General features: G+C 69.9%; 50 protein-coding genes, 1 tRNA gene and 5 pseudogenes (1 of these 56 running past the window's edge). 26 read left to right on the top strand and 30 right to left on the bottom strand.

Annotated elements, in window-relative coordinates:
- Together ACTMTJ_RS39175 and ACTMTJ_RS39170 are read left to right on the top strand one after the other, a co-directional pair.
- A pseudogene (locus ACTMTJ_RS39175) lies at positions 1-468 on the top strand (ABC transporter ATP-binding protein) (its annotated part extends 177 nt beyond the left edge of the window); the annotation flags it as partial.
- Between the two features lie 53 nt (positions 469-521).
- Positions 522-1,256 carry an ABC transporter permease subunit gene (locus ACTMTJ_RS39170; RefSeq protein ID WP_441223804.1) on the top strand — a complete coding sequence of 245 codons (735 nt, stop codon included), beginning with the start codon at positions 522-524 and terminating at the stop codon, positions 1,254-1,256.
- A 696-nt stretch (positions 1,257-1,952) separates the two neighbouring features.
- Here the strand turns inward: ACTMTJ_RS39170 and ACTMTJ_RS39165 are convergent.
- Both ACTMTJ_RS39165 and ACTMTJ_RS39160 read right to left on the bottom strand, forming a co-directional pair.
- Positions 1,953-2,525, bottom strand: a complete 573-nt coding sequence (locus ACTMTJ_RS39165) for a hypothetical protein (protein ID WP_441223803.1) — start codon at positions 2,523-2,525, stop codon at positions 1,953-1,955.
- On the bottom strand, positions 2,525-3,556 hold the full coding sequence (locus ACTMTJ_RS39160) for a LuxR C-terminal-related transcriptional regulator (RefSeq protein WP_441223802.1): 1,032 nt from the start codon (positions 3,554-3,556) through the stop codon (positions 2,525-2,527). Before ACTMTJ_RS39160 ends, ACTMTJ_RS39165 begins: the two co-directional genes overlap by 1 nt.
- Positions 3,557-3,911: 355 nt before the next feature.
- Between ACTMTJ_RS39160 and ACTMTJ_RS39155 the strand changes: the two genes are divergently transcribed.
- Entirely contained in the window at positions 3,912-4,322 is a 411-nt protein-coding gene (locus ACTMTJ_RS39155; protein ID WP_441223801.1) for a VOC family protein, read from the top strand.
- A 104-nt stretch (positions 4,323-4,426) separates the two neighbouring features.
- Positions 4,427-4,720 carry a YiaA/YiaB family inner membrane protein gene (locus ACTMTJ_RS39150; protein ID WP_441223800.1) on the top strand — a complete coding sequence of 98 codons (294 nt, stop codon included), beginning with the start codon at positions 4,427-4,429 and terminating at the stop codon, positions 4,718-4,720.
- A gap of 81 nt (positions 4,721-4,801) precedes the next feature.
- Here ACTMTJ_RS39150 and ACTMTJ_RS39145 read toward each other — a convergent pair whose 3' ends face one another.
- Positions 4,802-5,308: an NUDIX hydrolase gene (locus ACTMTJ_RS39145; protein WP_441223799.1), complete on the bottom strand. Its 507-nt coding sequence runs from the start codon at positions 5,306-5,308 to the stop codon at positions 4,802-4,804.
- A gap of 4 nt (positions 5,309-5,312) precedes the next feature.
- Positions 5,313-5,834: an AAA family ATPase gene (locus ACTMTJ_RS39140; protein WP_441223798.1), complete on the bottom strand. Its 522-nt coding sequence runs from the start codon at positions 5,832-5,834 to the stop codon at positions 5,313-5,315.
- Positions 5,835-6,019: 185 nt separating this feature from the next.
- Here ACTMTJ_RS39140 and ACTMTJ_RS39135 point away from each other — a divergent pair, with 185 nt between their 5' ends.
- Both ACTMTJ_RS39135 and ACTMTJ_RS39130 read left to right on the top strand, forming a co-directional pair.
- Positions 6,020-6,412 carry an effector-associated constant component EACC1 gene (locus ACTMTJ_RS39135; protein ID WP_441223797.1) on the top strand — a complete coding sequence of 131 codons (393 nt, stop codon included), beginning with the start codon at positions 6,020-6,022 and terminating at the stop codon, positions 6,410-6,412.
- Between the two features lie 31 nt (positions 6,413-6,443).
- Entirely contained in the window at positions 6,444-9,356 is a 2,913-nt protein-coding gene (locus ACTMTJ_RS39130) for a caspase, EACC1-associated type (protein WP_441223796.1), read from the top strand.
- A 333-nt stretch (positions 9,357-9,689) separates the two neighbouring features.
- Here ACTMTJ_RS39130 and ACTMTJ_RS39125 read toward each other — a convergent pair whose 3' ends face one another.
- From ACTMTJ_RS39125 to ACTMTJ_RS39095, 7 genes and pseudogenes are all read right to left on the bottom strand, one after another.
- Positions 9,690-10,346 (bottom strand): DUF3159 domain-containing protein, encoded by a 657-nt coding sequence (locus ACTMTJ_RS39125; RefSeq protein ID WP_441223795.1) that lies wholly within the window; start codon positions 10,344-10,346, stop codon positions 9,690-9,692.
- Positions 10,347-10,384: 38 nt separating this feature from the next.
- A pseudogene (locus tag ACTMTJ_RS39120) lies at positions 10,385-12,656 on the bottom strand (transglutaminase family protein); the annotation flags it as partial.
- Entirely contained in the window at positions 12,604-13,734 is a 1,131-nt protein-coding gene (locus ACTMTJ_RS39115; protein WP_441223794.1) for a DUF58 domain-containing protein, read from the bottom strand. The pseudogene ACTMTJ_RS39120 and the gene ACTMTJ_RS39115, both read right to left, overlap by 53 nt.
- A gap of 194 nt (positions 13,735-13,928) precedes the next feature.
- Positions 13,929-14,930: pseudogene (locus ACTMTJ_RS39110) on the bottom strand (AAA family ATPase); the annotation flags it as partial.
- Positions 14,930-17,524 carry a fibronectin type III domain-containing protein gene (locus ACTMTJ_RS39105; RefSeq protein WP_441223825.1) on the bottom strand — a complete coding sequence of 865 codons (2,595 nt, stop codon included), beginning with the start codon at positions 17,522-17,524 and terminating at the stop codon, positions 14,930-14,932. The pseudogene ACTMTJ_RS39110 and the gene ACTMTJ_RS39105, both read right to left, overlap by 1 nt.
- A gap of 263 nt (positions 17,525-17,787) precedes the next feature.
- Entirely contained in the window at positions 17,788-18,876 is a 1,089-nt protein-coding gene (locus ACTMTJ_RS39100) for a tetratricopeptide repeat protein (protein ID WP_441223793.1), read from the bottom strand.
- A 54-nt stretch (positions 18,877-18,930) separates the two neighbouring features.
- Positions 18,931-19,332, bottom strand: a complete 402-nt coding sequence (locus ACTMTJ_RS39095) for a RidA family protein (protein WP_441223792.1) — start codon at positions 19,330-19,332, stop codon at positions 18,931-18,933.
- A 167-nt stretch (positions 19,333-19,499) separates the two neighbouring features.
- Here ACTMTJ_RS39095 and ACTMTJ_RS39090 point away from each other — a divergent pair.
- Positions 19,500-19,583 (top strand) — tRNA-Leu (locus ACTMTJ_RS39090).
- On the opposite strand, the gene ACTMTJ_RS39085 is transcribed toward ACTMTJ_RS39090, so the two are convergent.
- The 3 genes from ACTMTJ_RS39085 to ACTMTJ_RS39075 form a co-directional block, all read right to left on the bottom strand.
- A complete protein-coding gene (locus ACTMTJ_RS39085) occupies positions 19,565-20,050 on the bottom strand; it encodes a hypothetical protein (RefSeq protein ID WP_441223791.1) in 486 nt (161 codons plus the stop codon). The two genes, ACTMTJ_RS39090 and ACTMTJ_RS39085, sit on opposite strands and share 19 nt — an antisense overlap.
- Positions 20,051-20,420: 370 nt before the next feature.
- Positions 20,421-21,437, bottom strand: coding sequence for an alcohol dehydrogenase catalytic domain-containing protein (locus ACTMTJ_RS39080; protein ID WP_441223790.1), 1,017 nt, complete (start codon positions 21,435-21,437; stop codon positions 20,421-20,423).
- 341 nt (positions 21,438-21,778) lie between these two features.
- The gene (locus ACTMTJ_RS39075; protein ID WP_441223789.1) at positions 21,779-22,339 is read right to left on the bottom strand and encodes an SAM-dependent methyltransferase; all 561 of its coding nucleotides are present in this window, start codon (positions 22,337-22,339) and stop codon (positions 21,779-21,781) included.
- Between the two features lie 1,078 nt (positions 22,340-23,417).
- Between ACTMTJ_RS39075 and ACTMTJ_RS39070 the strand changes: the two genes are divergently transcribed.
- A complete protein-coding gene (locus tag ACTMTJ_RS39070; protein ID WP_441223788.1) occupies positions 23,418-23,954 on the top strand; it encodes a tyrosine-type recombinase/integrase in 537 nt (178 codons plus the stop codon).
- Positions 23,955-24,156: 202 nt separating this feature from the next.
- On the opposite strand, the gene ACTMTJ_RS39065 is transcribed toward ACTMTJ_RS39070, so the two are convergent.
- Both ACTMTJ_RS39065 and ACTMTJ_RS39060 read right to left on the bottom strand, forming a co-directional pair.
- Positions 24,157-25,365, bottom strand: coding sequence for a hypothetical protein (locus ACTMTJ_RS39065; RefSeq protein ID WP_441223787.1), 1,209 nt, complete (start codon positions 25,363-25,365; stop codon positions 24,157-24,159).
- Positions 25,366-25,957: 592 nt separating this feature from the next.
- Positions 25,958-26,245, bottom strand: coding sequence for a hypothetical protein (locus tag ACTMTJ_RS39060; protein WP_441223786.1), 288 nt, complete (start codon positions 26,243-26,245; stop codon positions 25,958-25,960).
- Here ACTMTJ_RS39060 and ACTMTJ_RS39055 point away from each other — a divergent pair.
- Genes ACTMTJ_RS39055 through ACTMTJ_RS39045 form a run of 3 tightly spaced genes read left to right on the top strand, consistent with a single transcriptional unit; the run spans position 26,147 to position 28,382 of the window.
- Positions 26,147-26,764: an nSTAND1 domain-containing NTPase gene (locus ACTMTJ_RS39055; protein ID WP_441223785.1), complete on the top strand. Its 618-nt coding sequence runs from the start codon at positions 26,147-26,149 to the stop codon at positions 26,762-26,764. The two genes, ACTMTJ_RS39060 and ACTMTJ_RS39055, sit on opposite strands and share 99 nt — an antisense overlap.
- Positions 26,765-26,796: 32 nt before the next feature.
- Positions 26,797-27,627, top strand: coding sequence for an AfsR/SARP family transcriptional regulator (locus tag ACTMTJ_RS39050; RefSeq protein ID WP_441223784.1), 831 nt, complete (start codon positions 26,797-26,799; stop codon positions 27,625-27,627).
- Complete coding sequence (locus ACTMTJ_RS39045; RefSeq protein WP_441223783.1) at positions 27,612-28,382, top strand: AAA family ATPase; 771 nt, start codon at positions 27,612-27,614, stop codon at positions 28,380-28,382. Before ACTMTJ_RS39050 ends, ACTMTJ_RS39045 begins: the two co-directional genes overlap by 16 nt.
- Positions 28,383-28,471: 89 nt before the next feature.
- On the opposite strand, the pseudogene ACTMTJ_RS39040 reads toward ACTMTJ_RS39045, so the two are convergent.
- Positions 28,472-29,010: pseudogene (locus tag ACTMTJ_RS39040) on the bottom strand (IS5 family transposase); the annotation flags it as partial.
- A gap of 89 nt (positions 29,011-29,099) precedes the next feature.
- Here ACTMTJ_RS39040 and ACTMTJ_RS39035 point away from each other — a divergent pair.
- Complete coding sequence (locus ACTMTJ_RS39035; RefSeq protein WP_441223782.1) at positions 29,100-29,243, top strand: hypothetical protein; 144 nt, start codon at positions 29,100-29,102, stop codon at positions 29,241-29,243.
- 96 nt (positions 29,244-29,339) lie between these two features.
- Here the strand turns inward: ACTMTJ_RS39035 and ACTMTJ_RS39030 are convergent.
- Positions 29,340-29,468 (bottom strand): annotated as a pseudogene (locus tag ACTMTJ_RS39030) (zinc ribbon domain-containing protein); the annotation flags it as partial.
- A 251-nt stretch (positions 29,469-29,719) separates the two neighbouring features.
- On the opposite strand from ACTMTJ_RS39030, the gene ACTMTJ_RS39025 reads away from it, so the two are divergent.
- On the top strand, positions 29,720-30,622 hold the full coding sequence (locus tag ACTMTJ_RS39025; RefSeq protein WP_441223781.1) for a hypothetical protein: 903 nt from the start codon (positions 29,720-29,722) through the stop codon (positions 30,620-30,622).
- 260 nt (positions 30,623-30,882) lie between these two features.
- On the opposite strand, the gene ACTMTJ_RS39020 is transcribed toward ACTMTJ_RS39025, so the two are convergent.
- Together ACTMTJ_RS39020 and ACTMTJ_RS39015 are read right to left on the bottom strand one after the other, a co-directional pair.
- On the bottom strand, positions 30,883-31,080 hold the full coding sequence (locus tag ACTMTJ_RS39020; protein ID WP_441223780.1) for a hypothetical protein: 198 nt from the start codon (positions 31,078-31,080) through the stop codon (positions 30,883-30,885).
- A 376-nt stretch (positions 31,081-31,456) separates the two neighbouring features.
- Positions 31,457-31,762: a hypothetical protein gene (locus ACTMTJ_RS39015; protein ID WP_441223779.1), complete on the bottom strand. Its 306-nt coding sequence runs from the start codon at positions 31,760-31,762 to the stop codon at positions 31,457-31,459.
- 481 nt (positions 31,763-32,243) lie between these two features.
- Here ACTMTJ_RS39015 and ACTMTJ_RS39010 point away from each other — a divergent pair, with 481 nt between their 5' ends.
- Together ACTMTJ_RS39010 and ACTMTJ_RS39005 are read left to right on the top strand one after the other, a co-directional pair.
- Positions 32,244-32,798: a hypothetical protein gene (locus ACTMTJ_RS39010; RefSeq protein ID WP_441223778.1), complete on the top strand. Its 555-nt coding sequence runs from the start codon at positions 32,244-32,246 to the stop codon at positions 32,796-32,798.
- A gap of 298 nt (positions 32,799-33,096) precedes the next feature.
- Positions 33,097-33,288, top strand: a complete 192-nt coding sequence (locus ACTMTJ_RS39005) for a hypothetical protein (protein WP_441223777.1) — start codon at positions 33,097-33,099, stop codon at positions 33,286-33,288.
- A 340-nt stretch (positions 33,289-33,628) separates the two neighbouring features.
- Here ACTMTJ_RS39005 and ACTMTJ_RS39000 read toward each other — a convergent pair whose 3' ends face one another.
- Positions 33,629-34,633 carry a LacI family DNA-binding transcriptional regulator gene (locus ACTMTJ_RS39000; protein ID WP_441223776.1) on the bottom strand — a complete coding sequence of 335 codons (1,005 nt, stop codon included), beginning with the start codon at positions 34,631-34,633 and terminating at the stop codon, positions 33,629-33,631.
- A gap of 81 nt (positions 34,634-34,714) precedes the next feature.
- On the opposite strand from ACTMTJ_RS39000, the gene ACTMTJ_RS38995 reads away from it, so the two are divergent.
- The 9 genes from ACTMTJ_RS38995 (at position 34,715) to ACTMTJ_RS38955 (ending at position 46,131) form a co-directional block, all read left to right on the top strand.
- Positions 34,715-36,004, top strand: coding sequence for a polysaccharide pyruvyl transferase family protein (locus tag ACTMTJ_RS38995; protein WP_441223775.1), 1,290 nt, complete (start codon positions 34,715-34,717; stop codon positions 36,002-36,004).
- Entirely contained in the window at positions 35,997-36,908 is a 912-nt protein-coding gene (locus tag ACTMTJ_RS38990) for an ABC transporter permease (protein ID WP_441223774.1), read from the top strand. Before ACTMTJ_RS38995 ends, ACTMTJ_RS38990 begins: the two co-directional genes overlap by 8 nt.
- A gap of 11 nt (positions 36,909-36,919) precedes the next feature.
- Positions 36,920-37,876, top strand: coding sequence for a carbohydrate ABC transporter permease (locus ACTMTJ_RS38985; protein WP_441223773.1), 957 nt, complete (start codon positions 36,920-36,922; stop codon positions 37,874-37,876).
- 32 nt (positions 37,877-37,908) lie between these two features.
- Positions 37,909-39,531: an extracellular solute-binding protein gene (locus ACTMTJ_RS38980; protein WP_441223772.1), complete on the top strand. Its 1,623-nt coding sequence runs from the start codon at positions 37,909-37,911 to the stop codon at positions 39,529-39,531.
- 181 nt (positions 39,532-39,712) lie between these two features.
- A complete protein-coding gene (locus ACTMTJ_RS38975; RefSeq protein WP_441223771.1) occupies positions 39,713-43,207 on the top strand; it encodes an alginate lyase family protein in 3,495 nt (1,164 codons plus the stop codon).
- 215 nt (positions 43,208-43,422) lie between these two features.
- Positions 43,423-44,466 carry a hydroxyacid dehydrogenase gene (locus ACTMTJ_RS38970; RefSeq protein ID WP_441223770.1) on the top strand — a complete coding sequence of 348 codons (1,044 nt, stop codon included), beginning with the start codon at positions 43,423-43,425 and terminating at the stop codon, positions 44,464-44,466.
- Positions 44,467-44,551: 85 nt separating this feature from the next.
- The gene (locus tag ACTMTJ_RS38965; RefSeq protein ID WP_441223769.1) at positions 44,552-44,959 is read left to right on the top strand and encodes a trimeric intracellular cation channel family protein; all 408 of its coding nucleotides are present in this window, start codon (positions 44,552-44,554) and stop codon (positions 44,957-44,959) included.
- Between the two features lie 160 nt (positions 44,960-45,119).
- Positions 45,120-45,914 carry a site-specific integrase gene (locus tag ACTMTJ_RS38960; RefSeq protein ID WP_441223768.1) on the top strand — a complete coding sequence of 265 codons (795 nt, stop codon included), beginning with the start codon at positions 45,120-45,122 and terminating at the stop codon, positions 45,912-45,914.
- Between the two features lie 31 nt (positions 45,915-45,945).
- The gene (locus ACTMTJ_RS38955) at positions 45,946-46,131 is read left to right on the top strand and encodes a hypothetical protein (RefSeq protein WP_441223767.1); all 186 of its coding nucleotides are present in this window, start codon (positions 45,946-45,948) and stop codon (positions 46,129-46,131) included.
- On the opposite strand, the gene ACTMTJ_RS38950 is transcribed toward ACTMTJ_RS38955, so the two are convergent.
- From ACTMTJ_RS38950 to ACTMTJ_RS38940, 3 genes are all read right to left on the bottom strand, one after another.
- The gene (locus tag ACTMTJ_RS38950; RefSeq protein ID WP_441223766.1) at positions 46,128-46,259 is read right to left on the bottom strand and encodes a hypothetical protein; all 132 of its coding nucleotides are present in this window, start codon (positions 46,257-46,259) and stop codon (positions 46,128-46,130) included. The genes ACTMTJ_RS38955 and ACTMTJ_RS38950 overlap by 4 nt on opposite strands.
- 223 nt (positions 46,260-46,482) lie before the next feature.
- Positions 46,483-47,196, bottom strand: coding sequence for a DedA family protein (locus ACTMTJ_RS38945; RefSeq protein WP_441223765.1), 714 nt, complete (start codon positions 47,194-47,196; stop codon positions 46,483-46,485).
- Between the two features lie 267 nt (positions 47,197-47,463).
- Positions 47,464-48,294: an SDR family NAD(P)-dependent oxidoreductase gene (locus tag ACTMTJ_RS38940; RefSeq protein ID WP_441223764.1), complete on the bottom strand. Its 831-nt coding sequence runs from the start codon at positions 48,292-48,294 to the stop codon at positions 47,464-47,466.
- A gap of 135 nt (positions 48,295-48,429) precedes the next feature.
- Between ACTMTJ_RS38940 and ACTMTJ_RS38935 the strand changes: the two genes are divergently transcribed.
- Complete coding sequence (locus ACTMTJ_RS38935; protein WP_441223763.1) at positions 48,430-49,053, top strand: TetR/AcrR family transcriptional regulator; 624 nt, start codon at positions 48,430-48,432, stop codon at positions 49,051-49,053.
- 323 nt (positions 49,054-49,376) lie between these two features.
- The gene (locus ACTMTJ_RS38930; protein ID WP_441223762.1) at positions 49,377-49,796 is read left to right on the top strand and encodes a hypothetical protein; all 420 of its coding nucleotides are present in this window, start codon (positions 49,377-49,379) and stop codon (positions 49,794-49,796) included.
- A 284-nt stretch (positions 49,797-50,080) separates the two neighbouring features.
- On the opposite strand, the gene ACTMTJ_RS38925 is transcribed toward ACTMTJ_RS38930, so the two are convergent.
- The 6 genes from ACTMTJ_RS38925 to ACTMTJ_RS38900 all read right to left on the bottom strand — a co-directional run bounded on the left by ACTMTJ_RS38925 (position 50,081) and on the right by ACTMTJ_RS38900 (position 56,980).
- Entirely contained in the window at positions 50,081-50,578 is a 498-nt protein-coding gene (locus ACTMTJ_RS38925; RefSeq protein ID WP_441223761.1) for a hypothetical protein, read from the bottom strand.
- A gap of 118 nt (positions 50,579-50,696) precedes the next feature.
- Positions 50,697-51,932 carry an FAD-dependent monooxygenase gene (locus tag ACTMTJ_RS38920; RefSeq protein ID WP_441223760.1) on the bottom strand — a complete coding sequence of 412 codons (1,236 nt, stop codon included), beginning with the start codon at positions 51,930-51,932 and terminating at the stop codon, positions 50,697-50,699.
- A complete protein-coding gene (locus tag ACTMTJ_RS38915) occupies positions 51,929-53,323 on the bottom strand; it encodes an MFS transporter (RefSeq protein WP_441223759.1) in 1,395 nt (464 codons plus the stop codon). Before ACTMTJ_RS38915 ends, ACTMTJ_RS38920 begins: the two co-directional genes overlap by 4 nt.
- Positions 53,324-53,341: 18 nt before the next feature.
- Positions 53,342-54,046: a YoaK family protein gene (locus ACTMTJ_RS38910; protein ID WP_441223758.1), complete on the bottom strand. Its 705-nt coding sequence runs from the start codon at positions 54,044-54,046 to the stop codon at positions 53,342-53,344.
- 14 nt (positions 54,047-54,060) lie between these two features.
- Positions 54,061-55,848, bottom strand: coding sequence for a gamma-glutamyltransferase family protein (locus tag ACTMTJ_RS38905; protein ID WP_441223757.1), 1,788 nt, complete (start codon positions 55,846-55,848; stop codon positions 54,061-54,063).
- A 19-nt stretch (positions 55,849-55,867) separates the two neighbouring features.
- Positions 55,868-56,980 carry a DUF3500 domain-containing protein gene (locus tag ACTMTJ_RS38900; protein ID WP_441223756.1) on the bottom strand — a complete coding sequence of 371 codons (1,113 nt, stop codon included), beginning with the start codon at positions 56,978-56,980 and terminating at the stop codon, positions 55,868-55,870.
- Positions 56,981-57,016 lie beyond the last annotated feature (36 nt).

Genomic DNA, 57,016 nt, shown 5'->3' with positions numbered 1-57,016 from the left:
ATCGACGGCACCCGCTACCGCGACCTGCGCCGGCCGCTGACGAAGGTCGGCGCGCTGCTGGAGGCGAAGTCCACGCACGGCGGGCGGCGGGCCTACCACCACCTGCTGTGGCTGGCGCGGACCAACGGCATACCGGCCTCGCGCGTGCGTGCGGTGCTTTCGCTAGTGGGTCTTGACGCGGTCGCCGGGCGGCGGGCCAAAGCCCTGTCGCTGGGGATGGCGCAGCGGCTGGGCATCGCGGCCGCGCTGCTCGGCGACCCGCCGGTGCTGCTGCTCGACGAGCCGGTCAACGGCCTGGACCCGGAGGGCGTGCGGTGGATCCGCGGCCTGCTGCGCGGGCTGGCGGGCGAGGGGCGCACGGTGTTCGTCTCCAGCCACCTGATGAGCGAGATGGAGGTGACCGCCGACCATCTGGTGGTGATCCATCGGGGTCGGCTGCTGGCCGATACGCCGCTGCCCGAGTTCGTGGCCGCGCACGGCTCGCTGGAGGCGGGTTTCCTTTCCCTGACGGCAGGTGTCCGATGATCTCCTTCGTTTCCGCCGAGCTGACCAAGCTGCGGACGGTGCGTTCGACGCCGTGGACGCTGGCCGCGTTCGTGGTGGTGAGCGCCGGCCTCGCGTACCTGCTGGAGCTGTCGCTGCGCGACGCCGAGCGCCGGGTCAACTACGACCCGCTGTTCGCCACATTTCTGCCGCTGACGATCGGGCAGATGGCGCTGGTGGTGTTCGGCGCGCTCGCGGTCACCGGCGAGTACTCCTCCGGCACCATCCGCGCCTCGCTGGCCGCCGTTCCCGACCGTGCCCGCTTCTACCTGGCCAAGCTGGCCGCCGTCACCGCGGTCGCGGCCGTCGCGTCGGTCGTGACGGTCGCGGCCACGCTGGCCTCGTCGCGGGTGTCGCCCTCCTCGCCCGGTGCTCTGCAAGCGTCCGCCGGCGCGTGCGTCTACCTGACGCTGATGTGCGCGTTCGCGTTCGGGGTGGCGGCGATGGTGCGGCACACCGCGTTGGTGCTCGGCGGGCTGTTGCCGGTGCTGTTCCTCGGCTCGCAGGGCCTCGGCAACATCCCGGTGATCCGCAAGGTGACCCAGTTTCTGCCCGACCAGACCGGCTGGGTGGTCATGCACCTGGCCGGCCCGCAGGACGAGGCCCGCTGGGCCCGCGACTACGGCGCGTGGACCGGGCTAGGGCTCCTGACACTGTGGACGGTCGCCGCGCTGCTCGGCGGCTACCTTGTGCTGCGCCGCCGCGACGCCTAGGAAGCCCCGCGACCACGATGTGCGTCGTGGTCCGGACCGTTGCTCCCGCGGCCTCACCCGTCCGCCGCTGGTCGCGCCGGTGGTAGACGTTTGTCCACAATGTCTGTTCCCGGATCGGCGCTCTGGGAAAACTCCGGGTTTCGTCGCCGCGGGTAACCGCTGCGGTGGTGTGAGCGGCGCGAGATTCGAGATCTAGGAGAGTTGGGGCGCTATTTCAACCCTAGGTCTCCTAGATCTCGAAGTCCCGATCGCTGGGCTGGTGACGCTGCGTCAGGATGGCGCCCGGTAGGGCCTGCGAGGGCCGCCTTCGGGGCTTGTTTCGCGGAGCTGGCAGTGGACGGCCGGGGTTTCGGCGAGCGCTGCGAGCCGCCGGCCGGGAGTGGTGCCCGCGGGAAAGCACCCCAAGAAAACGCTCCGCCGCGCTCCACATTTTCCCCGGGGACCCCGCGCATACGGTCCGCCGCTGACGCGGACATGGGCAAATGCGGGGTGGCCCCTCCAGGGAAGCAGAGCAAATGCATCCCGAGCGCACCCACCCCAGGCCGGGGCCGCAAGGGCCCGGCGCAGCCGCCGGGGTGAGCGTGACCCACGGCGGATGGGTGAGGCCGCGGGAGCGACGGCACGGACCACGACGGGCATCGCGGTAGCTCACATCTTTTGTCCAAGGCCGAAGCAACCCCGGCTCCGAAAGCTCTCCTAGATGCAGTTTCCACAGTGCTGGGTGATCGGTGCGATGTCGCCGGACTCGAGCTGGCCGGTCACCGGGATGGACCGGACGCGTTCGTCGTCTACCGGCAGGGGAGTGACCACCGGCGCCGCGTCCGGGGTCGGCCGGTCGACGGCGACGCAGGCGAGCCGGGCGTTGCGGTCGCGGATGAGGCAGATGGCGGTGAGCTGGCCGAGCTCGCTTTCCAGCTGGGTGTGTGCGGTGCTGGTCAGGTCACTGGTGACGGTGAACTCGGTCCTGCCGGCCAGCACCTTGTAGTCCTTCAGCCCGGTGCCGATACTGTCGTCGATCGGCAGCAGCGCCGTCTGCTGGTAGTAGTGCACGAAGCCGAACTTGGTGCCCGAGGGCGTCAACACGCATGGCCTGGCCCAGCCGCTGAGCACGACCAGTGGCCTCTTGCCGTCGAGTGAGCCGGCGTAGCCGGTGAACGCGCCGGAGGCGCAGGGTGCGGCGTAGTAGACGGTCTCGGCGGCGGCCGCCGGCGTGGAGGGCAGCAGCAGCGCGGCCACCGCGGCGACGGTGAGGAGCAGGCGGCGGGTCATCACTCTTCCTCCGCGGCGGCGGCCGGGCGGGCGGCGGGTTCGGCGGCCCGCAGCGCGCCGAGGGTCAGGCCGAGCTGGAAGCGGTTGTCGACGCCGAGGCGGTCCATCAGGCCGCGCAGGATGTTGGAGACCGAGCGGGTGCTGATGTGCAGCTCGCGGGCGGCGCTGGCGTCGGTGTGTCCGTTGGCCAGCAGCGTGATCAGTGTGTACTCGCGGGGGCTCAGCGCGGTCTGCGGCACTGCCCACTCCCATGGATCACGGGCTGCCTCCCAGTGGCGTTCGAAAAGGCTGACGAGCGCGGACACGACCGGGGCCTGCGCCACCTCGAGGTAGCCGTGTTCGAAGTTGTCGGGGTCGACGGGGAAGAACGCGACCTTGCGGTCGACGACGATGAGCTTCATCGGGACCGTGGCCACCTCGCGGTAGTCCGGTGTGCTTTCGGTGGGACGGCGTCCGTGTGGCAGCAGCGGGTCCGAGCGGGCCGCCTGCACGCCCAGGACCCGCATGTGTACGCCGCGGTTGAGCAGCATGCGGTCCATCGGCACGGCGGCGCGGGCCACCTCGGCGGTGAAGGCCTGCTCCGGGTTCATGGCCAGGTGCTCGTGGGTGGCCACGGCGTTGAGCTCGGCCACCCGGGCCCGGGTGAGGGCGCGGGTGCGCAGGTGTCGCAGCCCTTGGCCGTGGACCAGGTCTTCGACGGCGGTGCGCGGGCCGCCCGGCGGCGGGCTGGGTTTGCTGACCTGGCCGCGGCGCAGCGAGGCGAACACCTGTGCCGGCGGGGTGGCCCGCCAGAGCTGGCCGCGGCGGGTGGAGGCCGGGCCGAACCCGACCGCGTCGATCGCGGCCAGCTCGTCGAGGGCGCTGACCACCCGCCGCCGGGACAGGCCGAGGTCGCGCTCCAGGTCGGTGGCCGTGACCGGCCCGAAGGTCACCAGTGTCCGGTAGACCAGATCGGCGTCGGCGGACCGTCCCCAATGGACAAGGGACGGTATCGGCCGTCCCACGATCACCGCATCTCGCGAACGATGCATTTGCCCCCCTTGATGGGGTCCGGCCTGCCGCCGATGCCCCCGCGCATGCTTCGTAACACGCTGTCACGCGGTTGGACAAGAGCATCGTCCGAGTACACGGAGGGCGATGTGGGGTGCCGGGCGATGTGGGTGCGAAACCTGGCAACGCGGGCATGCGTAATCGCGCAACGGGGCTCCGCCGCCGCGTCGGGATCGACGCCAGTAGATCGGTGGGTGGCCGCGGGGGTCAACGAGAATGCGCATTCCTGTATCGCTTCCGCGCTGACCCGCGCAAGGGGGCGCCGGGGGCCCGACATTCGCCATACAGGCAGGATTCGAGAAGCACGGCTCGGCGCGGCGTCGTAACGTCCCGGTCATGACCATCTCAGTCCGAAGCATGTTTTTGGAAGTTGACGACCACGAGGCCGCGCTGGCCTTCTACCGCGACGCGCTGGGCTTCGAGGTCCGCCTCGACGTCGCCATGGAGGACGCCCGCTGGCTGACCGTCGGGCCGCCGTCCCAGCCCGAGTTCGGCATCGTGCTGACCACCGTCGGCGTCGGGCGCCCGCCCGAGGACGCGCAGGCGCTGCGCGAGCTGCTGGCCAAGGGGTCGCTGTCCGGCCTGCTGCTGTCCACCGACGACCTCGACGCGACGTTCGAGACGGTGCGGGCCAGCGGCGCCGAGGTGATCCAGGAGCCGATGGACATGCCGTACGGTCCGCGGGAGTGCGAGTTTCGTGACCCGGCGGGCAACAGTGTCCGGTTCAGCCAGCCGCCCAAGGAGTAGGCGCCACGCGGGTGTGGGTGCTCCGCGGTGATGAGTGTGGGTGCTCCGCGGTGCTGAGTACGAGAGCTCTGGGCCGCGGAGCCGCCCACGGCGAGCATTTACGCATGACCGCTCCAGTGCCCCGCAAAACCACCACCGCGTTCTTCGTGCAGGCGGGCCTGTCGTTCGGCGTCGCCCTGTTCGCGGCCTGTGTCGCGATCATCTACCTGCCCGTCGGCGTCTGGATCCGCGCGTTTCTCGGCCTCGCCCTGCTGTATGTGGTGACTTCCGCGTTCACGCTGGCCAAGTGCATCCGTGACCACCAGGAGACCACCGAGGTGGTGGGCCGCGTCGACCAGGCCCGCCTGGACAAGCTGCTCACCGAGCACGACCCGTTCAAAGTCCACACGGCGGCCTAGCGCGTTTCCGCGTCCGCTAGTGCGGTGGCCACAAAGGTTGGCCGGTTTCGCCGGCTCGGGTGAGCGTTTGTGGCCACCGCACTAGCTTTGCCGCGGGTGTTCGCGGAGGCGCCGGTAGGCCTCGAAGCCGTCCGGCACCCACTCCCACTCGTCAAGGCGCCGGTGCAGCTCGTCTTCGGTGAGGAAGGCCCACCAGTCGACCTCCTCCGGCTGCGGCCGCACCGGCCCGTCGACCCGCACCTCGTAGACCGCCGACCACCAGGTGTGCGCCGGCGTCTCGTAGAGGAAGCGGAACAGCGGGACCGGCGCCAGCGGCGTGTCGACGCCCAACTCCTCGGCCGCCTCCCGGCGGGCCGCCTCGTCGTAGCTCTCGCCGGCGCTGAGGACCCCGCCGACGAACATGTCATACAGCGACGGGAACACGAGCTTGTGCGCGGTGCGGCGGTGCACGAAGATCCGCCCGTCGGGGTCGCGGGCCAGCACGAACGCGGCCCGATGGCGCAGCCGCCTGGCGTACACCTCCGGCCGCGGCGCCTGCCCCACCACCACGTCGTGCTCGTCGACGATGTCCAGGATCTCGTCCGCCACGCCTTCAGATCCTAATCGCCCGGACCACCGCGGCCACCCGCCGCGGCAGCGGCCCGGCGGGTACGTCGACGAGCGTGAAGCCGAGCTCGCGGTAGGTCTGCTCGTGGACCCGTTCGAAGGCGAGCGAGTCCGCGAAGCTGATCCGCCGGGCCGCGGTCGGCTCGACGAAGCCCTGGTTGCGGACGAACAGGACGGTCCGCGCGTAGAAGTGGCCGGCCCGAGCGACCTCGTCGCGCAGCAGGCTGGTCGGCGGCAGACCGAGGTGGCGGCACAGGGCCAGCGTGCAGACCGGTGAACGGTCGAAGAAGGTCGTGCCGCCGGTCGACCGCGCGCGCCGCCGTTGCAGGGCGACGATCTCGTCGACGAAGCCCGGCTCGCGCCACGGCTCGGGCCGGCCCAGCGCGTGCTGTAGCGCGATGACGTCGGTCGCCGCCTCCTCGACCACGGCGTGGCCGTCCAGCTCGAGCTGGCGCAGGATCGCGGTCTTACCGGAGCCGGGCGTGCCGGTCAGGATGTACGCGGGCATGGTCGCCCCCTCGATGAATTGTGGGAAAGCCGAGAGCGGTGCTCGATCGGCGCGGCGCCACGCACAGGATAGCGGTTTGTCGGGTTGGCGACGGCACCCTTCCGGCGCGGCCGTCTAGATTGTCCGATGGTCCCGGCACCATCTATGCGCTCCCGCCGTGCACGATGCCGGCTGAAGGGTTGGCAATGAATAGCGACGTACGCGTCTACCTGGCCGAGGATGGTGCGGACGCCGAACGGATCGACGCGCTGACCGGTTACCTGCGGCAGGAGCTGCGCCAGCTCGACGTGCGGGACGTGAGCGCGCTGCGCGGGGGTGCGCCGCCGCCGGGCACCCGCGGTTTCGACGTGGCCGCGGTTGGCGCGCTGCTGGTGACGCTCGGCGAATCGGCGGTGGCCCTCAGCGGGGTCGTCACCACGATCAGGGCCTGGCTCGGTCGCGGCGCGGGCACCCGCCGCACGGTGCGGATCGAGATCGGCGGCGACGTGCTGGAGCTGTCCGAGGCGACGGCGAGCGACCAGGACCGGCTGGTCGCGCTGTTCGTGAGCCGGCACACCGGCACCGGCGGCGGGAGTTGACAGTGGACAGCGCCGGCGGCGGGAGTTGACAGTGGACGGCGAGCGCAAGGCGCTGATCGTCGCCAACGACGAGTACGAGCACGACGGCCTTCAACGCCTGTGGTCGGCCGCGGCGGACGCGGCCGCGCTGGCCGGCGTCCTCGGCGACCCGCAGATCGGCGGCTTCACCGTCGAGGTGGCGCGCAACCGCCCGGCCCACGACGTCGGCGTCCAGATCGAGGACCTGTTTTCCGAAAGCCGCCCCGACGACGTGCTGCTGCTGCACTTCTCCTGCCACGGGCTGAAGGACGAGTCCGGTGAGCTGTACTTCGCCACCCGCAACACCCGCCCCAACCGGCTCGGGTCGACCGCGATATCGGCGGCGTTCGTGCAGCGGTGCATGCGGGCCAGCCGCTCACGGAGCATCGTGCTGCTGCTGGACTGCTGCTACGGCGGTGCGTTCAGCCAGGGCGTCACGGTGCGCGCGTCCGGAGACGTCAACCTGCTGGACAGCTTTCCGGTGGGCCGGCTGGGCGGCGGGCGCGGCCGCGCGGTGATCACCGCGTCCAGCTCGATCGAGTACGCCTTCGAGGGCGACCAACTCGCCGACGCGCACGGCCCGAGCCCGTCCGTGTTCACCGCGGCGCTGGTCGAGGGCCTCGCGACCGGCAACGCGGACCGCGACGAGGACGGCTGGGTCTCCCTCAACGAGCTCTACGACTACGTCTTCGACAAGGTGCGCGAACGAAACCCGCACCAGACACCGAGCCGCGACGTCGAGATGCAGGGCGAGCTGTACCTGGCCCGCAGCCGCCGCCGGCGCATCCGGCCGATGGAGGTGCCACCCGACCTGCGGGCGGCGATGGTGGACACGAACATGTTCACCCGACTCGGCGCCGTCACCGAGCTGCGGTCGCGCCTGACCGGCGACAACCTCCAGGCCGCGGCCGGCGCGTTCGCCGCCTTGACCGAGATCGCCGGCACCGACATCCGCTACGTCGCCGAGGCCGCCCAGGCCGGCTTGCACGAGGCGGCCATCCAGCCGGATCCGCCCGCACTCCACTTCGGACCGTCCACACCGGACGCCGAGCGGGAGCACCGCACGCTGCGCCTGCTGGGGCCTCCGGTCGCCCGCGCCTGCACGCCTGACGCGTCCGACACGTGGATCCGGGTCGTGGAGACAGCGGACGGCTTCGACGTGTCGGTCGCGACGCCCCGGGCCGGCTCGCTGACCGGTCACATCACGTTCAGGGGGCCGACCGGCGAAGTCACCGTCCAGGTCGAGGTGGAGGCGGCGCCCGCGCCCGTCGCCGCGGAGCCGCAGGCGCCGGCGCCCGTCGCCGCGCAGCCGGTGGTGCCGGAGCCCGTCGCGGCGGAGCCGCAGTCGCCGACGGCGATGCCCGCGAATGTCGAACCAGAGCCGGCCACCCTCGAAGTGCCACCCGCACCCGTCGCGGCGGCGACGCAGGATCTGCGAGGGCTTCGTGACGAACCTGAAACCACCGCCGCCGCGCCGAAGCCCACCCCGACAGAGCCGCCGCCCGCCGCCGAGCCGCCGTCCGCCGCCGAGCCGCCGTCCGCCGCCGAGCCGCCGCCTGTCGCGGGGGAGCCGACCGCCGTCGCGGCAGAACCGACACCCGTCGCGGCCGAGCCGGCCCGCACCCCGGCTGATCCGGCCGTTACCGCGGCCGCGCCGACCCCCGTCGTGGCGGAGCCGACCCCCGTCGCGGGGGAGCCGACCCCCGCGCCGGCCGATCCGGCCGTCACGCCGGCCGCGCCGACCGCCGTCGTGGCCGAGCCACCGCCTACCGCGCCGGTGCGGCCAAAACCCCACGCGGCACCGACACCGTCGCGGAATCGACCGCCGGGCTGGCGGGCCGACCTGGTCCGGTCCGGCCGATTTCGGGCCGCCGTCGCCGGCGTCGCCGTGCTCGTCGTGTCGCTCGCGACCTTCCTGATCGTCTACGACGGCGAGCAGGCGGCCGATGAGGGCAGCGGCGGCGCCGCGGCGCCGAGCATCCGCACCGTCGCGTTCGCTCCCGACGGCAAGATGCTCGCGACCGGCAGCGACGACGGCTTCATCCGACTGTGGAATCCTCACACAGGTAAGCCCATCGGTGGCGGAGACCTGAACGCCGCGTCCGCCGGACTCACCAGCGTCGCGTTCAGCCCGGACGGCAATCTCCTGGCCAGCGCCAGCAACACCGCCCATACCATCCGGCTGTGGGACGTCGCCGAGAAGGATCTTGTCGGCGAGCCCTTGACCGGCCACAGCGGGTGGGTCTCCAGCCTCGCCTTCAGCCCGCTGGGCGAGACGCTCGCCAGCGGCAGCAGCGACGGCACGGTACGCATCTGGAATGTCGGCACGAAGAAGCCGATCGAGCCCAGCCCAGCCGCGGCGGCGCCGTCCCCGTCGGGCAGTGCCACCTCCGTCACCAGCGTCGCCTTCAGCCCTGACGGGAAGGTGCTTGTCAGCGGCGGCACCGACGAGGCCGTGCGGCGCTGGAACCCCGCGACCGGCGCATCGATCGGTAACCCCTTCAAATCCCGCGACATGGGATCCGTCGGGCAGGTGGGATTCAGCCCGGACGGCAAATGGCTCGTGGCCACCAGCAACAGCCGCAGGCTACAGCTGTTCTACCCGGCCACCGGCGACACCCTCATCCCGGCCGCGGACAACAGCTACGGGATCCAAGCCTTCGCCTTCAGCCCGGACGGCAAGTACTTCGCGGGCGCCTTCGAGAGCTCCGGCATGGTGCGCCTGTGGAATCCCGAGAGCTGGGACGAGATCGGCCCACCCCTCACCGGCCACCGAGGAGAGATCACCAGCCTCGCGTTCAGCCCGGACAGCAAGCTCCTGGCCGTCGGCACAGGAAACAACACCGTGCGCCTGTGGAACTCCACCACCGGCACGCTCGTCCGCGACATCCCAGGCTCCATCACCCCGTCGGCGACCCCTTCCTGAGAAGGCTTTTCCCGGATCCGCGTCAGCTGTAGACCGCCGCTCCCGCCGGAGACCGCTGCGGCCGGCGGCTCGCGGAGCGAGCCGAGATCCCCGACCTCCGCTGCCATGCCCGCGCCGCAAGCCCTCACCCCTGCCCAAGAGGGCAGCCCTCTTGGGCGTGAATTCCCGGCAGGGATCCCCGTATACCCGCCCAGACGGTGACCGGGCTGCCCTCTCGAGGGCAGGGGTGGGCGGGGTGAGCGGGACCGGCGGCGGACGGGTGAGGCCGCGGGAGCAGCGGTCTGGACCACGACGGACGTCGCGGTAGCTCGCATGTGTCTTGGAATGGATCGTCTAGGTGGGCGCGGGGGTCGCGGCGCGGGTGTCGGCGGTGACCGGGTGGCGCAGGCCCGGGTGGTCCGGTGGCAGCGAGCGGCGGATCACCCACCAGCTCACCGCGAGGCAGGCGGCGACCAGCGGCCAGGTCAGCGCCGCCCGGGCCACACCCAGCGCGGCGACCTGGTCGGCGGCGTAGAGCGGGAGGAAGACGGCCAGGCGCACGGCGTACTGGAGGACCCAGATCCAGCTGGCCCGGCCGTAGGCGCGCAGCAGGTCGGGGTCACGCCGCCAGCGGGTGCGCTGACGCAGCACCGCGCCGACGATGAGGCCGAGCAGGGGCCAGCGCAGCACGATGCTGAGGGTCCAGGCGAGGGCGCTGGCCGCGTTCGAGACGAGCTGGATCAGGAAGAAGTCGGCGGCGCGGCCGGTGCGGACGGCGATCAGCGCGGCCAGGCAGACGGCCAGCAGGCCGACGAGGGCGGCGCCGGGCTTGGCGCCGCGGGACAGCCGCCACCCGGCCACGGCCGCGCCGGCCGCTAGTGCGGCGATCACGCCGCCCCACAGTGACTGGCCGGTCGCGAGCCAGCCGGCGACGAACGCGAGCGGTGGCACCGTCGCGTCCACCGCTCCGCGCCGCCCGCCCAGCAGGTCGGCCAGCGACTCCTCCCTCACGTTAGGGAAGCCTAACTTAGCGGGGTGTCGCCGTCACGTCAGCGGCGCTTGTGCCAGTGCAGCGGGCCCGGGTGCAGTGACCACAGCAGGCGTCGCCACCAGGAGCGGCGGGCGCGCAGGTCCGCCGCGTACGCCACCGCCTGCGCGCCGGCCCGGCGGGCCTGGGCCTCGTCCGTGGCGAACGGTGCGAACGTCGCGTGGTTGACCAGCTCGGCCAGCTCCTCGATCGGTGGTGCGGCCTGCCGGAGGCGGGGGTTGGCGCGCCGACCCTCGGCCGCCACCTGGGCGTGCGCGGCCACCTCGGTCGCGTCGAGGTGCGGGCCGGCGGGCCGGCCGGCCAGGCGCAGCGCGTCGCTGACCTCCAGCCAGGCGCCGGCCACCCGCTGGGCCGGCGGGCCGTGCTCCAGCCGCCGGCGCCGCAGGCCGCGCCGCATGGTCAGGAGCACCGCGGCGGTGCCGCCGATCAGCAGCACCAGCAGGGTGCTCAGCCCGCCGGCCACGACCGCGCCGGTGAGCTGCCCCTTCGTGCCGCCCGGCGGGGCGGCCGCCGCGGCGGAGGCGCTGGGGGCGGCGGAGGCGGTGGGTGCCTCGGTGGGTGGCTCGCTCGGCGGCTCGGTGGGCGGCTTGAAGTCTTCCTCGACCGGGCGCGGCTCGGTGTCCGGCTTGGGCATCGGGTCGAACGGCACCCAACCCACGCCCTCGAACAGCACCTCCGGCCAGGCCAGCGCGTCCGCGCCGCGTACCGGTCCGGTGCCGGTGGCGGACTGGAAGCCGACGACCACCCGGGTCGGCAGGCCCATCAGCCGGCCGAGCAGCGCGTAGGCGGCGGCGAACTGCTCCGAGGTGCCCTCCTGCCCGCCGCCGCCGCGCGGGCCGAACAGGAAGAAGCCAAGGTTGGGGTAGGCGTGGCCGCTCGGCGCGTCGGCGACCACCCGGTAGTGCGTGGCCAGGAACTCCTCGATCGCCACCGCCCGCTGGTAGGGCGCGCCGTTTTCGTCGGCGATCTGGTCGGCCAGCCGCTGGATCTGCTCCGGCACGCCGTCGCCGACCCGCAGCACGCGGGCCACCGCCGCGCCGGAGGGCACGTCGGCGGCCGACAGCAGGCCGAGGTCGGGCTGCTCGCGGGTGGAGGTGACCGAGTAGGCCAGCCCGGACCGCAGCCCTTCCGGGCGGATGAGCGTGCCGCTGCCCGGGTCGTAGGCGACGCGGGCCCCGTCGATCGCGGTGGGCGTGGCCACGGTGGGCAGCAGCCGCCCGGTGAGGTCGGCGATCGTCACCCGCTGCCGCACGGTGTCTACTGTGGAGTCCGGTGCGACGGCCGGGGAGGGCAGCACCCGCCCGGCGGTGCGGTAGGTGGCGCCGACCCGCCAGGTGATGCCGTCGTAGTCGTTGAGCACCGCCAGCCGCAGCCGCACCGGCCCGCCCGGCTGGGCGTCGACGTCGAGCAGGTGCTGGTCGGGGTTGAGCGCCCAGCCCGAGATGCGGATCAGCGGGTTTTCGTCGAGGCTGTCGACCTGCGGCGGCTGCACGTACTTGCGCGGGTCGACCGGCCGCGTGCTGACCTGGTCGGCGACGAACGGGCCCACCACCGCGGCGAGCACGACGATCGCGGCCAGGCCCGCGGCGGCGCCGGCGGCCACCCGTACCCGCATGGCGGCCCGGACCGGCGCGGCGATGCCGTCGCCGGCCGCGGTCGGTGGTCGGCCGGTGATCGCCAGCCCGGCCGCCGCCGCGGCCGCGAACGCCAGCGTGGGCAGCACGGCGGCCTCGGCATTGGGGCCCACCACGTAGAGGGCGCCGGCGTAGAGCGCGGCCGGCGGCAGGTAGCCCAGCAGCACCCGGCCGGAGCGCACCGCGACCTCGGTGGCGGCGAGCCCGGCCAGCCACGCCCCGACCACCGGCACCAGCACGGTGTCGGGGGTGGGCTCGACCGGGATCATGGCGGTGAGCAGGCGGGGGATGCCGTTGCGGGCGGCGTCGGTGGCCACGTCGGCCAGCCCGCCGGGCAGGTCGGCGCGCTGCGCGGCCAGCCGCAGCGCGACGAGCGTGTAGACGGCCATGGCGGCCACCGACACCGGCGCGACAAGCCACGACGGCAGCCGCCGGGCCGCGGCGCTCACCCCGACCGAGCCGACCGCCGCGCCGACGACGAGCTGGGGCAGCAGCGGGCCGGCGTAGATCCGCGCCAGCGCCGCGCCACTCAACCCGATCAAAATCATGAGCACGACGGGTACCGGCGTCGCCTTCGCGATTTTCTTCACCACCGCTGGACGCCTTCCCACTCGGCGGCGAACTCGGCTCCGTCCTTGGCGTCGAGCACCACCATGCCGTCGACGGCGGCCGGGGTCGGGCCGTGCGAGCCGAACATGCCGACCACCACCGCCGGGAACGGGCCGCGCAGCGCGCCGACGAGGCCCAGGTCGGCGCCGCCGCCGGGGCCGGTGAGGAAGATCAGCGTGTCGCCGAGGCGCTGCTGGCGCAGGCGGGTGGTGGCCGCTCGCAGGTCGCCGTCGCGGTGCAGGTGTGCCTCGGCGAGCCGGTCGAGGAAGTTGGCGGTGCCGCCGCCGCCGGATACCAGCTGGAGGGTTACCGGCACGTCTTCGCGCACGGCCGCGGCCAGCACCGAGGCGGCCGCCTCGCACGCCGACTCGAAGGTCTCGTCGACGCTCTCCCGCGGGTGCGCCGAGGCGCGGTCGTCGAGCAGCACGACGAGCTGGGGGAGTGAGGTGTCGAGGTCTTCGCGCACCATCAGCTCGCCGACCCTGGCGCTGGTGCGCCAGTGCACGCGGCGCAGCTCGTCGCCGACCACGTACTCGCGCAACGAGTCGAACGTGATCGTGCCGTGTGGCACCCGGTCGAGCCGGCCGTCGAGGCTGCGCGCCACCCCGGCCGGTATCGCGGTGAGGTGGTGGATGCGCGGGTGTACCCACACGTTGGTGGTGTCGCCGTGGGCGCGGGCCAGCGAGACAAGGCCGAGCGCGTCGCGTCGGGTGACCCGCAGCGGGCCGACCGGGAGGACGCCGCGGCGCTGGGTCGGCACCGGGTAGCTGACCGTGGTGTCGTGGCCGGGACGCAGGCGCAGCAGCGGCACGGGCACCGGCTTGGCGCCGCACCGGTCTTCGGCGATCAGGCTGGCCGAGGCGAGCCGGCCGGTGTTGCGCACGGTCAGCGTCATCGTGGCCGGGTCGCCGCGGGCCACCCGCTCTGGGTCGGCGACGCGTTTGACCGAGAGCCCGGGGCGCCACGCCGCGTGGGCGAACGCGCAGCCGATCGCGATCGCCGCCGCGCTGCCCAGCAGGGTGAGCTCCGGGTAGCCGAACCAGAAGCCGGCCGCCAGCAGCACGCCCGCGCTGGCGAGCAGGCCGGCGCCGCGTGCGGTGAGCCTCATCCCGCCGGGTGGCGCCCGGGAGGCGTGCCGTACGTGCCGGGCGGGTTGGCGCCGCTCTGGTACGCGGCGCCGTTGGGGTGGGCCGTGCCGTTTTGGTGGGTCGTGCCGTTGGGATAGGCGGTGCCGTTTTGGTGGGTCGTGCCGTTGGGGTAGGCGGTGCCGTTTTGGTGTGCCGCGGGCGGCGGTTGCTGCGCGCCGTTGGGCAGTGGGACGGGCACCTGCTCCATCGCGTCGTTGAGCACGTCGGCGGGGGTGACCCCGCGCAGCTGGGCGTCGGAGGTGAGCAGCACCCGGTGCGCGAAGACCGGCTCCAGCAGCGTCTTCATGTCTTCGGGCAGCACGAAGCCGCGCCCCTCGATCAGCGCATAGGCGCACGCCGCCCGGGTCAGCGCGATCACGCCACGGGGGCTCACGCCGACCCGCACCTGCGGGTGGTTGCGGGTGGCCGCCGCCAGCCGCACCGCGTACGCGTACAGCGGGTCGGCGATGTGGACCCGCTGCGCCATCGCGACCATCTGGCCGATCATGTTGGTGTCGGCGATCGCCTCCAGGGCCTCCGGCGAACGCATCGTCGCGCCGCGCAGCACCTCGATCTCCACCGCCTCGCTCGGGTAGCCGACCGAGAGCTTGACCAGGAACCGGTCGAGCTGCGCCTCCGGCAGCCGGTAGGTGCCGTCCATCTCGACCGGGTTTTGCGTGGCGACCACCAGGAACGGTCGGGGCACCGGGTGCCGCACGCCGTCGACCGTGACGGTGCGTTCCTCCATGACCTCCAGCAGCGCGGACTGGGTCTTGGGGGAGGCGCGGTTGATCTCGTCGGCGATCACCACGTTGGCGAAGACCGGCCCGGGGTGGAACTCGAAGCCCCGGGTGGCCTGGTTGAAGATGGTCACGCCGGACACGTCGGAGGGCAGCAGGTCGGGCGTGAACTGGATGCGCCGCCACTGCCCCCGGATCGTGGCGGCCATCGCGCGGGCGAGCGTGGTCTTGCCGACGCCGGGCACGTCTTCGAGCAGCACGTGCCCCTGAGCGAACAGCGCGGTCAGCGCCAGCCGCACCACCTGCGGCTTGCCGAGCACGACCGAGCCGATGTTGTCGGCCAGCCGCGCGGCCAGCTGGGCGAAGCCCTGCACGTGCTGCGGGGTGAGCCCTTCCGGTGGGCTCGTCGCGTGGGTGTGGTTGACGGTCGCGGTCATCAGCACCCCGGCAGCGGATCGAGCTTGTTGGGTGCGTCCATGTGGACGTTGAACCAGGCGAACGACATGTACCGCTCCGCGCCACCCCACTTGATCTTGATCCAGTAGCTGGTGTGGTCGGTCTTGCCCGGGTTGTAGACGTAGTCGTTGACCGACTGGCCGGTGGTGTAGCAGACCGCTTCGATCTTCTGCCCGTTGCTGGCCCGGCCGACCTGGCTGCTGTTGAGCGAGGTGCTGGTGAACACGCCCATCCCGTTGTCCGGGTTGTTGCACCAGGTGTGCTGGCCCGGGTCGGTACTGGCGGTGTTGTTGACACACACCGAGGTGCCGACGACCGCCGGTGTGGCGCGGCTGCCGGTGTCGGTGGCGCTGCCGGCCGCGTTGGTCACGGTGACCGTGAAGTCGTACGCCGTGCTCGGCGTCAACCCGCCGACCGTGATCGAGTCGCAGCCACCGGCCTGAGTCTTGGCACCGACCTTGAGGCTGCACGTCACGTTGCCGCCACCGTTTTCGACGGCGAAGTTGACCGTCACGGACGTGTACTCGGCCGAGCTGCCGGTCACGGTCACCGACGGCTTGGCCACCGTGCGGCCGGTCGCGGTCGCCTCCGGACCCTCGCCGGCCTCGTTGACCGCGCGGACCTTGACCGTGACGTTGGCGCCCTCACCGAGCCCGGTGATGTCGGTGGCGGTGCCGGTGACCTCGGTGCGCTTGCCGTCCGCCTCCACCACGTACTTGGTGATCGGGCGCCCGTTTTCCGGCGGCGCGGCCCACACCGCGTGGAGCGTGCCGGCCTGGCCCTTGACCGTGGTGACGTCGAGCGTCGGCGGCCGGTCCGGCACCGCGAACGGCACCACGCTGTTGCTGACCGGGGACGCCTTCGACGCGCCGCCGCGCTCGTTGACCGAGACGACCTGGAAGGCGTACTGGTTGCCGTACTCCAGCTCGCCGGCCGGCACGACAAGCTCGGTCGAGGTCGACTCGCCGGCCGGTGCGGCGGCACCCGCGGCGACCGCGGTCACCGTGTACTTGCGGATGTCGACGCCCTGCCCGTTGGCCGCCGGCCACTTCACCACGACCGTGCCGTCCGGCTTGGCCTCGGCGGTCACGCTCGCCGGCGGGTCGGGCACCTCGGAGGTCGGCACGACCGGGTTGCTCTGCTTCTTGGGGCCGTTGCCCTTGGCGTTGACCGCGTACACCGAGAAGCGGTACTCCTGCCCGTTGACCAGGCCGGTGATCCGCACCGAACGCTGGTCGGCACCCACCTCGATGCTCTTGCCGTCGCCCTCCACCACGTACTTGGTGATGGCGGCGCCGTTGGGGCTGGCCGCCCGCCAGCCGACCGTCACCTCGGTGTTGCCGCCGGTCGCGATGACCTGGCGCGGCGCGCCTGGCTTGCCCACCGGCGGGTCCTTCTTCACCGGCGGCGGGGGAGGCGGCGGCGGGTCGCCACCGAGCACGTCGTTGGCGTACTTGTCGACCGTGCGTACCTGGCCCTTGTCGTCGACCACGGTCGCGTTTTGCGAGTTGGGCGCGTTGATGAACAGGTAGTTTTCCCGGACCTCCAGCTCCAGCGGCCCGTTCGCGCCCTTGATCTCGATCTTGTCGAGCAGCTGCCCGTTGGCGTCGAACACGTACACCGTGCCGGTCGAGGTGTCCGCGGCGTAGAAACGGTTGGCCCAGGCCACCGCCGGCTCCAGCGTGGCGCCGTCGCCGGGCACCGTGAAGTCGTGCACCTTGTCCGGGTCGACCACCCACACGTGGCGGGCGTCCGGCACCGTCACCGGCACCCGCGGCCCGTTGGTACGCGGCGGCAGCGAACCCACCCCGTCCATGGTCAGCGGGGTGGCCAGCTTTTCCTCGCCCTTGACCGTGGTCAGCGTCTTGGTGGTGCGGTTGAGCACCGCCACGCCGTCGTCCAGCGTGGAGATCGTCAGGTCGTGGCTGGGGTCGGCCACGTCGACGGTGCGCACGATCGCCGGACTGTGGCCACCGCCGGTGCCGCCGGACGCGGCCGGCGCGTCGGGCAACGGCGCCGCTGTCACCGCGGACACCGTGCCCTCGCTGGGCACGGCCACCCACAGGTTGCCACCGCCGTCGAACGAGCCACCGGTGATGCCCGGCGGGTAGTGCACCTCTTCGCCGATCGGCACCAGCGAGCGCGGGTCGAGCTGGCGCACCACACCCTGCACCGCGTCGACCACGAACGCCTTGTCGTCTTGCAAGGCCACGCTCACACCCACCCCGGCGACCGTCTTGGTCGTCGCGGTCACCTGGAGCGTGGCCAAATCGAGGGAGCTGACCTGGCCGGTGTTGAGGTCGCGCAGGATCAGGAAACGGTCGGTCTGCGACACCTGCATGCGGTGCCCCTGGCCGCGCGGGATCTGGAGCCGGGTGTCGACCCGGCCGGTCACACCGTTGACCCGGGCCATCTCGCTGCGCAGCGAGCTCCACAGCCACGAGCTGGCGTCGTAGCTGGCCACCGCGTGGTCAGCCGCGCCCAGACCCAGGATCGTCAGGCCCATCGCCGCGACGAGCCCCAGCACGGTGGCGATCGTGACGATGCCGCCGCGCTTGAGTTTCTTTCTCTGCACCGGGCTCGCGCCCGCGACCTCCGCTATGCCGTTGCCTGTGGTGACCACAGTCGGCCGCCCTCCCCACCCCGTGAACGCGGGCCGGCGTCCTCCCGCGCTGCTCGTCGTTGCGTTCCTCCCCGAATGCCGCGTGCCATCATAGGGCGTGCGTTGGGTAGGCGGGAACCCGCTGTGGATACGTCCCACCAAGGCTGTGGATAACCCCACTGACCGTGGTATCAGCCCAGGTCGCGCCAGCTGCGAGTGATCTTCACGATTGTGGATTAACCCGGGGTCGGCGTATTACGCTCCGTACACACCTGGCCCGACGCAGCGTATTCGTCGGTGCTGTAGACAGCGAGAACCGTGAAACAGTAGCCCAACCGCGGGTTCAACCCGTTGATCGTCGCGCTGGTCTCACCCGGATTGATCGTCGCCATCGCCTTGTGCTGCCGGCCCGCCTGCGCGCCGGCCACGATGAACGGCACCGTCCCCTCCGTCGGGTCCTTCCAGGTCACCGTGATCGCGTTGCCGTCCACCCGCACCTTCAGGTCGGTCGGCGGCTCACCGGCCAACCGCGGCCCGGTGCTGACCGCCGCCGGCGGCGGCGTGTCGCCGTCACCCCCACCACCGGTGAAGACCACCTGGATCGCCACGAACCCCGCAGCCAGGACAGCCGCGGCCGCCGCGATGATCGCCGCCACGGTCGCCCCGCGCACCTTCCGCGGCTGCCGGCTCACGTGGTACGTCGGCTCGGACTCCACCCGGTATGCCGGCGGCGGCGGTGTGTAGACCGGCGCGGGCGGCGTTGGAGGCGCGGCTGGCACCGCGGGGGCCGGCCGCGCCGGTGGTGTGTTCGGCAGCGCGAACGCCGCCGACGAGGGGAACTGCATCGGCGGCGGCGCCGGCGGCTCCTCCGACGGGATCGTCAGCTCCACCGACGGCGGCGCCTCACCCAGATACTCCCGCGCCGCCCGCACCGTCCAGTGGTCGTCGCCGAACACCGTCGGCCCCAGCGTCGCCACCCGCCCGAACGCCCGCCGCGCCTCGTGCCGGTTACCCAGCTCCTCGGCAACCCCACCCAGGTCGAACGAGATCGACAACATCAGCGGATGCCCATCGCCCAGATGCAGCTGACCCGCCGCGTAAGCCTCCTCCAGCACCCGCCGCGCCGCCATCGGATCACCCGCCTCCCGATGCAGGCCGGCCAGCACCTGCCCGGTCGCGATCACATCCGGGCTGTCCTCACCGAGCGCGGCCTTGGCGCCCTCCAGGGTCTGGTCGAGCATCACCCGAGCACCGGCGAGATCACCCGCGTCACGCAGCGCACGGGCGTTCTGCTGGGCGGTAGCGAGCGGAGACGGCTGGGACACGCCCGTCATGCTGCCTGGCGGCCGGCGCGTCGCGCCACCCGGGTCGGGTTTCGGCTACGGGAGGGCGGCGGTGACGTCGAGCTCGATCAGCTGGCCGGTGAAGCCCAGCTGGGCCACACCCAGCAGCGTGCTGGCCGTCGTGAACGCCGCAGCCAGCGGCGAAGCCTGAAACCGGGCCCACACCCGCGACAGCACCGCCTGCTCCCCACTGACCACGTAGATCACCGTCCGCACCACCTGCTCCGGCCCGGCGCCCGCGGCCGCTAGCGCGGCCATCGTGTTCGCCGCCACCTGGTCGACCTGCGCGTCGAAGTCCCCCAACCCCACCAGCACCCCGTCCGCCCCGAGCGGACACTGACCCGCGAGGTAGGCGGTACGCCCCGCCGACACCACCGTGACGTGGTGATAACCGGGAGTAACGTGCAACACGTCCGGGTTGATCCGGGTGATCGACATGGCCCCCAGTGTGGCTACCCAACCACCGCCCCGCCGCCGGTTTTCCACCCAGCGCGCCCGCCGTGCAAACCCCCACCCACGCCGTGTACAGTGATCCCCCGTGCGGCCCTCGGGTGGCGATAGGACGGTGCGCCCGTTCCGACGCCACCGGTAGAGTGGACGCACAAGTCCGGGTGGCGGAATGGCAGACGCGCTAGCTTGAGGTGCTAGTGCCCGTATAGGGCGTGGGGGTTCAAGTCCCCCCTCGGACACGACCCGAACCCCAACGGTGCGTGGCAAGATCGATATCTGCCCGCACCGTTTGTGTTTCTGCTAGGTAGGTCAGGCGTAGCCCGAGGCTGCGGTAGACCTCCAGCTTGTGTTCCGGCTGGGCCTCTCGGAGCGCGGTGACGAGGTCGCCGAGTTCGTCGAGGATGGCGACGATTTTTTCCTCGGTGAGGCGGCCAATGTCGGTTGCAATGTTGGTGGTGGTTGCCGATGGCTGGCGTTCCTTGGCGCGTTGGCGTTCGGCCTGAGTTTCGGCGATCCAGCCGGCCACCACCGCGGGGTCTGCGCCCGCGTCGAGCGCGACCCGGTAGCGGGCCAGCTTCGCATCACACTCGGCCACCGTCGGTCCCTCCGGCGTCGGCGGACCAGTAGTCGCTGTGCCCGCGGTGGCTTGGTCGAGGATCTTGGCGATCGTGTGACGGCGCTGCAAGGGTCCGAACTCGTACAACACGGTACGACCGCACCGTAGCCTGGACCTGCGGCCGCCGCGCCCGGCTTCCGGGGTGGCTGGTCGAGCCGGGCGCCGTCGAGTCGTCGGTGCAACGGGTCGATGTCTTGGGTGGCCTGATCCACGAATACCGCCGCGCCGCTTGAGGTTTGCCGGCACTTCCGCTGTGCTCGTCGTAGACCTCGTGGCCCCTACCACCCTGACCGGCAGCCGGGGCTGAACCAGCAGCGGTCGGTCCTCAACGCCCGAGAACTGCGGAACCGCGAGCTGGCACCCCACACCATTGTGTGCGATGACGCCGCGGAGCCTACCGGCCGCGTGGCTCGTCTATGGTGCCGATGTGAACTCGACCTACCGGTGGACCGCTCGCCGGTCAGTAGGTGACAACGGCGCGGAAACGGACCTTTCCAGCCGTCACGCGGTCGACCGCCTCAGCGATCTTCTCCTTGGGGAAGACCTCGACTTGGGGGGTGACGGCGCCGTGTGCTGCCAGGTCGAGGGCCTCGACGAGGTATGGCAGGCCGTTGTGGGTGGCACCGAGGATTGACTGGCCCCTGGCGAAGAACTGTCGCGAGGCGTCGATGGTGAAGGAACCCGACGGGTCGATGGTCGCGAGCACCATGCGGCCGTTGATCCGAAGGCCCGCAAGGCATTCGGTGGCGGCCTCGTACGAAGTAGCGGTGACGACGACGACGTCCGCGCCACCGATCCTCGCGAGAGCCTCACCGCTGGAAACGACGTGGTCGGCACCGAGTTCGCGGGCAAGTTCGTGCTTGTCCGGGGTGCGGGTCACCGCCACGGTTTCGAAGCCGCAGGCTTTGCTGAACTGCACGGCCAGGTGGCCAAGGCCGCCGATGCCGACCACCGCGACCCGTTCGTGCGGTCGCGGATCCGCGGCCCGCAGCGCCGACCACGAGGTGTACCCGGCGCACAGCAGCGGCGCAGCCATCTCGTAGGGCAGCGCCTCCGGTAGCAGCACCGTGGACGACGCGGGCACCACCAGGTACTCGGCGTGGCCGCCGGTTCTGGTCAGCCCGGTCATCGCCGGGCTGTCGCAGTTCATGCCGGTGATGCCGGTGACCGGGAGGTTGAGCCGGCAGTGATCGCACGAGCCGCAGCCGCCCTGGATCCAGGTGGCGCCGACCCGGTCACCGACCTTGCGCGCGGCCACCCCGGCGCCGACCTCGACGACTTCACCGGCGGGCTCGTGCCCGACGATGGTCGGATCGATCGGCGGATACGGAAACGTACCGTTGGTGAGCGACACATCATTGCTGCACAGACCGCTCGCGTGCACGCGGATGAGCACCTCGCCTGGACCCGGCACGGGCGTGCGAACCTCACGCAACTCCCAGGTCTCACCGGCCGCGGGACACACTGATGCCAGCATCACGAGGACACCTTTCCGAGCTTGACCGGCCGGTTGAGCCGGCCGTTACCGACAAATGGAATCGCTTCAGTCATCGTTGGTTCGGCTTTCTGCGGACACGATGACGTACCCGATCTGGTCCTTTCGCGGCGCGAATAACCCATGCTGCTTCTGGAGAAGTCGGCGATGGCGCCCTCACCGAACTTCGTGGCCACCTCACCGCGCCGGACCATCGCGGCCTCCAGGAACTTCGCCCTATTGCCGTACACCCCTCGGGCCGTACTGGGTGTACTCCTCGATCTCGAAACCAGCGGCCCGCAGGTGCGTGTTCCACTCCGTGAGGGACGGCAGGACGTTCAGCTTCAGGCTCGCCATGAACCTGGCCAGCCGCTGCGGGTCACCTGTCGATTCGAGGCTGAAGTCGGAGAGCGACAGCCGGCCGCCCGGCCGCAGCACCCGGTACAGTTCGCCGAGTACCTGGTCCAGGTCCGTGCGTTCTGAAGCGACTCCAGCGCCAGCACCGCGTCGAACGTGTCGTCCGGGTAGTCCAGCTTCATGAGGTCGCCATACGCGGACTGCGCCAGCCCGCCGACGCCGCTCGCCTCGGCCCGCTTGTTGGCCTTCTCCACTTCGAATGCACTCACCGTGACGCCGGTAATCCGGACCTCGAACTGCCGGGCAAGGTACGCCGCTGTCTCGCCGGGACCACAACCCGCGTCCAGCACGTGCTCGCCCGCACGCAGGCCGAGGGTGTCGGTCACCTCGCGACTTATCCGCGCCACGGCCTCGGTCAACGATGCGCTGTCGTCATCGTCGTACCAATAGTGCATGTGGACTTGGCCGTTGCGGAACTCATCCTCGATCGGCGACCGTTCGTCGTAGTGCCTCCCGATGTCCGCCGGGTCGGGGAGCTCTGTAGCCATGGATCACTCCCAACGCTTGGGGTGCTCGCGACCCCACACCCTCATAGTGGCGGCGGTCGCGTGCGGCCACATATCTGTCGTTGCTGTCCTGAGCCTCGATGATTCGCGTCTTATGCGGCCGGGTCTGCCGATGATGCTGATCGTTGGTGGTCGATCTTTGTGGGTGTCGGGCATCGTGGTGGGCCGTCTGTCGCGGCGATGGGCGTGGTCTCCTTGTTTCCTCCGGTTGTCGGTATGGCGGCTGAGCTGGTCAGCCGGGTGCGGGATGGCCGTGATCCGGTCGAACGCGGTGATGATCTGTTTGGCCCAGGGCCAAGTGGTGGGGATGCGTAGCCAGCGGCGGCGTTGGCCTCGGGTGAGTCGGCGGCGCCGAGCGATCAGGAAGGCGGCGACACCTACCACCACGAGGAGGGCACCGACCGCGGCGGCGACACCCGTCGACGCGCCTGTCGCGGGCGAGCCGCCTCCGCCGGCACCGGAGTCGTTGATGACGATCTTGGCGGTGTCGTTCGACGTATCGAGGTCGCGCTCGAACGTCGGGAGGTCATGGCCGTTGATGGCGACGGTGCCGGTGGCGTCCGTGACGACCCGATCCGCAGCTCGAGCTCCATCAGGTGGGCCTCGCCCGCTGGCCGTCCGGCCACGCCGGCTGGACCAGTGCCCCCGCGGCCAGGGCCCAGGGCCAACGTGCCCCCGGCCGCGCCGCCGCCGACCAACAGCGCACGGGGAACGCTGCGCGTATCCCACCAGGTCAGCACACCGGCTGCCGCCCCGATCAGCGCGGCAGCCAGCAGCGCGATCGCCGCCCACACCGCCACCATCGACCCATTCATAGTTCTCGATCCCATTCGACACTCTCTTGGCAGGCCCGTGGCATGCCTGATGCCAAGGTTGTCCGCGCTGTCGTGCCGAAAGTAGTGCGCCGCCCGGTTGCTATCAGCCCGGTAGAGTCGGGGCTGCTATTGCCAATACCCTGACTCGATCCCATTCGGCTCGACTGGTCAGTGCCTCGGTATGCCACAAATCGGCGTTGTGCTGGCCGCTCATCGCGGCGAGCTGTTCGTCCAGCTGGGTCAAGATGGGCAGAGCCGCGTCGTTAAGCCAGCCACGCTCGACGAACGCCGGCAGAAGCCGGAAGCCATCGTCAAACTCTGCGCGATCTCGCGGCAAGGGCGGCAAAGTCGTGCTCGTCCCACTCCCACCCGCGATAGCCCGGGCGATCGACCGTGCCGTCGACGGTCGCCTCGACGGGCCCATTCTGCGCAACAGTCTCGGCGCGCGGATGGACCGGCATGCTGCCACCCGCCGGCTCAAGCACCTGGCCGCTACAGCTGGGATCCGGATGCCGAGGATGCATCCTCACATGCTCAGACATAGGTACGTGACGACCATGCTGGACGCCGGCGTGAGCCTGCGCGACGTGCAGATCGCTGCCCGGCACGCCGACCCCCCGCACCACCATGCGGTACGACCGCGCCCGCAAGAACCTCGACCGCTATCCGAACTACATCCTCGCTGCGTTCATGGCCTCTGGAACGTAGCCGGACTCACGACTTTGCCGAGGGCAGTGCGCTCGATCACGCGAGGAGAGCGCATGAAGAGCTATTTGCCGTGACCGAAATGGATATGTTCAGCACCGCGCTCCGCCCGATCGCCGCGGTCGCCGTGGCGGCCCGCGCACCCTGGCCGCGCATCGGCGACCACCATCGGCCCGTCTTACGGGCCGGCGCCGTTCCGACCTGGCCGGTAGGGATAGTGAGCCGGGTCGCCCCGTTGCTGAGCGGGACAGCTCAGCAACGGGGCCGGTGGGACCGCTGCTAGCCGGTCACCGGGACGACGCTCCATTCGATCGCGGCCGTGCCGAAGTCCTGCCAGACCATCGAGCTGCCGGCGACGCCGCTGATCACACCCTTGGCTACCACCTGCTCGACGCCGGTCACCCCGAACACCGGGCCACCGCTGTCACCGCCCCGCGCGGCGGTCAGGCCGTCGACCTGCGTTGACTGGATCAGGTTCTCGTAGCACTCGAAGGTGCCGTACATGTCGGTGTCGCAGTACGAGGCGAAGAACGCGTCCACGCGGTGGTTGCAGATGACCCCGCTGACCGAGCCGGAGCTGCATAGCCACTCCCCGCCGTACACCCAGTCCCAGTATGCGACGCCCTTGGTGAACTCCCCGGTGCCGACGCCGCCGTCGAACATGCGCCCGCCGGCGTCGGTACCGATGAGCAGGATGTCGTAGCCGCGGTGCTCGAAGCTCGTACCGCCCAGGTAGCGACTGCCGTCGCCGTTGTTCCAGCCGGTGGACGGCCGTCCACAGTGGCCGGCGGTGAGCATGTACTCCCGGTTGTCGACGGTGCTGCGTACACCGAAGCCGGTGGTACAGAACCAGTTGGTCTCGTTGTTGACGATGCGTGCCCCGCCGTAGTACGGCGCGGTGTCGTTGATCCGGGCCGTCTGCTCGAGCCGCGGCTGCTGCTCGATCCGGACCGGCACCCCGACGTCGAAGAGCCTGGCGGCTTCCCGCGTCGCCGGCCGGTCGGTGCCGACGACCAGCCCGCTGCCGTCCATCGCGATCTTGACGGTGTGCGCCGGTCCGTCCGGCCGCTTCCGGATCTGCTCGATGACGGTGTGGGACGCGGCTTTCAGGTCGGCGAGCGAGAACCTGGCCGGTCGCACCTCGACCGGTGCGGTACGGCCGGCCCGCGCGACCGCCGTGCTGACCGCCGGCGGCGGCGTTCCCTTGTACCACAACACGACCGCGCCGTCCCGCAGCTCGATCCCGCTGTACCCGGTGGCGCCGGTGCGCTCGACGGCCCAGCGCACCTCGCTGGCGGCCGCCTTGGCGCGGTCCTGTGCCCGCATCCGCTCCCGCACGTCCGGCGGGAGGTAGCTGAACGGCTGTGCCTCCACAGTGGTGTCCGGCTTCGCCGGCGCCGTGGCGTTCGAGGCGCTCGCGGGCGTGCCGGCGACGAGCGTCGCGACGCCCAGGGCGGCGAACACGATCGCTGTACGTGTACGTCTCACCTGTCCTCCTCAGTTGCCGGCCACGGGCGTTCCGTGGCTGTCGAAAGTGTTCGCGACCGCCGGAGCCCATTGACGAAATCGAACGGAACTGGACGCCGGTGACCAGTCGGGTGACGGCTTCCTCGTTGTCGCGAACCGGATATTTGGGTTGTTCACCACCCGACCCATCGTCGAGCCTGGATGTCGAAGTTTCCGATTCGCGGCGGTGTCCGGTCCCAGCCGGCACATGCGGGGCCAGCACTACCCACTCGGCGTCGCTGGTATCCGACCGGTACGGGCGCAGCACGCGCAGGTTGGTGCTGTGCGGCAGAAGCGCACCATGCTCCGGTCCGTCTGGCCGGGGCACACGTGGCTGTCCCGACCCCTCCGGCGGGACCGGGGCCACCGTCCGATATGGACTACCTGTGGCCAAGCGACCGGCTCGGCCGCTGCCTCCACGCTAGCCGCCTTTGGGCCGGGGGCAGGGTCACCGACGCAAGCGGCGCCCCGGCGACCGCTACGACCGCGGCGGCGGCGGAGATCCGTCGGTCGAGCCCCTGGATCGCCGAGCCGGTCGGGCGTCGTAGGCGCCGGCGCCCCAACCCTCGACGAACTAACGACACTGGCCACTATGCGCGCGCTTCGTGGTCAGCGTCCGCTTCGATGTAGCCACGCGCTTCCGGTCGGTGGGTGCGGGGGCCGGCCAGTATGCGGGCGAGTGCCGACAGGTCTGCTCCAAGGCGTTCGAGCGCTTGGTGGTGGCCAGCCACAGCGCGGCCTCGTTCATCGCGCCGGACAGCAGGTGGGCGAGTGGTGCCATCGGCTGCGCGGCGATCGTCCCGTCCGCGACGAGGTCGTCGAGTGCCTCGGCGAGGTGGCGCGAGGAGGCTGCCTCGTCCATCGCCCGCCACTCGGCCCGGCTGCCGGCGGCGGTCCAGATCCTTGGCGTAAGGGTCCTCGGCGACGACGGCGTCGCTCCACCGCGGCAGCCCCAGCGCCGCCACGCTGGGGATGTGCCGCGTCGTGGTCGTGTCCGGCGCCAGCGGCACCGGCAAGTCGTCGCTGCTGCGGGCCCGGTCTGATCCCGCGCCTGGGCGCCGCCTCGGCGCGGCCGGCGTGGCAGCCGGTGCTGATGACGGCGGGCCGGCGACCCGCGTCCGAGCTGGCCTGGCGGATGGGTGAGATCGCCGCGAGGACCCCGCACGAGGTGGCTTTGGCGGTGGTGGTCGACCAGTTCGAGGAGCTTTTCACCCGCGGCGCCGACGACGCCGAGCAAGCCGAGTTCCTCGCGAGGCTGCGGGCGCTCGTGCGGGCGTCGGCAGGCTGCAAATCGCCGACCAATGGTCGCGGCGTCCGCGGTTGGCTGAGCTTGGTTCGGCCGCGCCGCGCCGACACCGAAAGACGCGACGGGGGTGCGTGATGTCAGGAGCGGGGTTCCGGTTGCTCGGCCCGGTGGAGGTGTTCAGCCGTGACGGTGCCGTTGCATTGGGTGGCCCGCGAGGCCAATGCATCGCCGCGGCGCTGCTAATGGAACCGAATCTCGTTGTGTCGGTCGACCGTCTGGTGGCTGCGGCATGGGGCGACAATCCGCCCGCCACGGCCCGGACTCAGGTGCAGAACCGGGTGTCGACGTTGCGCCGGCTGCTGCGGCCGGACGACGACGGTGCGGGTGCTATCACGAGGCAGGGTTCCGGATATGTGATCCACGCCGGAGACGGGCAGGTGGACGCGCAACGGTTCGGTCGCCTTATCGCCGACGCCGACGCGTTGATCGCACAGGGCCGCCAGTCCGCGGCGGCAGCGGCGCTGAGCAGCGCGCTGGGGCTCTGGCGGGGGCCGGCTCTCGACGGCTTGCACACGCCGGCTCTGGCGGCCTCGGCGCAGCGGTTGGAAGGGGAGCGGGCGCAGGCGCTGGAGACCAGGATCGAGTTCGACCTGGCCGCCGGCCGCCAAGGTGAGCTGCTGGGCCAACTGACCACGCTGACGCACGCCCACCCGTACCGGGAACGGCTGTGGGGATTCCTGATGCTCGCGCAGTATCGCGCCGGTCGGCAGGAGGCGGCGTTGGCTACCTTCCGGCACACCCGGGCGTTGCTCGTGGAGCAACTCGGCGTCGAGCCCGGCATCGAACTCCAGCGTCTGCATGAGGCGATTCTTGGTGGTGACGACGACCGGGCGGCGTCCTGCGTCCTGCGTCGGGAGGCATTGCCGGGTCCGGTTCCGGTTGCAGTGTCTACGCCGCCGGGTGTGGTGGTGGTTCCCCGTCATTGCCCACTGATGTGAAGGGGTTCACCGGTCGCAACCGGGAGATCGCGGCGCTGGACGCCTTGCTGGAGTCGGCTGGCGACGGCGCCTCGGCTGTCGCTGTCGGGATCGTCGCGGGGTCGGCCGGGGTAGGCAAGACGTCGCTGGCCGTCCATTGGGCGCACCGCGTCGCCGACCGGTTCCCGGACGGGCACCTCTACGTCGATCTGCGCGGGTACGCGCAGGGGCCACCGATGCGGCCGGTCGAGGCGCTGGGCCAGTTCCTGCGCGCCCTGGGCATGCCGTCCACGGCGGTGCCGGTCGAGGTCACCGAAGCGGCCGCCCTGTACCGGTCGCGGTTGGCCGGCCAGCGGGTGCTGGTGGTGCTGGACAACGCCGCCTCAGTGGACCAGATACGGCCGCTGTTGCCCGGAAGCGCCGGCTGCCTCGTCCTGGTCACCGCCCGCACCCGGCTCAGCGGGTTGATCGCGCGGGAGGGCGCGCAGCGCTTCGCGCTCGACGTGTTGACCGCCGAGGAGGCGCGCACCCTGCTCGGCCGGGCCATCGGCACCGAACGGGTCCGGGCGGAGGAGCCGGCCGTGGACGAGTTGGCCCGGGCATGCGCCTACCTTCCGTTGGCGCTGCGGATCGCCGCCGCGAACCTCACCGAGGAGCCGCGTCGAAGCATCGCAACCTACGTCGCCGAACTCACCACGGGCAACCGGCTCGCGACGCTGCATATGCGTATCCAAACGCAGACGTACGACGGAAACGCCTGCTCAGGTAGCTTCTGAGGGTGGTTCTTACGGTCCCGAAGGTGTGTCGACGCTCAAGCTGTCTCGCTCACCATCGGATCGCGCCTAGGGCCTGTACCAAAGTCGGTTCAGAGCCATTCGTTGATCGCGGCGATGTGCACGGTGGCTTCGTAGCGAACCGCTAGTTTGTCGTATCTGGTGGCCACGGCTCGGTTGCGTTTGAGTCGGTTGATGCCGCATTCCACGGCGTGGCGCTTGTAGGTCTCGGGGTCGAAGGTCGGTGGCCGGCCGCCCTTGGACCCGAGCTTGCGCCGGTTGGCGTCCTGGTCGGTCTTGGATGGGATGGTCGCTTTGATTCCGCGTCGGCGCAGGTAGCGGCGGGTGCCTTTGCTGGTGTACGCCTTGTCCGCCAGGGCCCGGTCCGGGCGGGTCCGGGGTCGGCCGTCGCCCAGCCGGGGGGTACCCGGATCCCCTCAAGCACCGCGATGAACCGTGGGTTGTCCCCGCGTTGCCCGGCGGTCAGCACGATCGACAGTGGCTTTTGGCCCTGCTCGCAGCCCAGGTGCAGCTTCGTGGTCAGCCCGCCGCGCGGTGCTACGCGGTCGTGTCCACGCCCTTGCGGATGCGGGGTTCGTCGCTTGTGAGGATCTGTCGGATTTCGTTGCTGAGTGCGGCGAGGTCGTTTGGGCTGAGTGCTTGCGGTGGTTGGTCGATTTGGAGTTGGAGGTCGGCCTTGCGGCCGCGTAGGTGCCGGGTTTGGTCTTTGAGGCGGGTGAGCCGGTCGCGGATCTGGGCGTCATCGTCGTTGAGGGTGCCGCGTTCGAAGGCGATCAGATAGCGGTCGGTCGCTGTGGCGGTGTTTTGAAGTTCGCGTTCGACGGCGGCGAGTTGGTTGCGTAGGTCGCTGGTGGCGGCGGTGTGGCGTTCTTGGAAGGTTGCGACGGCTTGGGTGATGAGGTCGTCGCGGGTGGTGTAGAAGTCGAGCAGGGCGGTGGCGATGGCTTGTTCGAGTTCGTCGGCGTTGAGGCGGTGGACGTCGCAGCCGGCTTTGGTGCCGTAGCGGGCGCGGCTCCAGCAGGTGTAGTAGCGGTAGGTCTTGTAGCGGCCTTTGGCAGCGGTGCCGATGTAGTGCCGCCGAGGCGCGGCTCCCGTTGGGTATCGGTTTGTTCTGAGTTTGAGTGGTCCGACCTGCCATCGTGGAAAGGCGCCGGGCTCACGACCGACCTTGAGACCGGGCTAACCGGAGGCCCGATCCGTGCCGGGGCACCGGTGCTGAGCCAGTCAGCCATTTGCGCAGGTTGGGCACCGGCGGTCCGTGGCGCTAGCCTCTGTGCGTCCACCTAGGTTCGTCCGTTCGGGAAGTGGCGGGAGCAGCGGTGTCGGATCCACTCGCGCAGTGGCATAAGAGCATCTACTTCGTGCTACTCGGTCTGAGCGACATTGACCTGAAGGACAGCGGTGTGCGGCTCGACTACTCGCGTGAGTCCTTGGCGGCGTTGGAGCGGGTGGTCCTGGATCGCTTGGCCGTGACGGAGGCTGGGCAGCGGTTCATCCTGCGGGAGACTTTCCACGGTTTCGAGGCGTACGTGGGTGAGACCCTTATGCGGGTGGCCGGTGGGCAGTGGGCTTGGAGAGACCGTGGGTCGCCGCCGCAGCATGAGGGTGACGGGCCGGTCGCGTGTGCGGATCCCGTCCTGGGGTTGGTGCCGGTGGCGCCGCTGGATCTGTTGCTCGACGCCCTGACGACGAGGTCCGGTGATCGGCTGGTCGGGGTGTACGACCGGTGGGCGGGTGCTGTCGAGCAGTTTCGGGCGGGGGATCCTTCGTGGCGGCCGGTGAAGCAGCGGACGATGGCGGACCCGCCGGAGCAGGAGACGGCCGCCCTGCGGGAGTGGCTGGCGGAGCAGGAGGCGGGGTTTCCGCGGTGGGTGGCTGAGTACGGCGCCGGTAGGGTATGGGACTTCGAGCCCGCGAGTCTTCCCGCGGTCGAGGAGGCGTTGCGCCGGTCGGTGGCGTCCAGCGAAGAGCTGAACGCGCCGGAGCACCGGCGGCTCAGGGACGGGGCGGCGTGGTATCTGGGCGAGACCTTCCGGCGCGGCCTCGGCGGAGAATGGGTCAAAACAAGGGCGGCGGGTAACCGAAACTTTCCTCGAGTCGAAGGCCTGGGACCGCGACACGCGTCCCGGATCACGCCGGTACTCGGGCTGGAAGCCGTCCTGGACACTCCCGGCTACCTGACCGAGCGCTACGCGCTCGCTTCCAGATCCGTTCGACAATGACGGCCGACAACAGCCGGCCAGGTGGGCGCGCTCGGTGGCACTTGGACTGACACCGGCCGGTTCGCTGGTCAGGACCAGCCTCCACCCCGCCGCCACCCGGCGGCACCACGCCGAAGGCATCCGCTGATCCGCCGCGGCGATCTGTACGGTAGAGATCGCTACCCTGCTCAAGCAATGAGGTGGGGGCAGGCCGTTGCCAGCCCTGACGTGTTGGCCCGCCGGGTCCAGCTCGGTGACGAAGCGGGTGGGCCGCACCCGTCTCAGATTCTGACCTTCTCCGTCGCGCCGACGCGTTGCCGTTCAGGGGAGTGTCGCTGCTGTCGGCGCGCCGCCACGATCGTCAACAGCCCGAGGGTCGCCGCCACCCAGAACGGCGCGTACGGCACGACCCATGCGCCGGCCAGCCCGACGACCAGCAACACGATCTCGGGCACCGCCGAGACCCGCCGCACGGGCACCGGCCGCAAGCTGTGCCGGTGTCAGCTCTCCGCCGTTCGAGATCAGCCTGTCGGAGGTGAGCAGCGCCTCGAGTCGGGCGGCGTGCGCCTGCCCCTGGGGGCCGCTCATTTGATGATGCCGGCCGCGTCGAGGTGACTGATCTGGTCCCTCTGGAGCGGCGTTGATTGGGCCTCGTCGTTGCGCTTGCTGTGCTTGAGCGGCATGTGATAGGTGCCCCGGTGCCCATCGATCGACCAGCGAATGCCTTCGTGTCTGGCGTACGGATCAGCAGCGGAAATAGCGCCATATGCCTCGTCGGGTGGCGGCCGGGGCGGGATGGCAACCGCTCTAGGGGGACGGGCCCCCGCCCCGGCCTACGGCGCGTGGCCAAACCCGTCAGTGCCGCGCCCGGGTCACCATGACCAGCCCGGCGATGAAAGACCCGAGCAGGACGGGTGAGAGCACCAAGAGGACGCCCCAAGCCACGAGGCCGAGATAGCCGTACGCAGCCGAGCCGTGCGTCGGGTCGGCATCGGCGACCGCGAGGAGCCCCACGCCGAGCGCGACGCCGATCACGGTGAAGGCGACCGGTGCCCACAGCAGCACCTGGGCCCACACGTGGTAGGCCCGGCTACGCGTGGTCGGGGAGGAGGGCATCGGCGGCGTGCCTGGCCGAGGGGGATATGCGACCTGGTCGTTCACGCCGCAGTTGTACCAGCCGTGGTGGAGACTTACCACCCGGTCCCCGCGGATGATGATCAGCGAGTACATCGCCAGGTCACACGGTCGCTACCTGGCGCTGCCGCTTCCGCTGTCGGTCGGCTCCGCTGCGCCTCGATAGCCGACCGGATCGGTGGGTTGGCACTTTATTGGTCGTAGGAGCTGATTGTGGAGTTGGGTGTAGGCGGCGGTGTCCCGGCCGAGGCGATCGCCGATCCGGCCCTCCACCGCACGTTCGGATTGGGTGTCAGCCATTGTTACGATCTTGGCCATGCGTCCCGAACCCGCCCCACCAGGCCGGATCCGGCCCGCCGCAGGACGAGCGGCCGACCAGCGATTCACCCAAACGCCTCCGGTCGGGTTCGATTCGTACGGATTGGGTCCAGCCGCGGCGCCGCCGGCCGGTTCCACCCGCTGGGCGGGAGCCTGGCCGGCGGGCAAGTCGGCTACAAGGACGGCGCTGGTGGTGCTGCTTGGCCTGGCTTTCATCGGGCTGAATACCGCCATCGCGTACGCCGCGGTAGGGTCGAAGGTCATTTCGATCGTGACCGGAGTCGTCTTCTGCCTGGTCTTTCTGATCGTCGTACGTTTGCTGCACCGGGCGATGTGGCTGTCTTTGCTCTCGTTCATTCCCGGCCTGTTCGTGCTCGTGGGGTCGGTGGAACTCGCCCCCGACCTGGCGCTGGAGAATCGCGGCGTCCGTCAGGAGGTAACCGTCGTCGACGCTGAGGTCGCCGGTAAGCAGCACACATTTACGCTTGAGGGTGAGGATGGGCCGCTCGGCGAGCCGCTGATCTTTCGGGGCAGCGCCCCCGGCTACCAGGTCGGCGACACCCTGACCGTTCTCACCGATCCGGACGGTGTGATCGCGCTCAAGGAGGCCGATCGGGTCGACCCCACCGCCATGCTGAGGTCGCTGGTTCTCGGTGGCAGCGGCTGGACTTTCATCGCACTCATGGCCGGATGGCGTGGGCACGTCCGCCGCCGGGAAGGCCGGTTCGACACCCTGGTGATATAGCGCGAGCTGATCCAGCGGGAACGAATGAGCCGCACCACGCCTTCCGGTTACACGGACGCGTCGGTGATTCCTTCGACTCATGTGAAGTCAATTGCGGAGTGTTGCGTCTACTCGATCGAGGCCGTCTGACCACGGCCGGGCGGGGACGACGCGAACGCCTACCCGTGCTGCCCGAGCCGATAGCTCCGCTTCCATCTTCGCAACGTGGCCAACGTGGACCGGCTGGTGTTCGGGCATGTGCTGTACGCGCTGACCCATCCGAGGGCGTATGAGTTTGTTGGCCGCGCCTGGTCCGGATGTGGACGCGGAGGCGTTGCGCGCCGAACGCAAGGCGATCCGCACCCGGCTGGACCTGATAGCCGAAGACGAAGTGCTCGGGCTGAAGACCCGCGTCCAGGTGATCTCCGCAACCGAGCGCGGCAACGCCCGCATCGCCGAGATCGACGAGTTGTTGAACGCCTCGGTGACCACCGACCGTTGGCCGCGGTGATCAACGCGCCGGACCCGGTAGCCGCATGGGACGGGTTGGAGCTGGCCGACTAACGCCTGTTCATCGACCGGTTGTGCACGGTGACGATGCTGCCGTCCGGGCGGCGCGGGCGAGGCGTCGACCCGACCACGGTGGACATCGCCCCCAAGCACACGCTCGGCCTGGGCGCCTGGCTGGCGAGGCGCTGTCGTAGCAGCAGGCCGGGGTAACCGGGGTAATGAACCGAGGTGACTGCGACGAGCGGTGGACATGCCGACCAGGCTCCCCGGTGCACCAGGTCACAGCCTACCGACCAGCAGGACCGCCGCCGCGATGTCATGCGCACCAACGGCAGCGAGGTTCACGTGCCCGGCGGGTTCAGGGCGGTCGCTGAGTCTCGGACTACCAGTTCGGGCTCGGGGTCGGTGATGAGACCGCCCGTGCCCGGCCGTCCTGCGATCAGGTCGTACAGCGCCTCGACGCCGGCCCAGCCGAGTTGGTACATGGGCATCCGAACCGCGGTCACGGCCGGGCGTAGGTGTTGCATCAGGTCGACGTCGTGGATGCCGATCACCGACAGTTGGTCGGGGATGGCGATGCCGAGGTCGTGTGCGGCGGCTAGGACCCCGACCGCGCTCATGATGTTGTTGACGACGATGGCTGTCGGTGCGGTTGCCGCCTGCATGGCCTGCCGGAGCCCGTCGGCGCCGGCCTGCTCGCCGAACCCGGTGGCCAGGTGTGGGGCCGGTGCCAGCCCAGCGGAGTCCATCGCCTGCTGGTAGCCCAGGTAGCGCTGCTGGGAGATGTATCCCGATCCCCCGATGAAGACGATGTGGCGGTGGCGGAGGTTGACCAGGAACCGGGTCGCGATCTCGCCTGCGCGGCGATCGTCGATGTCGATCCAGGGATGTTCCTGATTGTGTTCCAGGACGAGGATCGGCTTGGGGTGGGAGCGGAGTTCGGCCATAACGTCGTCGTCCAGCAGCCCTTCGCCGCGGATCAGGATGCCGTCGACCGTGCCCTGGCTCAGTAGTCGGGTCAGGAGCTGGCTGCCGGAGCGCATCGTCTCGGCATCGCCCAGCAGGACCGTCGCGCCGTGCTCCGCCGCCGCCTCGTAGACCCCATGCCGCAGCGGTCCGAAGACCGGATTGTCAAGCTTGTTGAGGATCATCGCGATCATGCCGGTTTGGTTGAGTCGAAGCGAGCGCGCCGCCTGGTTCGGCTGGTAGCCGAGTTGCTGCATCGCCCGCAGCACCCGGGTGCGGGTGGATTCCCTCATCCGGGTGTGGCTCGTGCCGTTGACCACCGCCGACACCACCGCGAGCGACACCCCAGCAGCTCGGGCGACGTCACGTTGCGTTGCCACGTTGCGAACCTCCTCGGATCTTGACGTAACGTCTCACCACGGCCTACGTTGAATTAACGATACGTCACCGAAGGAGCATGCATGACATCGACCCGTCACACCGTCCTCCTGCGGTCGTCCTGGGCGACGGTGAACATCGGCGACGTGGCTCACTCCCCTGGTGTCGTGCGGGCGTTCCAGCGGTTCGCCCCCGAGGTCGAGGTCATCCTCTGGCCGGTGCGGCTGGAGGAGCGCGAGCGATCCATGCTGCGACACGCGTTGCCCGATCTGCGCGTCGTCGACGGCACTCTCGACGGCGACGGGCCGAGCACCCCGGAGTTGGCCGCCGCCATCGACGGCGCGGACGTCCTGATGCACGGATCGGGTGCCGACGCCTTCCAGAGCACCGAGATCGACTGGTGGCGCCGGCACGTGGGCCGCCCGTACGGGTACTTCGGGGTCACCGTGGATCCGCTGTGCCCACCGACCGTGGCGACGTTGCCGGAGCTGGCCCGGATGGTCGATCTGCTCCCGCCGTCCTATCTCGACGACGACGTCAAGGACCGCCTCGACGGCGCCGACTTCGTCTACTGCCGCGAAACGTTGACCCTCGCGACCTTGCGCAGCCAGAAGGTAACCCGGCCCGACCTCGCCTTCGGGCCGGATGGCACGTTCGCGTTCGACCATACTGACGCCGTCGCGGCCGCCCGCCTGCTGGAGGGTCTCGGCCTGGAGCCCGGTCGGTTCGCCTGCTTCGTCCCGCGGCTGCGTTACAGCCCCTACGCGAAGATCTACGGCACGGACCCGACCCGCGAGCAGATGCGCCGCGACGCGGTCAACCGGGCGACCGTGACGCACGACCTGGCGGTGCTGGCGGCGGCGATCGAGACCTGGGTACGTGTCAGCGGCCTGCCGGCAATCGTGGTGCCCGAGATGAGCTACGCCGTCGAGCTGGCGCACGAGCACCTTCCCAGCCTGGTCAGTCCACAGACACTCGGGCAGGTCCGGCTCCTGGACCGCTACTGGCCGCTGGAGGAGGCGACCGGTGTCTACGCCGCCTCGTCGCTGGTGGTCAGCATGGAGTGTCATTCGCCGATCCTGGCCGCACGGCACGCGATCCCGACCATCTACCTTCGACAGCCGACCGAGACGACCAAGTCCCAGATGTTCGCCGACCTCGGCGCTCCGGACCTGGTGATCGAGCTCGACCATCGCGCTGCGGCAATGGTGGTCGCGGCGGTCACCGACATCGCAACCGACCCGGCGCCTGCGGTCGCCCGGAGCAGGAGGGTCGCGGCGAACGCCGACGACTGGCTGCGGGCGGCGGTGCGGGCCTGCGTGGGGGGCCAACCCATCGGCTTGCCTGCACCGGTGGGGAACGGCGATGCATAGCCTGCGCAACCGCTGGCGGCGCGACCGGGTCCTGCTGCTGCTCGCGCTTCCCGGGGTCACGGCGCTGCTGCTGTTTCACTATCTGCCGCTTGGCGGGAACATCATCGCGTTCCAGGACTTCCAGCCGTTCCTGGGAATCTGGCACAGCCCCTACGTCGGGCTGGACAACTTCGAGCCCGTGCTTACCGGCGACCCGGTGTTCCTCAACGCGCTCGTCAACACGCTGATCATCACGCTGATCCAGGTCGTCTTCGTGTTCCCGCTGCCGATCTGCCTCGCGTTGATCCTGAACGCGACGATCAGCGAGCGACTCAAACGCCTGACCCAGTCGATCCTCTACATGCCGCACTTCCTGTCGTGGGTGATCGTGGTCGCCCTGTTCCAGCAGATGTTCGGCAACGGCGGGATGCTCAACGGCTGGCTGCGCTCGGCCGACCTGTCCACATTCCACATCGTCGGCGTGCCCGAGTTGTTCAAGCTCATGATCACATCACAGGTGATCTGGAAGGACACCGGCTGGTCGACGATCATCTTCCTCGCCGCACTGTCCAGAGTGGATCCGACACAGATGGAGGCTGCGGTGGTGGACGGCGCCTCGGCGGTGCGCCGCCTGTGGCACGTGACCCTGCCGTCCATCCGCCCAGTGGTCGTCCTGCTGCTGATCCTGCGGCTCGGTGACTCGCTGTCCGTCGGGTTCGAGCAGATCATCCTACAGCAGGCCCAGGTCGGCGCCGGTGCCAGCGAGGTGCTCGACACATACGTCTACAACCACGGGATCGTCGGCGGGGACTGGGGCACCGCGGCCGCGGTGGGGCTGATCAAAGGCATTGTCGGTGTCGCGCTCGTGCTCGGCGCGAACCGGGCGGCCCACGCGCTGGGCGAGCAGGGGGTGTACGCCAAGTGACGGGCGGACCTGTGTCGGCTGCGGTGTCCGTGGCGCGCCCCGCCGGTGGCGCGGGACCGCGGCGGCCACGCTCGGGCCGTGGCCAGCGCCCGGCCTGGATGGGTGAGCCCAGCAAGCTGGGGATCGGTGCGCGGGGACTCGTGCTCGGCGTGGGCTGCCTGGCGGTGGTGGTTCCGTTCTGGGCCGTGCTGATGACCAGCATCGCGTCCCCGGAGGAGATCAGCAGGGCGGGCGGCTTCGTGCTGTGGACGCGCGAACCGACGCTGGACGCCTACCGGGCCGTCCTGTCCGGCGGAATCGTCACCCGTGCGCTGATGGTGAGCGCCGGCATCACCGCGGTCGGCACGGCACTCAGCCTCGTCGCCACGATCGCTCTGGCGTACGCGCTGTCGAGGCCAGGTTCGTTGCTGCACAAGCCGATCCTGCTGATGACGGTGTTCACCTTGCTGTTCAACCCGGGCATCATCCCGATGTACCTGACGGTCAAGCAGCTCGGCCTGCTGGACAACTACCTGGCACTGATCCTGCCGGTGCTGGTGAACGCGTTCAACGTCATCGTCATGCGCGCATTCTTCCTGGAAATCCCCGGCGAGCTGCTGGAAAGCGCCTTTATGGACGGTGCCGGGGAGGTGCGCATCCTGCTGCGGATCGTGCTGCCGCTGTCGAAGGCGGTCGTCTCCGTGATCGGACTGTTCTACGCGGTGGCGTACTGGAACGCGTTCTTCTCCGCGATGTTGTACCTGCAGTCGCCGGAAAAGTGGCCGCTGCAACTGGTGCTGCGCACCTACGTCGTCAACAACACCCCGATCGGGTCCGACCAGCTCAGCTCCAACCTGGAGAACCTGCCACCGCAAATCTCCGTCCAGATGGCGATTCTTGTCATCTCCATCCTGCCCATCCTGCTCATCTATCCCTTCATCCAAAAGCACTTCGCCAAGGGACTCATGGTCGGCGCCGTCAAGGGCTGATCGGTCGTCCACACAATGTGGAAGGAGACGTCATGGCACCTACCCTCAGCCGTCGTCGCGTCCTGGCACTCGGCGCGGCAGCGGGGCTTGGCCCGCTGCTCGGGGCATGCGGCGACGGCGGGTCGAGCTCGTCGAACGGCTCGACCGGGCCGGTCAAGCTGCCCACCTACAAGCCCGTCACCGCGGCAACGCCCGACCTGGCCGCCGAGCCGGCCGGGGTGTCGCCGGGATACTTCACATACCCGACCGCCTCCAGCGCGGCGTCGCAGCCGGTGCAGGGCGAGGCCGTCACGGCGCTGACGTACACGTACGACCCGATCGCCCCCGCGCTCGGCTCGAACCCCTACTGGCAGAACCTCAACGACAAACTCGGCACCGAGCTGAAGATCACGTACGTCGCGTCGGCGGACTACAAGAGCAAGGTCGCCACCACCATCGCCGGTGGCGACCTGCCGGACATGGTCGCCATCCAGGGCGTCGTCGAGCAGATGCCGGCCATGCTGAAGGCGACATTCACCGACCTGACCGAGTACCTGTCCGGGGACGCGGTCCTTGCCTACCCGAACCTCGCCGGCCTGCCCACCGACGCGTGGCGCAGCACCGTCTACGACCAACGGATCTGGGGCATCCCGGTGCCGCGGGCGCGGATCGGCACCGTGCTGTACGCCAGGGCCGACCTGCTGGCCAAGGCCGGACTCAGCCTCCAACCCACGTCGTGGGACGAGTTCAAGCAGATGGCGGCCGCGTTGACCGACGAGCGGGCCGGCCGCTGGGCGTTCGGGCAGATCCCGTTCAACACGATCCTGGAGATGAACGGGATCACCGGAAACTGGCCCGGCGGCGCCGGCGCCTGGCAGGCCAAGGACGGCGTCTTCACCCACACCGGGACGACACCGCAGTTCGGCCAGGCCCTCCAGGACGCCGTCGAACTGGTGAAGTCCGGGGTGGTACATCCCGACCAGGCGGGCGCGCCCAACACCAAGCGCAACGCGTGGATGCTGGCCGGCACGACCTCGTTCACCGTCGGCGGGTACGCCGGGTGGGGCAAGTTCTACGGCCAGGCCAAAGACGTGACCGGCTTCCGTCTGACCGGCATGCTCTCGCCCACCCGGGATGGCACGGGGACGCGGGTACGCACGCCCGGTCCGACGCTGTCCAGCTTCACCGCCATCGCCAAGACCGACGACGCCGACCGGATCAAGCAGATCCTCAAGGTCCTCGACTGGTTGTGCTCACCCTTCGGCAGCAGCGAGTACATGGCCCTGCGGTACGGCGTCGAGGGCCAGACGTTCAACCGCAACGGCTCCGACCCGACCCTCACCGAGGCCGGCCGCAGCCAGGCATTCCTGCCCGTGCGGTACCTCGCCGAGGCATCGCCCGTCATCTACGAGCCCGGTAACCGCCAGGCCGTGCAGGACCAGTACGACCACCAGGTCGCCGGCGTCCCGCTCGCCGTCCCGGACCCGACCCTCGGGCTGTACTCGGAGACCGCCGCCAGCAAGGCGGCCAGCGAGCAGCAGGCACTGGACTCGGTCCTGCTGGAGATCCAGCTCGGCAACAAACCCGTATCGGCGTGGCAGCCGGCCATCAAGCAGTTCATGGACCGGGTGGGCAACAAAATCAAGGCGGAGTACGAGGAGCAGGCGGGTCGCTGACGAGCCGGACACGGCGGCCGGTCCGGCGTACCCGTTCGGCTCCGGCCCGAGCCGTGAAAGTGCACCCACCCGGGTCGAGCAGCACCAGCCGGGCCGCGAACTCCGCGGACTGCTTTCGGCGCTCCCGGGCGCGTGCGAAGGACTTCAGCTAACACTCTCACGGGTAAGGGAGAAGACCATAGTGAGACGAAGCTATTTTCCCTGGTACACGCATCGCCAGGCCCGTGCGAGGGCCGCTGCGACGCTCGTGCTGGCTCTGGTGGCAACGGTCCTGTCGCCGGGCAGGGCCGCCGCGGCCGACATGTCGGATCTCGGCGAACTGCTCGACCTGACGCGTCCAGAACTCGCCGCGGTGGCGGCAGAGCTCGCCGCCGGTGATGAAGCGGGCGCCGCGGGCGAGCTCAAAGTGTTCTACGCGGGCCGTACCGACGTTCATTACCTGCCGCAGAGCGCGGACGCGGGCGGCGGTGACGCGAGCGCCGATGAGCTCGCGGCGGGGATCTTCCGGTTCGGCGCCGAGACCCGCGACTTCTACAACGACGCCCAGCAGCGGATCGACGTCAACTGGCAGGACGCCTGGGGTGGGACGCAGACCACCCCGGGCGGCGCGCAGGTTTTGATGAGTGACCTCGCGTTCATGCCCAGACTGGTCAGCGCTTACGCGTTCGAGAGTGACCCGGTAAAGCGTGCGGCGTACGCGGCGGCGTGGATGGACATCTCGCTCGACTTCTTCGCCGACAATCAGAGCTGGCCGCAGGGCCGCAACCTGTCGGCCGCCAAGCGGCTTTCACAGCTGGTCAGTGCGTTTTCAGAGTTCCGGACCGCCCCGGGCATCGACGCGAGTGATCTCGTGGCGTACCTGTCCGGCGTGCACGCCACGACGAAGTTCCTCACTGGCGTGATGCAGATACATGTCGGGAACAACTGGTACGTCTCCATGGCCCGCGCGGTCTACGCGGCAGCCGTGTTTCTGCCCGAGTTCTCGGCATCGCCCGGCTGGGAGTGGTTCGCGGTGCGCTCGCTCGAGCGGTTCCTGCGCGCGCACGTGAAAGGCGACGGTGTGTACCGCGAGCCGGCGTTCAACTATCAGGCATACGTGGCGGATCTGCTCAACACCGTCATCAGATTAGCGGATGCCAACGGGCGGACCCTTCCTGATTCGATCGCCCAGACGGCGGACTGGATCGCGGATGCGCTGTTCGCGACCCGTCAACCGAATCTTGAGGTCGCGATGGTGGGCGACTCGCCGAACGCCGATGCCGGTACGGCCGCCATCGGCAGAACCGGCGCACGCAACTCCTGGCCCGATTTCACCTGGGTCGCCTCGGGTCGAACGGAGGGGACCGCCCCGACGCTGCCGTCCACGGTGTATCCGATCAGCTTCGCGGTACAGCGTTCCGGGTGGGACGCCGACGCGCGGTACATGCTGATCAACAACCAGAATTCCAGCTACACCGCCTCGCATCGGCATCCGGACGACCTCAGCCTGGTGATGGCGGCGTACGGGCGTCCGCTGATCGTCGACTCCGGCGTGGGGGACTACAGCGCGACTCCGACGAACGACTGGATGCGCCGCACCACCGAGGCGCACAACACCATCGAGGTCGACGGACTCCCGCAGACCGCCGGCGTCCCCCGCACGACGTCCCTGTGGCGCTCGAACGCGGGCCTCGACATCTACCGCGGTACGACGATGGGCTACCGGCCGGTCGTGCACGATCGCGCCGTCTACTTCATCAAGCCCGGCTACTGGGTCGTCTCCGACGACCTCACGGGTGACACCGCCGCGCACGATTACCGGCAGCTCTGGCACTTCCCTGGTGATCCGGTCACGGTCAACCCGAATACGAAGGTCGCCACGGTCGGCTTCGACACCGTGCCCGGAGCCGCACCGGTTGCCGGCGTGCACCTCGTCCCGGTAGCCCCGGCCGGCGCCGCGCTCACCCCCACTGTCCACGAGGACGGCGCCGTACGCGTTGGCGATCAGGTACTCACGGACGTCGACTACCTGTCGTACGACTGGCGCGCCACCGGGTCGACGGGACTGGACACGGTGGTGGTTCCCGGCAAGGCCGGCGCGGCGCCCGCGGTGACGGCGAAGCGCATCGCTATGCCCGGGGTGGGTCACTCCGTGGCGACCGCGATGGAAATCGGCCTGCCGGACGCGACCGGACGCTTCTACCTTTCGCGGGAGGCGAATCCCGCGTCGAGGGCGTTCGGGGCCGCCACGACCAACGCCGAGACCGCTTACCTCGAGCGTGCTTCGGGCGGCGGGCTTACCCGGTACGCGTTGACCCGCGGGTCGTCGCTGGTCGACCACGGTGCCACCGTTATCGCCGCATCCGCGCCGGTGTCCGACGTCAGTGTGGAGCTGCGAGGCGCGACCGCCCGGATCTCGCTGGGGGACCCGTTCACCGGCACGCTCTCCATCAACGCGCCCAACGTCAAGGCGTTGACGGTGAACGGGACCCCGACCGCGTTCACCCGCACGGGCGACCTCATCACCGTGTCGGTCCAGGCGTCGTTGTCCCCGACGCCTGTGCTCAATGACGAGTTCGCCGATGCCAGCCTGGACCGCACCGTCTACGACTTCAACGGATCCTTTGACGGCTGGACGCCGGTGCAGGGCACCTGGGCGCTAACCGGCGCCGGTCCGGACACGCAGTTGGCACAGACCTCGACCGCGGACATCGTGTCGCTCGCGGCGCTGCAAGATGTACCGGATGACGTGGTTATGGCCGCGGACATCGCTCCCGGGGCAAGCGGCCAGACGACGGCCCGTACCGGTCTCGCGTTCCGCTACCACGATTCCCGAAACTACTATCGGGCCAATGTATTCAACTCCTCGTCGGGAGCGACGCTGCAACTCGTGAAGATATACAACGCGACGACCACGATTCTCGCGGAGACCGCCCTGCCCGTCGGCGCCAACACCCCGCACAAGCTGATCGTTTCCGCGATCGGGAAGCATCTGACCGCCAAAGTCGGCGACACGTCGATCTCCGCGGACGACACACAGCTGCCGACGGGTGGTGCCGCCGCCTTCACGCATCGGCGGGCCGCGACCTTCGACAACATCGTGATCAGGGAAGGGATCGATCAGGCCAATTGGCGAGCAATAGCAGGGGCGGTGTCCGTCGCCTCGGGTCAGTTGCACCTCACACCTCCTGCCGGTGACAGGGCGCACGTCCTAGCCGACTCGACACTGCCGTCGCGCTTCTCCGAGGCGTGCGACTATATTGCGGAGACCACGGTCACGATCAACGGATCCGTCGGTAACGCGGGGATCTCGCTGCGAGACACCACGGACGCGTACGGGTACCGGATCCACCTCGGCAAGACGAGCCAAGGAACCCAGTACGCGAGTATCGTCCGCGAGGCCCACGCGTCGGGTCCGGTCACGGTGGGCACGGTATCCGTCAGCAACCCCTTGACCGGCCCCGTTCGACTGGGTGCGGCGATTCACGGCGACCGCATCACCGTGACGTTGAACGGCGTCGAGATCCTGAAGGCTCGCGACACCGTTGTCCGCAGCGGCGGCGTCGGGCTTTACGCATCCACGCAGAGCACCTTCGAGAACATCACTGTCGCTCAGTCCTGCCAGCGGGAACGCCTCCGGCCAAACACGCCCGGCACCGGCAAGCGCCCGGACCGCAACGACGGAGCTGGCGGGTAGCGGCGTTGCCGGCAGCGCGACCGCCGCGGATGGGTTAGCCGCTGACCCGTCGCGCTCGACTCGATCGCCGGCTGTGTCCGCGCAAAGCACGAGGTTGGTGCGCCGCCCACACCTACGGCGGCGCACCGACCCTGGTGCCGGCACGCGGGCGATGACTCGCGTCGGTACTGCCGGGCTTTCCCACTCAGCCTGGCCGATCACGAAGGAGCTGTGCGTTGTCCCCATCACCCCGAGCCTCGTCACCGGTGCTCGCCGACGCGCCGCACCGTCCGTCGGCGCTGCTGGTCATGCCGCGCGACCTGGTCGACGACGTATACGGACCGGACGAACGCGCCCGCCTGGACCGCCTGGTTCGCTGGGCCGGCCCGGACGCGACGGTCGAGCAGGTCAGCACGCGACCGGCGCTACTGGCCGACGTCGAGCTGCTCGTCACCGGTTGGGGCGGCCCCCGCCTTGACCGCACTCTGCTATCCCACGCGGCCAGGCTCCGTGCGGTCTTCTACGGCGGTGGATCGGTGCGGCCGATCGTCACCGACGAGTTCTGGGCCGCCGGCATCCAGATCGTGTCGGCCGCCGCCGCCAACGCGGTGCCAGTCGCCGAGTTCACATTCGCGCAGGTGACGCTGGCACTTAAGCACGCCCACCGCTTCGAACGCGCGGTACGCCGGCTCGGCCGGTTCCCATCCCAGCCGACGGCGCCCGGAACGTTCGGCTCGACGGTCGGCATACTGTCACTCGGCCTGATCGGCCGCCTGGTGGCCCAACGGCTGTCCACACTCGACGTTCATGTGCTTGCCGCCGACCCGTACGTAGACGCCGCGAGTGCGGCCGCTCTCGGCGTCGAGCTCGTGGGAATCGAGGAACTGTTTCATCGCGCCGACGTGATCACTGTGCACACGCCGTCCCTGCCACAGACCTCGGGACTGATCACCGAGGAACTGCTCGCCTCCATGCGCGAGGGTGCCACAATCATCAACACCGCACGCGGTGCGGTGCTGGACGAGCCGGCGCTGATCCGGGTCCTGCGCCGGCGTCAGGACGTACTCGCGCTCCTCGACGTGACCTATCCCGAGCCACCCGAGCCGGGCTCGCCGCTCTATATGCTGCCCAACGTGGTGCTAACCCCACACATCGCCGGCAGTATCGGACTCGAGCGGCGCCGCGTCGGTCGGCTGGTAGTAGACGAGGTCGGTCGCTTCGTCGCGGGCCAGCCGCTGCTACACGAGGTCCGCGCTGCCGAAACGGCGCTACGCGCATGACCGTTCGCCGTCGGCGTACCCAGCCGATCCCTGGCGGTAGTTTGTCGCCCCTATGGTGGTAGGTAGAGGCTAAGAGTGTGACCCCATGTCGTTTCAGGTGACGCTGTGGATAGAGCTCCTCGCCGCCGGGCTCGGCGGCCTCCAAGGCGCCCTGTTCGCGGCCGGCGAGAGGCACCGCCGCATCGACATACTCGGCGTCATCGTCATCGGGCTCGCCGTATCGCTCGGCGGCAGCCTGCTCCGCGACATACTGCTCAACCAGCCCTCCGTCGTGATCCGGAAAAACTGGTACCTGCCGGTGGCCGGCGCCTCAGCGATCCTCGGCATGCTGCTGCAGCCGCTACTCGCGCGAGCGGACCCGCCGATCTACGGTCCAATGGCAATGTGGACGTCAGGCTGCTGCTCGTGTGGGGTTACGGTATCGATCCGGCCTCGGACACCGATTTTCCGCATGGGTGCGCAGTTTCCCGTGTTGGTGTTCAAAGCCACTTGAACACCTGCTTCTGTACTCGTGCCCGGGTTCGGGGCCGGTCGTATGGGCACGGCGGTGGTCCGTATGACCATCGCGCCGGTGCCGCCCGTGATCCCGGCCTCCCCTCGTGGTGGCCGTCTTAGCGCTGGCCCGGTGCTGCGGCCCGCTTCCGCTGCCCGCCGTGGCGGCCGCCCGGCTGCTGCTCGAGAGGATGGGCATCTCCCCGGCCGACCTGCTCGAGGTACGACCACCGCGGCCCGTGGCGCCGACGTTTGCCGAGTACGTGCCGGTTGTCGCGGCCGCGGTGTCGCCGGGGACGCTGCGCGCGTACGGCTCGTACTGGAACCGGGTGGTGCAAGCATGGGGCGATCGGCGGATCGACGAGCCCCGCCCGTCCGAGATCGAGCAGCTCCGCGTCCAGGCGCAGGCCAACGTGGTGGTACGAAGCAACTCCAGAGGTGGGCGGTCGGCCGCCGAGAACCTGGTGGCCGCATTGCGCTGCCTGTACCGGAAGGCAGTCGATGACGGCTATCTGGACGCCGCCGACAACCCGGCATTGAAAGTCGCCAAACCGCGCCGGCTACCGAGCACCCGGCGAGCGATCGGCGACACGCGCCTGGCGGAGATCAACGAGGTCGCGGCGACGACCGGTAATGACCCGGCCCTGGACAGCCTGCTGATCCGGCTACACACGGAAACTGCCTGCCGGCGCGGCGGCGCGCTCGCGCTTCGACCGCGGGACCTGGACACCGACCAATGCCTGGTCTTCCTTCGTGAGAAGGGTGGCACGTCTCGCTGGCAACCGGTCTCGCCAACCTTGATGCGGCACCTGGTCGCGCACCACGCGGAAAGAGGTGACGGCGACCGGAACGGGCCGTTGCTGCGCTACCGCAACGGCCGGCCATTACCGGTCATGCTGCTCGTCGGGAGGGTTGGCGGGGCCGGGTTCGGTAGCGGGCCAGGCGTCTGGTCATGATGATGACCATGGCCCACTGGACCATGGCGGCGTGGTGTTCGGGCAGGGCTTCGTAGTCGCGCACGGTGCGCCGGCAGCGGTTGATCCAGGCAAAGGTCCGCTCGGCCACCCATCGGCGTGGCAGGACCTGGCCGAAGTCTCGCGACTGAATGACACCGACGGCCTTTTGGAGCTGCTCTTCCTGATCGATGGCGCGAACAAGAGCAGCCAACCCTAAACAACCGCGACGAATGAAACCCGCCAGAAGCACAGGGTGGGATGGGTGGCCTTGGCCTGGTCGAGCAGGTGGGTGCCGATGACGTTGTCGCTGAGGCTGGCGGCGGTGACGATGACGGCGAGCAGCAAGCCGAGGGTGTCGGCGATTCGTGAGTTTCTGAACCAGACATATTCCGCAGCGCAAAGAAGGAAGGGCTCCGTGTAACGGAGGGCGGGTTAACCCCGCCCTCCGTGTGATGTTGTGGCGGAACAGCCGGTAGAGGTCGACACGGTCCACGCCGTTTGGCACGCCGACGGAGCCTGTCGTGCCGCCGGACCGGACGAGGTCGTTCGCGAGGTCGAGGGCAAGGCCCTAGGCGGCGCTGGCCGCCGCGGCTGTGGCTTTCGCGGGAGAACGTCGTACCCAGCGCCGGAGCAGGATCGCTGCGCCGCTGACCGTGAGGATCAGAGCGACGATCGCCAGGGATGCCTGGGACATGAGCGCGGAGAGGTTGTCTAGGGAGCCACCACCCAGATAGCCGACCAGCACGTACGAGGTCGACCACGCTAGGCCCGCCGGCACGCTCCATCGCGCGAATCCCCAGACGGAGGTTTGCCCTTCGCCGACAAGGCGGGGTACGAGAGTCCGGGCACCCATGATCCAGCGGGCCAGGAAGATCGTCCGGCCGCCGTGACGGGCGACCAGCCGCGCGGCGCGGGGGCGGTGGACGGTCCCGATGGACCGCTGGATTCGGCCGTACACGCGGGTCCAGTACTGGTGCGGCTTGTCGCTTGCCGGGTGGCCACCGGCAGAGGGCTGCCGCGTGGCGGGCCCGCGTCGTGCCCGCCGTCGTCCGACGAAGTAACCGATCGCGTCACCGCAGATGACCGCCGACGCCGCCGTTGCCAACACTATGGGCAGCGGGACCACCCCGGTGTAGGCGAGGAATCCCAGTACCAGTGCCGCGGTGACACTGGGAAGGACCACGCCGGCGAGCAGCGCCGGTTCGCCGATGAGGATCGCCGCCGCGACAATTAGCTGGATCGGTGCGGGCGGGGTCGTCAGGATACTCAGAACGCTGGTCATAGCGGTACACTCCAATGTGGTCGGTCGGGCATGGACGCCCCCCGCCACAAGACGATCATCGGTGTCGTCTTGTGTGGTTTGCCGGACCCGGTGCGCGCGTGAAGGGCGGATGGGCGGGTGCCTTATCGCCTAGCGCCCGGGGAGCCGTGCGTACGTGACCTGCGGCCCCGATCGCATCGCGGCGATGCCGGCGGCCCGGGCGTCGAGGTGTAGACCTTCGTGCAGCGACCAGTGAGGCAGTCGACGCGCATATCAGGTGTTCAGGGCCTACGCCGCCTGCGGCTGCTTCGGCTCCGCCGGTGCGGGCGTGTCCAGGACTGACCGGGTGACCAGCTTGGCGATCGCGGTGACGAGTCGGCGGGGGCGTCGGGGTGTGAGGTGCGCGTTGAGGGAGTTGCCGAGGCCTGGTACGACGTACGCCCGGTCGCGGTCGAGGGCGGCGAGGGCGGCGTGCACGACCGTGTGCGCGGGCATCATTTTCCCGCCCAGGGCGGCTCGTTCGCCGACTGTGTCGAAGAAGGAGGTCTGGGTCGGGCCTGGGCAAAGCGCCAGGACACGTACGCCGCGGCCGCGGTATTCCGATCGCAGCGCGAGGCTGAAGTTGAGCACGAATGTCTTGCCCGCGCTGTAGGTGGCGAAGTAGGGCGAGGGTTGGAATCCTGCCGTCGAGGCGACGTTGATGACCGAGCCTCGGCCCCTGGCGAGCATGCCGGGAACGAGGGCGCGGGTAAGGCCGACGAGGGCCACGACGTTGACCATCAGTTGCTCCTGGTCCCGCCCGTCGGGGATCTGTTCGAACCGGCCGGCGGTGCCGAAGCCGGCGTTGTTGACCAGTACATCAATGGTGAGCCCGGCCGCGGCGAGGTCCGCGCTGATCCGGGTCGTGGCGTCCGGTGCGGTGAGGTCCTGGACGATTACCTCGACCCGTACGCCATGCGTGGCGCGTAGGTGCTCGGCGTGTCGTTGCAGGCGGTCCGCGGAGCGGGCCACGAGGACGAGATTGTGTCCACGCTCGGCGAGTTGGGTGGCGAATTCAGCGCCGAGTCCTGCCGATGCCCCGGTGACGAGGGCGGTGCGGGTCTGCTCATGGTTTTCCATCAACTTCTCCATCCACTAGATGTACGACTGAAGCGTAGCAGTTTCTTGGCTATATGCAACAGAGGTGTTGCAGATTGATAGAAATAGGCAACGGTCGTGTACCGTTCAGCCAGACGTGAAGTAGAGGAGAGTGCGATGACCAGGCCGTTGCGCGCCGACGCCGAGCGCAGCGTGCGCTCGATCCTGGAGGCTGCCGACCGGGTGCTCAGCACCAACCCAGCCGCGTCGTTGGAGCAGGTCGCCGAGGCCGCTGGGGTGGCTCGCACGACGATCCACCGGCGGTTCGCCAATCGGCAGGCGCTTGTTGACGCCATGGCCGCCATGGCCGTGCAGCAGCTGCTCGACGCCGTCGAGTCCGGCCGGCCGGAGACAGCGCCCCCGCTGGTGGCGTTGCATCAGATCACCGTCAACGTCCTGCGGACCAAGGTCAGCTGGGGGTTCGCGCTCGGACAGCCAGCCCCTTCCGGTTCACTCGTCGCCCAGATGCAGCAGCAGGTGGTACACCGCTGCCTGGAGCTGTTGGGTCGCGTGCGGGACCTCGGCGTGCTCGACGCGCAGGCAGATCTCGACTGGACCCGACGGGTGTACTACGCGCTCATCGGCGAGTCCCTACACGGCGACGACGCCGAGACCGACCCCGACGTCCTGGCCAGCCGGATCATCGACACGCTCCTATACGGCGCCGGCCCGCGACAACATAGTTCCCATCCAGCCGCCGCTATCGTCAACGACCCCCGCGAGCTTGACGGGGTTCAGTGAAGCCAACCGTCGTTCTCCAGACTTCGGCCGTCCCAGCAGACAGCACCCTTGTCTGCTTTCACGGAGCTCCCGTCGACTTCAGTCGCGCTGTACACCTCACGCCTACTCTCGGTTAGCGGCAGGAGTTGGCCAAGACGCATCCGCTTCATCCTGGACTTCGCCGGCCATGCCTGCGCGGCGAGTGCGACCGCTCAACGCCCGACCTTGAACGATGAAGCTCCGCCCCAACATGGACCGACCGGCTGTAGTCGACACTGCGCGCCCCCAACTACCCACGATCAAGGTGCGACCGATCCTGGTCATCAACCACCCGGGAGAACACCGTGCTCCATGAATTGCTCGCCGAGATTGCCAGCCAACGCGGATACGACTCTGCGGACGGGCCGGAACCGGTCGTCAGCCTGGAGATGTTCTTCGACGGCAACAACGACATCGGATCGATCGGCTGCAACCTGACCGAGCATCCCGGCCCGGAACGCTTCTACGCGATCCTTCGCACCATCCGCGACCGGGCGGACGTTCTCGACGTCTGGGTCGGCATCAGCGAGGTCATGGACGACAACGAGTGGCCCTTCAGCGACCACGTCTACGTGGTCACCACCGCCGCCGCCTCCGAAGTCGCCGCCTGGGCACGGGAACTCCAACCGGAGGAGCCGACCACCGAATGGTGGACGGGCAAACCCCCAGCCCACCCGATTCACATCCCGGCCGGCGCCAGGTTGATAACCCTGTGGTGGGACTGACCGCTGCCGCTGTAAGAGCCGTTTGAATAACCCGTTGGGGCGGTGGTCCCGGGCGCCTTGGTCGATGTTCGCGTGGGTCGTGGACGGCGTGTCGCGCTGACGTGAGGCGGGGTCGTTAGGTACGAGAACTGGCGACCAAACCACGCCTCACCCCAACGACCCCTGCCATGAGTTTCTACCTTGTCGCGGGCGCTGGTGCACCTACCACCCCGGCGCCTGCCGGGCCATGCACGCAGCCGGCCACCGGCGCCACAAGCAACCTGACCGCGTTATTCAAACCGCTCTTAGACGCCTCGCGTCCAGAACTCGAGCGCCGAGCCGTTGAAATCGGGATCGCCTGCGAGGAAGAACTCGTCCCACTTCGGCCCGTTGGACAGCTCCCAGTGCTCGACTGCGATGCCGTCCTCGAACCGCCACGCGCCCATCCCCACGCGCGTCCACACGACGTCGCCGCGCGCCGTTCGGAACGTGCCGTGAACGATGCCGTAGTAGTCGTCGGCGAGGATCTGATCGAAGCCCAGGGGCTGCACGTTCACGTCCGAGAGCATCGCCCGGCGCTTGTGGTACTTCGTCAGGAAGTCCATGCCGGCGGTAACAGTGAGCCGCACGCCGCCGGTGTGGATGATCATGTTCGGCGACATGCGACTCATGATCACCTGCGCGTGCTCCTTCTGGCGGCGCTCCCGCTCGTCCTCGTCGAGGTTCGGATCGGACGCAATCGCGGCACCGCCACGGTAGACATCCGACAGCCACTGGGCGTTCGGATGTGTTTCGGTCAGCATGCTGTTTTCCTATCTGTGAGCGAGTGTCCGACGGACGGCGGCACGCCGTTCAGGTGAGGCCGTAGCCCAAGTCGTGAGACGTCCGCGAACTCGGTGGCGATGCCATGGCGCCCGCCCGCTAGGAGCTCGAGCCGAGCATCCGGGATCCTGTGTACGTTCTGGCCGTGAATTCGGGCAGGGTGAGGGCCGAGTGGGCCGGTCGTCCGGTCGCGGGGGGCATGGCGCTGAGCTTGCGCAGCCTGTTGTTGCGCTGCTCCAGTTCCTGGGCGGTGGTCGGGAAGAGTGTGGCACCGCCCTTGCCGGCCAGCCCCTGGTTCATGGTCACGAAGTCACGGGTGTTGTCTTCGTAGGCGGCGAAGCCCGTGGCGTGGTCCCGGTCGGCCAGGTGACCGGCGAGCATGTACGCGCCGACGAGCGCGAGGCTGGTGCCCTGTCCGGTGAGGAACGAGGGCGCGTACGCGGCGTCGCCCACCAGCGCGACCCTGCCGCTGGACCAGTGGGGCATGTGGATCTGGCTGACTCCGTCGAAGAACAGGTCGTCCGCGTCGTGCATGGCGGCCAGCATGCCTGGGATCTCCCATCCGGCGTCGGCGAAGACCGTGGCGAGCAGTTTCCGCTGGGCGTCCGGGTTCGAGAACGCGTGGAACGGCGGTTCCGGCTGGGCGACGTTCAGGAAGGCGTGCACGTCGTCGTTGTCCCCCACGGCGTAGAGTGCCGCGGCTCTGCCTGGGGTGTTCCACATCACGGTCTCGTGGGAGAGCCCGAAGGTGTTGCGCATGGTGAACACGGCGAAGCAGTAGCCGAGGTACCGGTGGAACTGCTCTTCGGGGCCGAACAACAACTCCCGGGTACGTGAGTGCACGCCGTCGGCGCCGAATACCATGTCGAACGTGCGCCGGCTGCCTCCGCGAAAGCTGACGTCGACGCCGTGGCCGGTCTGGTCGAGGGTGTCGATGGAGTCGTTGAACAAGAACTCCACGTCGTCACGGACCGCCGTGTAAAGAGCGTCGGTCAGGTCCCCGCGCCGCACCTCCAGGTCCCGTCCCTCGACACCGCCGGTGACGGCGTGCGGTTTGAGCGAGACCACCTCGCTGCCGTCGCTGTTGAGGAAGGTCAGCCGGCGCAGGTCGATGTGTGCGTCTCGCAGCCGCGGGAGGATCCCCATCCGCTGGACGACCTCGAGCGCGGTGCCGCGCACGTCGATGGGATAACCGCCGCCGCGAAGTGTGCCCGCCTTCTCTACCACCGTGACCGCGTATCCGTAGCGGTTGAGCCAGAACGCGAGGGTGGGTCCCGCGATGCTGGCCCCGGATATGAGGACCTTGCGCCTCGGCGCGGTACGGGTACCCGTCATTGCTTGACTCCTTTGTTCATGGAACGGGTGACAACCAGGGACAGCGCCGTGACGACGCTCGCGATGACGAAGGCGGCGACGTAGGCGGATTCGGCCGGGACGTCCGATCCATTGGGGGTGCCGGCTGTGAGGACGGCGCCGCCGATCTGTGCGCCGGTGGCGAAGCCGAGCACGCGGATCACCAGGACCAGGCTCGTGGCGGTACCGGTGGTGCCATGGTCGACGGAGGTGGCGGTCTTGATGACCAGCGCCGTGATGCAGGCGCCATTGGCGAGGCTGATCAGCGCCTTGCCGACGATGAGGTGCCAGACCTCGGTGTGGACGAACGCCATGCCGATCAGGCTGGCCGTCATGACGGCGATGCCGGCGGCGACCACGGCGGTCGAGCCGAAACGCCGCGCCGCGAGCCCGCCCAGCGGCCCGCTGATCGCCGCCATCGCGGCGGCGGGCAACAGGTACCGCCCGATGTCGGTGGAACTGGCCCCGAAGCCGTACCCGTCGCCGGACACCGCGAGCAGCTGCGGAACGAGATAGATCGACAGCGCGGCACCTACGCAAAGGGCGTATGTGAGCACATAGGATCGCCAGATCGCGGGCGTGGCGAGCAGGCGAAGGTCGAACATCGGCGAGGCCGCACGGCGTTCGACGGCTATCCATCCGGTCACGAAGGCGGCCAGAAGCACGACGGCGACGACGAGCAGGAGTGGCTGGGAGGGCATGTCGGGCGCCGTGGCGAGCGCGAACATGAGCGTGAGCACGATGCCGCTCAGGAGGGCCACGCCGGGCCAGTCGATCCGAGCGTCCGACCGGGTCGGCTGATCGTCCGGCAACAGCCTGTGGACGAACACGGTGGCCACGACGACCGCGAACGTCGGTATCGCGAACATCCAGTGCCGGGACAGCCCTTCCGCGATGGGTCCGGCGATCAGCGTCCCCAGCATGCCGCCGCCCACGAAGAAGCCGCTGACCATGCCGATGGCCACCGGAGACTCTTCCGCTGGGAGGAGCTTGCGGATCAGGATGAACGAGAGTGGCATCGCGCCCACCATCGCGCCTTCCAGGACCTGCCCGAGCAGCAGCACCGGCAGGTTCGGCGCCAGCGAGGACACCAGGCCGCCGGCCGAGACCACGACCATCAGCCAGATCATGACCCGTTTACCGCCGTGACGGTCACCAAGGACGCCTGCGATGGGCGCGGTAAGAGCACCGGTGACGAGCATCGCGATGCTCAGTAGTGCCCCCTGGGCGGGGCTGATCGACAGTTCGCGCTGCAACAGCGGGAGTGTCGGTGACACCACCGACTCCAGGGTTCCGATGGCGCCAGCCAGGATGCTGACGGCCCCGACAGCGGACCTTCCGATGCGGAGCGGGGGAGCCAGAGGCGCGGTCATGGACGTCCCTACCTTTCCTCAGGGGCTGATCGCGATTGGAGACATGGCCGATGCGGTCGTGGCTGCCGCCCCGCGGTCGGTGGAGCGAGCGGAGGCGTGGCCGAGGCCGGTCACCGCCAGCACGACGAGCGCTGCCGCTACTACCGCGAGACCTTCGTGCACCTGGCACAGCGCCGCGCCGGTGACCGCGCCGATGGCGATGAGCGTGACGGCCGCGCCTCGACGCAACGCCGCTTGACCGCGGGCCGCTCCCAGCCGGGAGTCGGCCGCGAGGCCGGTCAGCACGGAGGTGACGACCACCGTCGTGACGTCCTTCACGCCCAGGTGGCGGGCCGTCGCCGCCTGTACGCCCATGGCCAGGGCGAGCGACGACGTCATCGACGCGCGGGCGGTAGGGGCTCCCACCCCGGTCACGGCCATGCTGAGCGCCGTGGCGGCCAGAACCAGTCCGACGCCGCCCAGCAGGACCGTGCACCGGGGGCTCCAGTTCGGCGCGGCGGTGCGCAGCACCCGCCCGGCAACGGCTGCGCCGACGAGAAAGGACACCAGCGCCACGACCGGACCGAGGACCGGCAGCCCCGTCCTGCCTGTGGCCGCCATGCCGAGGATGACCACGTTGCCGGTCATGTTGCCCCCGAACACGTTGTCCAGGCGCAGGTACCCGACAGCGTCCACGACGCCCGTCGCGAAGGTAAGGGCGAGCATCAGCCCCAGAGGCGTCACGCGCTGTCGCACGCTCACCGCCCCGCCGCGTAACCCTGTGCACCGCGCGGGTTCGCCGCCGCCTGGAGGACGCCGCTGTCCGGATCACGTGTGACGACTGACAGCCGGCCCTGGCTCCACGGTCCGGAGACGGTCACGTCGTGGCCACGTTCGCGCAACTCGTCGACGACGGCCCCGCCCGCTCGTTCCTCGACCACCAATCCGCCGGGCGTCCAGGTCCGCGGCCAGAACGAACTCGGTACCGAGGTGGTGTGGAACGCGGGTGCGTCGATCGCCTCCTGCGGATCCAGCCCGAGGGCGAGCGTGCGCACCAGGTAGATCAGTTGCCATTGGTCTTGCTGGTCACCCCCCGGTGTGCCGAGCGCGGCCACGGGCCGGCCGTCGCGCAGCAGCAAGGTCGGAGACAGCGTCGTGCGGGGCCGCCGTCCCGGCGCCAGGCGTGACGGGGCGGCCGGGTCCAGCCATGTCATCTGGAGCCGTGTGCCGAGCGCGAAACCGAGTTCCGGCACGGCGGGGGAGGACTGGAGCCACCCTCCCGACGGTGTGGCGGAGATGATGTTTCCCCAGCGGTCCACGACGTCGATGTGGCAGGTGTCGCCCCGGGTCTGCCCGGTCTGTTGCACGGTGGGTTCTCCCACGCCGTCGGCCCGAACCGCGTGCTGATCGGTGACCAGCGGTGGTGTGTACGGTGTGACGCCGATGTCACCGGGCCTGAACGCGGTCGACGCGACCGGGCCGATCAGGCCGGCACGCTCCTTGCCGTACCGCGGGGACAGCAGGCGGCGCACCACGGCCTGCGCATCCGCCGGATCCAGGTCTCCGTAGAACGCCTCCCGGTCGGCCATGGCCAGCTTCAAAGCCTCGGTGATGGTGTGTATGCCCCCGGCGGTCGACGGATCGATCTGTTCGTCGTCGAAGTGGTCGAGCATGGACAGGGCCTCCAGCAGCACGGGACCCTGGGACCACAAGCCCGCCTTCGCCACCGTGATCCCCCGGAACTCCGCGGTGAGCGCGGGCTCGACGGACGGAAGGAAGTCGGCGAAGTCGGCGGCGGTGACCACTCCGGCGTGGTCCCCGCCCGAGGAATGTCGATGCGGCGTCGCCGCGAACTTCGCCACGGCGGCCGCCACGAACCCGGTTCGCCAGGCGCGCCGCGCGGATTCGATCCGGGCTGTCCTCGTCTCGCCGGCGCCGCTGGTGCTCAGCCGGCGCAGGGTCTGGGCGTAGGCGGGGTTGCCGAGGGTCGCATTCGGTTGCGGGACTTGTCCTCCGGGCATCCACAGCGCGTACGACGTCGGCCAGTGCGTCCGGAAGAGATCCTCGACCGTGGCCAGGACGCGTGCCAACTGGGGTACGACCGGAACTCCGTGCTCCGCATAGTCGATCGCGTAGGCCAGGACGTCGGTGAGCTCCCAGGTGCCGAACTCGGCGAGCAGCCAGAGCCAGGAGTCGACGGCGCCCGGGACGGCGGCGGCCAGGGCGCCCGCGCCCGGGACGTGGTCCAGCCCTTCGGCCCGGAAGTGCTCGATCGTGGCTCCCCGCGGGGCATGGCCTTGCCCCGCCAGCACGAGCGGAGACGATCCCGCCGCGGTCGCGAACACGGCGACGAGGTCACCGCCCGGCCCGTTGAGATGGGGTTCGGCCACGTGCAGCACGAAGGCGCCGGCCGTCGCCGCGTCGAACGCGTTTCCGCCCCGCTCCAGCACGGACTGGGCCGTCGCGGAGGCCAGCCAGTGCGTCGACGCGCACATGCCAAAGGATCCCCGCAGCGTGGGACGCGTCTTGTGGGCTGGAGCGTCCATGTCTGTCACGTCCCGTTTCTCATCGCGGGTGGTGGGCGGCGTGATGGGCGGCGAGGACGTCGCCGCCGAAGTCGGTCTCCGGGTCCCGCCACACGGCGTGGGCGTGGTTGACGCCGCGGTGGATGTTGGTCCACTCGACGAGCAGCCGCGGGCCTTGCAGGCGGTAGTAGTGCGGCTCTCCCGCCGCGGTGGAGCCGGCCCAGGCGAGGTGCACGGCGTCCAGCGCCGCCGGGTCGTCGTAGCGGGGCAGCGGGGAAACCCCGGCCGGTACGCGGTCGAGGTAGGTGCCGAGCAGGGCCCGCAGCAGCTCCCGCTGCGCGGCGTCGAGTTCGGCGCCCGGCACGCCCTTGGGCATCGGGGTCAGGGCCACCGCCCGCTGGTCCGTACCGTCGAGGCCGGTGGCCGGGTCCTCGGCACGGTCCGGGGTGTGCTGGCCGGGGCGCCAGAGCTCGCGGCGCTTCACCACGCGGTCGTGGATCCGGGTGCTGTTGCCCGCCACGATGTCGTTCGGAGCGCGTGCCAGCAGCACCGCGCGGGCGGCGAGCTCGGGGCGCAGTGAGCGAACCAGCTCGCGGGCCAGCTCCTCGGCCGACCCCAGCGGGCGCAGCGTCGCGCCGCCCAGCAGCGGCGACACGGCCGGGTCCGCGCCCAGGAAGCACGGCGTGGTGGCGGCGACGCGCCCGTCCACCACGAGGTTGTTGAGCGAGACGTGGTGGCCGCCGAACCGCCATCCCCACGGTCGCCGCCCGCCGGGCTCGCCGAAGACCCGCAGGTAGTACATGCCGGGGTCGCGGGTGCGTTCCCGCCCCCAGTTCACCGAGAAGCTCTCGACGCGGTCGAGCACGTTTTCCAGGCCGAGCACGGTGGCGACGGTGGTGTACCCGGCCTCGGACAGTCCGCTCGCGACCAGCCGCATCACCAGCCGATGCTGGGCAGGACGCTGTTGGTGAAAGGTGAGCCCGCCGTGATCGGTGGGCGTGTAGAACCAGCGGGTGCGCTCGGCCTCGGCCACACCGTCGGCGCCCGGCGCCGGACCGACCGCCACCGTGCGCTGGTCCGCGTCCAGGGAGTCCAGCCACGCCTGGGCGGCCTCGGCCATACGGCTCCCGACCTCGCCAGCGGCGTCAGTCATTGTGGCGGACCTGCATCGGTCGCGGGCACGCCCTTG

The sequence above is a fragment of the Phytohabitans sp. LJ34 genome, assembly GCF_052068095.1.
In the GTDB taxonomy this organism is placed as follows: Bacteria; Actinomycetota; Actinomycetes; order Mycobacteriales; family Micromonosporaceae; genus Phytohabitans.
Note: the sequence above shows the minus strand (reverse complement) of the source record. Positions and strands in the feature narration are given on the sequence as shown.

Excerpts from the sequence above, each read along its gene's own strand:
- ACTMTJ_RS39170 (WP_441223804.1), top strand. The coding sequence starts at position 522 with ATGATCTCCTTCGTTTCCGCCGAGCTGACCAAGCTGCGGACGGTGCGT.
- ACTMTJ_RS39165 (WP_441223803.1), bottom strand. The coding sequence starts at position 2,525 with ATGACCCGCCGCCTGCTCCTCACCGTCGCCGCGGTGGCCGCGCTGCTG.
- ACTMTJ_RS39160 (WP_441223802.1), bottom strand. The coding sequence starts at position 3,556 with ATGCATCGTTCGCGAGATGCGGTGATCGTGGGACGGCCGATACCGTCC.
- ACTMTJ_RS39155 (WP_441223801.1), top strand. The coding sequence starts at position 3,912 with ATGACCATCTCAGTCCGAAGCATGTTTTTGGAAGTTGACGACCACGAG.
- ACTMTJ_RS39150 (WP_441223800.1), top strand. The coding sequence starts at position 4,427 with ATGACCGCTCCAGTGCCCCGCAAAACCACCACCGCGTTCTTCGTGCAG.
- ACTMTJ_RS39140 (WP_441223798.1), bottom strand. The coding sequence starts at position 5,834 with ATGCCCGCGTACATCCTGACCGGCACGCCCGGCTCCGGTAAGACCGCG.
- ACTMTJ_RS39135 (WP_441223797.1), top strand. The coding sequence starts at position 6,020 with ATGAATAGCGACGTACGCGTCTACCTGGCCGAGGATGGTGCGGACGCC.
- ACTMTJ_RS39115 (WP_441223794.1), bottom strand. The coding sequence starts at position 13,734 with ATGAGGCTCACCGCACGCGGCGCCGGCCTGCTCGCCAGCGCGGGCGTG.
- ACTMTJ_RS39095 (WP_441223792.1), bottom strand. The coding sequence starts at position 19,332 with ATGTCGATCACCCGGATCAACCCGGACGTGTTGCACGTTACTCCCGGT.
- ACTMTJ_RS39080 (WP_441223790.1), bottom strand. The coding sequence starts at position 21,437 with ATGCTGGCATCAGTGTGTCCCGCGGCCGGTGAGACCTGGGAGTTGCGT.
- ACTMTJ_RS39075 (WP_441223789.1), bottom strand. The coding sequence starts at position 22,339 with ATGGCTACAGAGCTCCCCGACCCGGCGGACATCGGGAGGCACTACGAC.
- ACTMTJ_RS39070 (WP_441223788.1), top strand. The coding sequence starts at position 23,418 with ATGGGCAGAGCCGCGTCGTTAAGCCAGCCACGCTCGACGAACGCCGGC.
- ACTMTJ_RS39060 (WP_441223786.1), bottom strand. The coding sequence starts at position 26,245 with ATGGACGAGGCAGCCTCCTCGCGCCACCTCGCCGAGGCACTCGACGAC.
- ACTMTJ_RS38995 (WP_441223775.1), top strand. The coding sequence starts at position 34,715 with ATGACATCGACCCGTCACACCGTCCTCCTGCGGTCGTCCTGGGCGACG.
- ACTMTJ_RS38990 (WP_441223774.1), top strand. The coding sequence starts at position 35,997 with ATGCATAGCCTGCGCAACCGCTGGCGGCGCGACCGGGTCCTGCTGCTG.
- ACTMTJ_RS38980 (WP_441223772.1), top strand. The coding sequence starts at position 37,909 with ATGGCACCTACCCTCAGCCGTCGTCGCGTCCTGGCACTCGGCGCGGCA.
- ACTMTJ_RS38965 (WP_441223769.1), top strand. The coding sequence starts at position 44,552 with ATGTCGTTTCAGGTGACGCTGTGGATAGAGCTCCTCGCCGCCGGGCTC.
- ACTMTJ_RS38945 (WP_441223765.1), bottom strand. The coding sequence starts at position 47,196 with ATGACCAGCGTTCTGAGTATCCTGACGACCCCGCCCGCACCGATCCAG.
- ACTMTJ_RS38940 (WP_441223764.1), bottom strand. The coding sequence starts at position 48,294 with ATGGAAAACCATGAGCAGACCCGCACCGCCCTCGTCACCGGGGCATCG.
- ACTMTJ_RS38935 (WP_441223763.1), top strand. The coding sequence starts at position 48,430 with ATGACCAGGCCGTTGCGCGCCGACGCCGAGCGCAGCGTGCGCTCGATC.
- ACTMTJ_RS38925 (WP_441223761.1), bottom strand. The coding sequence starts at position 50,578 with ATGCTGACCGAAACACATCCGAACGCCCAGTGGCTGTCGGATGTCTAC.
- ACTMTJ_RS38920 (WP_441223760.1), bottom strand. The coding sequence starts at position 51,932 with ATGACGGGTACCCGTACCGCGCCGAGGCGCAAGGTCCTCATATCCGGG.
- ACTMTJ_RS38915 (WP_441223759.1), bottom strand. The coding sequence starts at position 53,323 with ATGACCGCGCCTCTGGCTCCCCCGCTCCGCATCGGAAGGTCCGCTGTC.
- ACTMTJ_RS38905 (WP_441223757.1), bottom strand. The coding sequence starts at position 55,848 with ATGGACGCTCCAGCCCACAAGACGCGTCCCACGCTGCGGGGATCCTTT.
- ACTMTJ_RS38900 (WP_441223756.1), bottom strand. The coding sequence starts at position 56,980 with ATGACTGACGCCGCTGGCGAGGTCGGGAGCCGTATGGCCGAGGCCGCC.